This is a genomic window from Desulfosporosinus sp. FKA (assembly GCF_002196785.1).
GTDB lineage: Bacteria > Bacillota > Desulfitobacteriia > Desulfitobacteriales > Desulfitobacteriaceae > Desulfosporosinus > Desulfosporosinus acididurans.
In genome coordinates this window covers 115,344-173,014 of record NZ_NAHZ01000030.1, presented here as the reverse complement: position 1 = coordinate 173,014, position 57,671 = coordinate 115,344, and the positions used below count along the sequence as shown (strand labels likewise).

Annotated in this window: 47 protein-coding genes (2 of these 47 cut by a window edge); 9 read left to right on the top strand and 38 right to left on the bottom strand. The window is 41.9% G+C overall.

The features are described from left to right. From B5771_RS14670 to glgB, 6 genes are all read right to left on the bottom strand, one after another. Positions 1–2,144 carry the 5' portion of a bifunctional glycogen debranching protein GlgX/4-alpha-glucanotransferase gene (locus B5771_RS14670; protein WP_088188197.1) on the bottom strand. Its footprint begins 1,384 nt before the window's first position, so 2,144 of the gene's 3,528 nt are visible here — the first part of the coding sequence; its start codon is at positions 2,142–2,144; its stop codon lies beyond the left edge, outside the window. A 69-nt stretch (positions 2,145–2,213) separates the two neighbouring features. Further along, a complete protein-coding gene (gene glgA / locus B5771_RS14665) occupies positions 2,214–3,647 on the bottom strand; it encodes a glycogen synthase GlgA (RefSeq protein ID WP_088188196.1) in 1,434 nt (477 codons plus the stop codon). Between the two features lie 21 nt (positions 3,648–3,668). Then, positions 3,669–4,799, bottom strand: a complete 1,131-nt coding sequence (gene glgD, locus B5771_RS14660) for a glucose-1-phosphate adenylyltransferase subunit GlgD (RefSeq protein ID WP_088188195.1) — start codon at positions 4,797–4,799, stop codon at positions 3,669–3,671. A gap of 24 nt (positions 4,800–4,823) precedes the next feature. Beyond that, complete coding sequence (locus B5771_RS14655; RefSeq protein ID WP_088188194.1) at positions 4,824–6,017, bottom strand: glucose-1-phosphate adenylyltransferase; 1,194 nt, start codon at positions 6,015–6,017, stop codon at positions 4,824–4,826. A 45-nt stretch (positions 6,018–6,062) separates the two neighbouring features. After that, on the bottom strand, positions 6,063–8,510 hold the full coding sequence (locus tag B5771_RS14650; protein ID WP_088188193.1) for a glycogen/starch/alpha-glucan phosphorylase: 2,448 nt from the start codon (positions 8,508–8,510) through the stop codon (positions 6,063–6,065). Further along, the gene (gene glgB, locus B5771_RS14645) at positions 8,438–10,414 is read right to left on the bottom strand and encodes a 1,4-alpha-glucan branching protein GlgB (protein ID WP_088188192.1); all 1,977 of its coding nucleotides are present in this window, start codon (positions 10,412–10,414) and stop codon (positions 8,438–8,440) included. Before glgB ends, B5771_RS14650 begins: the two co-directional genes overlap by 73 nt. A gap of 457 nt (positions 10,415–10,871) precedes the next feature. Between glgB and B5771_RS14640 the strand changes: the two genes are divergently transcribed. Further along, positions 10,872–12,149, top strand: coding sequence for a trypsin-like peptidase domain-containing protein (locus B5771_RS14640; protein WP_088188191.1), 1,278 nt, complete (start codon positions 10,872–10,874; stop codon positions 12,147–12,149). A gap of 324 nt (positions 12,150–12,473) precedes the next feature. Here B5771_RS14640 and B5771_RS14635 read toward each other — a convergent pair whose 3' ends face one another. Next, entirely contained in the window at positions 12,474–13,097 is a 624-nt protein-coding gene (locus B5771_RS14635) for a hypothetical protein (RefSeq protein WP_088188190.1), read from the bottom strand. Positions 13,098–13,253: 156 nt separating this feature from the next. Between B5771_RS14635 and B5771_RS14630 the strand changes: the two genes are divergently transcribed. Both B5771_RS14630 and B5771_RS14625 read left to right on the top strand, forming a co-directional pair. After that, a complete protein-coding gene (locus B5771_RS14630) occupies positions 13,254–14,006 on the top strand; it encodes an ATP-binding cassette domain-containing protein (protein ID WP_047810438.1) in 753 nt (250 codons plus the stop codon). Then, positions 13,987–14,907, top strand: a complete 921-nt coding sequence (locus B5771_RS14625; RefSeq protein WP_088188189.1) for a SufD family Fe-S cluster assembly protein — start codon at positions 13,987–13,989, stop codon at positions 14,905–14,907. Before B5771_RS14630 ends, B5771_RS14625 begins: the two co-directional genes overlap by 20 nt. Before the next feature lie 101 nt (positions 14,908–15,008). On the opposite strand, the gene larA is transcribed toward B5771_RS14625, so the two are convergent. The 3 genes from larA to B5771_RS14610 form a co-directional block, all read right to left on the bottom strand. Beyond that, positions 15,009–16,295: a nickel-dependent lactate racemase gene (gene larA, locus B5771_RS14620; protein ID WP_088188188.1), complete on the bottom strand. Its 1,287-nt coding sequence runs from the start codon at positions 16,293–16,295 to the stop codon at positions 15,009–15,011. A gap of 95 nt (positions 16,296–16,390) precedes the next feature. Next, a complete protein-coding gene (locus tag B5771_RS14615; RefSeq protein ID WP_088188187.1) occupies positions 16,391–17,698 on the bottom strand; it encodes a (Fe-S)-binding protein in 1,308 nt (435 codons plus the stop codon). A 4-nt stretch (positions 17,699–17,702) separates the two neighbouring features. Continuing rightward, complete coding sequence (locus B5771_RS14610) at positions 17,703–19,091, bottom strand: FAD-linked oxidase C-terminal domain-containing protein (protein ID WP_088188186.1); 1,389 nt, start codon at positions 19,089–19,091, stop codon at positions 17,703–17,705. Positions 19,092–19,491: 400 nt separating this feature from the next. Between B5771_RS14610 and cax the strand changes: the two genes are divergently transcribed. Together cax and B5771_RS14600 are read left to right on the top strand one after the other, a co-directional pair. Beyond that, positions 19,492–20,526, top strand: a complete 1,035-nt coding sequence (gene cax, locus B5771_RS14605; protein ID WP_088188185.1) for a calcium/proton exchanger — start codon at positions 19,492–19,494, stop codon at positions 20,524–20,526. A 96-nt stretch (positions 20,527–20,622) separates the two neighbouring features. Further along, positions 20,623–21,030, top strand: a complete 408-nt coding sequence (locus tag B5771_RS14600) for a DUF202 domain-containing protein (RefSeq protein ID WP_088188184.1) — start codon at positions 20,623–20,625, stop codon at positions 21,028–21,030. Between the two features lie 843 nt (positions 21,031–21,873). On the opposite strand, the gene B5771_RS14595 is transcribed toward B5771_RS14600, so the two are convergent. From B5771_RS14595 to B5771_RS14585, 3 genes are all read right to left on the bottom strand, one after another. Further along, positions 21,874–22,101, bottom strand: coding sequence for a glutaredoxin family protein (locus B5771_RS14595; RefSeq protein WP_088188183.1), 228 nt, complete (start codon positions 22,099–22,101; stop codon positions 21,874–21,876). A gap of 196 nt (positions 22,102–22,297) precedes the next feature. Next, positions 22,298–22,963, bottom strand: coding sequence for a response regulator transcription factor (locus B5771_RS14590; protein ID WP_088188182.1), 666 nt, complete (start codon positions 22,961–22,963; stop codon positions 22,298–22,300). Positions 22,964–22,987: 24 nt separating this feature from the next. After that, on the bottom strand, positions 22,988–24,148 hold the full coding sequence (locus B5771_RS14585; RefSeq protein ID WP_088188181.1) for a sensor histidine kinase: 1,161 nt from the start codon (positions 24,146–24,148) through the stop codon (positions 22,988–22,990). Positions 24,149–24,437: 289 nt separating this feature from the next. Here B5771_RS14585 and B5771_RS14580 point away from each other — a divergent pair, with 289 nt between their 5' ends. Together B5771_RS14580 and B5771_RS14575 are read left to right on the top strand one after the other, a co-directional pair. Continuing rightward, on the top strand, positions 24,438–24,941 hold the full coding sequence (locus tag B5771_RS14580; protein WP_088188180.1) for a CcdC protein domain-containing protein: 504 nt from the start codon (positions 24,438–24,440) through the stop codon (positions 24,939–24,941). A gap of 417 nt (positions 24,942–25,358) precedes the next feature. After that, positions 25,359–26,354, top strand: coding sequence for a D-glycerate dehydrogenase (locus B5771_RS14575; protein ID WP_088188179.1), 996 nt, complete (start codon positions 25,359–25,361; stop codon positions 26,352–26,354). 221 nt (positions 26,355–26,575) lie between these two features. Here B5771_RS14575 and B5771_RS14570 read toward each other — a convergent pair whose 3' ends face one another. Next, positions 26,576–27,928 (bottom strand): MFS transporter, encoded by a 1,353-nt coding sequence (locus tag B5771_RS14570; protein ID WP_088188178.1) that lies wholly within the window; start codon positions 27,926–27,928, stop codon positions 26,576–26,578. A gap of 364 nt (positions 27,929–28,292) precedes the next feature. On the opposite strand from B5771_RS14570, the gene B5771_RS14565 reads away from it, so the two are divergent. Next, the gene (locus B5771_RS14565) at positions 28,293–28,835 is read left to right on the top strand and encodes a transcription repressor NadR (protein ID WP_088188177.1); all 543 of its coding nucleotides are present in this window, start codon (positions 28,293–28,295) and stop codon (positions 28,833–28,835) included. A gap of 354 nt (positions 28,836–29,189) precedes the next feature. On the opposite strand, the gene hprK is transcribed toward B5771_RS14565, so the two are convergent. The 14 genes from hprK to B5771_RS14495 form a co-directional block, all read right to left on the bottom strand. Then, on the bottom strand, positions 29,190–30,056 hold the full coding sequence (hprK, locus tag B5771_RS14560) for an HPr(Ser) kinase/phosphatase (RefSeq protein WP_088188176.1): 867 nt from the start codon (positions 30,054–30,056) through the stop codon (positions 29,190–29,192). 46 nt (positions 30,057–30,102) lie between these two features. After that, complete coding sequence (ptsP, locus tag B5771_RS14555; RefSeq protein ID WP_088188175.1) at positions 30,103–31,797, bottom strand: phosphoenolpyruvate--protein phosphotransferase; 1,695 nt, start codon at positions 31,795–31,797, stop codon at positions 30,103–30,105. 9 nt (positions 31,798–31,806) lie between these two features. Further along, a complete protein-coding gene (locus B5771_RS14550; protein WP_282433345.1) occupies positions 31,807–32,079 on the bottom strand; it encodes an HPr family phosphocarrier protein in 273 nt (90 codons plus the stop codon). Beyond that, positions 32,079–33,338 carry a zinc-binding dehydrogenase gene (locus tag B5771_RS14545; RefSeq protein ID WP_088188173.1) on the bottom strand — a complete coding sequence of 420 codons (1,260 nt, stop codon included), beginning with the start codon at positions 33,336–33,338 and terminating at the stop codon, positions 32,079–32,081. Before B5771_RS14545 ends, B5771_RS14550 begins: the two co-directional genes overlap by 1 nt. A gap of 214 nt (positions 33,339–33,552) precedes the next feature. After that, a complete protein-coding gene (gene pfkB, locus B5771_RS14540; RefSeq protein ID WP_088188172.1) occupies positions 33,553–34,485 on the bottom strand; it encodes a 1-phosphofructokinase in 933 nt (310 codons plus the stop codon). Next, entirely contained in the window at positions 34,486–34,926 is a 441-nt protein-coding gene (locus tag B5771_RS14535; RefSeq protein ID WP_088188171.1) for a PTS sugar transporter subunit IIA, read from the bottom strand. Then, positions 34,923–36,968: a PRD domain-containing protein gene (locus tag B5771_RS14530; RefSeq protein WP_088188170.1), complete on the bottom strand. Its 2,046-nt coding sequence runs from the start codon at positions 36,966–36,968 to the stop codon at positions 34,923–34,925. The genes B5771_RS14535 and B5771_RS14530 overlap by 4 nt, the downstream gene beginning before the upstream one ends. Before the next feature lie 11 nt (positions 36,969–36,979). Next, positions 36,980–38,398: a PTS mannitol transporter subunit IICB gene (locus tag B5771_RS14525; RefSeq protein ID WP_088188169.1), complete on the bottom strand. Its 1,419-nt coding sequence runs from the start codon at positions 38,396–38,398 to the stop codon at positions 36,980–36,982. A 346-nt stretch (positions 38,399–38,744) separates the two neighbouring features. Continuing rightward, a complete protein-coding gene (locus B5771_RS14520) occupies positions 38,745–39,920 on the bottom strand; it encodes a DegT/DnrJ/EryC1/StrS aminotransferase family protein (RefSeq protein WP_088188168.1) in 1,176 nt (391 codons plus the stop codon). Between the two features lie 117 nt (positions 39,921–40,037). Then, positions 40,038–41,156, bottom strand: coding sequence for a DegT/DnrJ/EryC1/StrS family aminotransferase (locus B5771_RS14515; RefSeq protein WP_088188275.1), 1,119 nt, complete (start codon positions 41,154–41,156; stop codon positions 40,038–40,040). Positions 41,157–41,190: 34 nt separating this feature from the next. Continuing rightward, positions 41,191–41,964, bottom strand: a complete 774-nt coding sequence (locus tag B5771_RS14510; RefSeq protein ID WP_088188167.1) for a DeoR/GlpR family DNA-binding transcription regulator — start codon at positions 41,962–41,964, stop codon at positions 41,191–41,193. A 122-nt stretch (positions 41,965–42,086) separates the two neighbouring features. Beyond that, positions 42,087–43,490, bottom strand: a complete 1,404-nt coding sequence (locus tag B5771_RS14505) for an FMN-binding glutamate synthase family protein (RefSeq protein WP_088188166.1) — start codon at positions 43,488–43,490, stop codon at positions 42,087–42,089. A gap of 41 nt (positions 43,491–43,531) precedes the next feature. Continuing rightward, on the bottom strand, positions 43,532–44,923 hold the full coding sequence (locus B5771_RS14500; RefSeq protein WP_088188165.1) for a cbb3-type cytochrome c oxidase subunit I: 1,392 nt from the start codon (positions 44,921–44,923) through the stop codon (positions 43,532–43,534). Between the two features lie 2 nt (positions 44,924–44,925). After that, complete coding sequence (locus B5771_RS14495) at positions 44,926–45,309, bottom strand: c-type cytochrome (protein ID WP_348982955.1); 384 nt, start codon at positions 45,307–45,309, stop codon at positions 44,926–44,928. A 462-nt stretch (positions 45,310–45,771) separates the two neighbouring features. On the opposite strand from B5771_RS14495, the gene B5771_RS14485 reads away from it, so the two are divergent. Next, positions 45,772–47,070 carry an aminotransferase class I/II-fold pyridoxal phosphate-dependent enzyme gene (locus B5771_RS14485; protein ID WP_088188162.1) on the top strand — a complete coding sequence of 433 codons (1,299 nt, stop codon included), beginning with the start codon at positions 45,772–45,774 and terminating at the stop codon, positions 47,068–47,070. Positions 47,071–47,662: 592 nt separating this feature from the next. Here the strand turns inward: B5771_RS14485 and B5771_RS14480 are convergent. From B5771_RS14480 to B5771_RS14435, 10 genes are all read right to left on the bottom strand, one after another. Then, positions 47,663–49,285, bottom strand: coding sequence for an HD domain-containing phosphohydrolase (locus B5771_RS14480; protein ID WP_088188161.1), 1,623 nt, complete (start codon positions 49,283–49,285; stop codon positions 47,663–47,665). 52 nt (positions 49,286–49,337) lie between these two features. Beyond that, positions 49,338–49,712 carry a DUF1987 domain-containing protein gene (locus B5771_RS14475; protein WP_088188160.1) on the bottom strand — a complete coding sequence of 125 codons (375 nt, stop codon included), beginning with the start codon at positions 49,710–49,712 and terminating at the stop codon, positions 49,338–49,340. Positions 49,713–49,725: 13 nt separating this feature from the next. Continuing rightward, the gene (locus B5771_RS14470) at positions 49,726–50,271 is read right to left on the bottom strand and encodes a SiaB family protein kinase (protein WP_140417740.1); all 546 of its coding nucleotides are present in this window, start codon (positions 50,269–50,271) and stop codon (positions 49,726–49,728) included. Positions 50,272–50,301: 30 nt separating this feature from the next. Further along, positions 50,302–52,125 carry a SpoIIE family protein phosphatase gene (locus B5771_RS14465; protein ID WP_088188158.1) on the bottom strand — a complete coding sequence of 608 codons (1,824 nt, stop codon included), beginning with the start codon at positions 52,123–52,125 and terminating at the stop codon, positions 50,302–50,304. A gap of 458 nt (positions 52,126–52,583) precedes the next feature. Further along, positions 52,584–53,549 (bottom strand): MBL fold metallo-hydrolase, encoded by a 966-nt coding sequence (locus tag B5771_RS14460; protein ID WP_088188157.1) that lies wholly within the window; start codon positions 53,547–53,549, stop codon positions 52,584–52,586. Positions 53,550–53,599: 50 nt separating this feature from the next. Next, the gene (locus B5771_RS14455; protein WP_088188156.1) at positions 53,600–55,294 is read right to left on the bottom strand and encodes a M3 family oligoendopeptidase; all 1,695 of its coding nucleotides are present in this window, start codon (positions 55,292–55,294) and stop codon (positions 53,600–53,602) included. Positions 55,295–55,369: 75 nt separating this feature from the next. Beyond that, a complete protein-coding gene (locus B5771_RS14450) occupies positions 55,370–55,903 on the bottom strand; it encodes a GNAT family N-acetyltransferase (protein WP_172408282.1) in 534 nt (177 codons plus the stop codon). 117 nt (positions 55,904–56,020) lie between these two features. After that, on the bottom strand, positions 56,021–56,479 hold the full coding sequence (locus B5771_RS14445) for a thioesterase family protein (RefSeq protein WP_088188155.1): 459 nt from the start codon (positions 56,477–56,479) through the stop codon (positions 56,021–56,023). Positions 56,480–56,614: 135 nt separating this feature from the next. Further along, positions 56,615–57,280, bottom strand: coding sequence for a CoA pyrophosphatase (locus B5771_RS14440; protein WP_088188154.1), 666 nt, complete (start codon positions 57,278–57,280; stop codon positions 56,615–56,617). Positions 57,281–57,422: 142 nt separating this feature from the next. Next, positions 57,423–57,671, bottom strand: the 3' portion of a protein-coding gene (locus tag B5771_RS14435) for a hypothetical protein (protein ID WP_088188153.1). 39 nt of this gene lie beyond the right edge of the window; the window shows 249 of its 288 coding nt (coding positions 40–288); its start codon lies beyond the right edge, outside the window — the gene reads right to left on this strand; its stop codon occupies positions 57,423–57,425.

Here is a 57,671-nt window from a genome sequence, read left to right as displayed (position 1 = left end):
CATAACGATTGCCCTGTATCCACTAAAAAATCAATAAAGCCATAAGCCTCTGCGCCAAAATCTCCGCTTCCGCTGCCAAAATCAGAGGGCAAAGAACTTATCGGCATTAAAATCCCGCAAGCCCGGCAAAAATCCTGCTGGGGAAACGACAACCGGCTCTGTTTTTTTAACAAAACTAATGCGGATAAAGGATCTAGTTTCAAGGTCTGAGGATTTTGAGCCGCTTCTCTGTCAAGAGTCTCGCCGCTGAGTAGATTGATGCAAAAAGGGTTCAATTTATAATCAGCTGGAGAATCAAAATCTAAGGCTATTTCCCTTGACTGTATAAGGCTGCAATTAACCATAACGCTAATTTCCTCGTCTCTCCAGAACCGTCGAAATCCATAAATATCCGGTTCCAAAAAGAAGGAATGAAAATCACCGGCTTGAAAAGCCTCATATTCGCGGCGCAAGCCAACAACCCTTTTATACCAAGTCAGAATTTCCTTGTCTTCTTGGCCCCAGGGAAATGTCCCGCGATTGTAAGGATCGCTATACCCTTCCATTCCGGCTTCGTCCCCGTAGTAAATACAAGGCACACCCGGAAAGGTCATTTGGATTAAAGTTAGAAGTTTCAATCTCTGTACTGCCAGACACCGAGCCTCTGCTGCAAGCTTAAAGGTGCGTTTTTGAGTTTCTGTTAATGTTTCTTCAGGAGGTGCCTCTCCTAAAAGAGTCAGAATACGTTCACGATCATGGCTTCCGAGAAGATTCATCGCCCCCCTGAAATTCTCCCAGGGATAATTCTCGAACAGACTCATCACACGCCGATGCACCATGCCGGAACTAAGTTTTCCCAGAATATAGTTAAGAACAATATCTCGAAAAGGATAATTCATCACTGCATCCAACTCACAGCCCCAAAAATACTCGCGCCATTGGCCGTAGCTCTGTTTATTTGAAGCATCTTCCCATACCTCTCCAATAAGAACTGCCTCGTGATTAAGCGATTTCATTAGTTCCCTAAATTTTCGGATAAATTTATCCGGCAGCTCGTCTGCAACATCGAGTCTCCAGCCGGCGATCCCTTTTTTCATCCACTTCTGAAGAACCCCGCTCTCAGTGTCAAAGATAAAATCTTGATAAGAAAGTTCCAGTTCGTTCACTTCCGGCAGCGCGTCAACATTCCACCAGCTCTGATAGTCCTCGTTGTTTTCCTTAAAGCGATACCATTGATAATAGGGGGAATTTTTAGATTGATAAGCACCCAAACTTGGGTAATTGCCGTAGCGATTGAAATAAATACTGTCACTCCCTGTATGGCTGAACACACCATCCAAGATGATTGAAATACCATGCTTCCTCATTTCAAGTACTAACCGCTCAAAGATTTCTTCATCTCCGTACATAGGATCAATCCGATGATAATCGGCTGTATCGTATTTATGATTACTCGGTGCATCAAAAAGCGGATTAAAATAAATAACGCTGATGCCCAATTCTTGGAGATAAGGCAGCTTTTTTATAACGCCTAACAAGTTACCGCCAAAAAAATCCCAATAGGTTACTCTGCCCTCTTCGTCTTTAATGTAGATAGGTGGTTCATACCAATTGGCATGTATAAGGGCATTTCTTCTGGAATAGGGGAGAAAACCTTCTTCATGGGTCTGATAAAAACGGTCGACGTAGATCTGATACATAATGCCTTTTTGGTACCAGTCAGGTATTTTCATGGGATAATAAACCGTCACTTGGTAAGAAGGGGGTTCGTGATCTTCAAGCAGTCCCTCGCCCCCCAATCTTCGAGAATTGCCATAAAAATAGTTTTGGCCTCCAACGGAAAACTTAAAATAATACCAGACAAGACCGGGTTCACCGGGAACCACATATTCCGCTTCAAATACCACCCTTTGTTCAGAACCCTTGAGAGCACAGACAGCTGAAGCTAACCTCTCTCCGCCTCGGTCAGGAAGCACTGCAGGTTTTTGGGCAGCCATGGGAATTAAGCGTTCCTGTTCCTTCTCCCAAACTCTTAAAAAGCAGTCCTCAACAGACAGAACCGAACATATTTCCAGGCGTAAAAGAATCGTTTGCCCACAGGTTACTGCTCCAAAAGGGGCACGAAAGTATAACTTATGGGAGTTATGATAGGCGAAAAGTTCCATTTCGGCTCTCCTAAGAAGATTTTTAGAATTCTTTCACCTGAAACCCTAAATAAGTTTTAGGCTTTTAACCTACCTGATAAGAGACTCGTATAGATTAAGATAGGCAGAAGCTGAAGATTCCCAACTGAAATCACACGTCATGGCGCTTTTTTGCAATCGGGCCCAGGCGGTTTTATCGGAGTCATAGATTTTTACTGCCCGCTGGACGGCAAACAGTAATTCGTGAGCATTATAATTGGCAAAACTAAAGCCGTTGCCTTCACCCGTATATTCATTATAGGAAATCACTGTATCCTTTAATCCTCCTGTTTCTCGTACAATGGGAATTGTTCCATAATGCATGGCAATCATTTGCGCTATGCCGCAAGGTTCAAACAGTGACGGCATTAATAACATGTCAATTCCAGCATAGATTTTGTGAGCAAATTGATCGTTGAATTCTCTTCTGAAGACAAACTTACCCGAATATTTCTCGGCAAATGTTTTCAATTTCTCTTCATAAAGTTTATCCCCCGTCCCCAGGATAACGAGTTGCACGTCAAGCATCAGAATTTCTTCCATTATAAAGCAGAGGAGATCCAGCCCTTTCTGGTCAACTAGACGGCTTACCATCCCCAGAAGCGGTGAATTTTCTCTTTCGGGAAGTCCTAAACAATGCTGCAAATCCTTTTTATTCAAGTCCTTAGCTTGAGGAGAAAAACTATAAGGGAAGGAAATCAGAGGATCTGTGTAAGGATCATAAACCTGATAATCAATACCATTGAGAATACCAAGCAATGATTCTTTGCGTTTTTGGATAATCCCTTCCAATCTCTCTCCATAAAAAGAATATTGGATTTCCTGAGCATAGGTCGGACTTACTGTTGTAATCCTGTCGGCATAAAGCAGTCCTGATTTTAGGAAATTAACCTTACCGTTAAATTCCAACTTTTCCTCTGTAAAATACGTATCATTAAGACCAATAATATCCGTTAAAACTTGTTGAGGGAAAACTCCTTGATACTTAAGATTGTGAATCGTAAATACCGTCTTAAGTGAGTAATACAAGGGCTCTTTGACATAAAACTCCTTTTGCAGCAAGGGAATAAGCGCCGTATGCCAATCATGACAATGAATGATATCGGGCTTAAACTCCGGCAGATGAGTCAGACTTTCTAACACAGCGCGTGAAAAGAAAGCATATTGTTCTGCCTCATCGTACTCTCCATAAATATTACTACGCTTAAAATAATACTCATTGTCGATAAAGTAGAAACGGACTCCCCTATGGATAAATTCTTCAAGGCCGCAATATTGTCTGCGCCATGCTAAAGGAACGTAAAAATGATTAATATGCTGGAATTGTTTGCGGAAATTTTCGGGGATATTACTATACTTTGGCATAATAACACAAACGTCGGCGCCTTGTCTTTGCAAGGCACTGGGCAGAGAACCTCCTACTTCACCCAAACCGCCGGTTTTGACAAAGGGATCTGCCTCAGCAATAGCAAAAACAACTTTCATAGTACCCCTCTTTTCTCAAGCCTAGACCAAAGACCCTTTAAGGACGACCAAGGGAGAATTTTTATTTCCTTTTAATATATTTCCGGGATAAACTTGAACAAATTTATCCAGAATGACATGATCTAATCGAGAGCCACTGGAAACTTTACATTTCTGCATGATAATACAATTGCTTATACTGGCCCCGGTTTCAATAATTACTTCGCGTGATAAGATTGAATTACGGACCTCTCCTTCAATAATACATCCACTGGAAATTAGAGAATTTGCTGTAATTGCTTGATGACCATGCTTCGTAGGAGGATTGTCCACAATTTTAGTGTGTATTCTGTCATGTCCCATAAGTACTTCCCGGCAAATTATCGGATCAAGCAATTCCATGCTCCGATCAAAGTAATCTTTAACTGAGTTTATCACTCCAAAATAACCGGTAAAAGGAACTCCAATAATTTTTAACGTGCGCATATTTTCACGTATTGCTTCGATCAGATTTATAGATTCAATTGAGCGATATCCATCGACAATTTCCAGAAGGAGCGTTCGCCGAATAATCAACATATCCAGAAAATAGTTCTGCTTTCGCGGCCAGGCTATTGTTGACTCCGTTTCACTCACATCCAGAATATCAAGAACATCTTGATTATCAGAGATGACAAGACGTTCTTTTCCCTTCATGGCGGAGGGATCTGTGCTCTCTTTATATATCAACGTTACGTCAGCTTTCTCATTCCTGTGATTTTCCAAAGCCTCATTGTAATTGATATTAAAAATATGATTACAGCCGCTGATAATAATATTTTCGGACAAGTCCTTCTGCAGATATTCAATATTCAGCTGTAAGTCTTTAAGCCGAAATTTACCGTTTTCCCCGGATAGTCCATGAATAGCTCCAGGTAAAATAAACAATCCTCCGGACTTACGATCCAAAAACCAATCTTTACCGGCTCCCAAATGATCCAGTATCGACCTGTAATGACGGGGAGTAATTAACCCGATTGTCCATAATCCGGAATTAACCATACTTGATAGGGCAAAATCTAAAATTCGATAACGTCCTCCGAAGGGGACCGCCGCGATCGACCTTTCGGAGGTTAACCCTCGGAGACTATCAGAACCATTATTTCCAAAAAGGATTCCAATGGCATTTTGCATCTGCTACCCTCCCCTCGGCAAATTTTAGCGGGTAGAATACAGATTACTGCCCGCATAAATGACAGAGCCTTTTCCAAGGACGTAATGATCCTCTATGACTGTAATTCCTGCCTGGCGCACACCAGAATCCTGTTCAATTCCGATTGAACAATAACTCATTATTTTGGCATTTTCACCGACAATTGTTTTATTGATCTTTGTATGACCACTGACCCTGGCATGGGGCAATAAAATGGAATTTTCTATACTTGCTCCCTCCCCGACATAAGCTCCCGGGGCCAAAACTGAATAGCTGACATCTCCCAGCACCACACAGCCATTACTGATTAGACTGTTATTAATCCTTGCCTTCGGGCCAATATACTGCGGCGGTAAAATATCTTCATTGGAAAAAACCCTTTGAGCAGGATCAAAGAGATTAATGGCCTCATCTCCCTCCAAAAATTCCATATTGGCATTATAGTAACTTTCGATGGTACCCACGTCTCTCCAATAACCTTGAAACCTATAGGCATACAATCTTTTTCCTAATGCAATTTGTTTAGGGATGATATTCTTTCCAAAATCATTTTCCGATTCTTGATCCTGTTCATCCTCTAGTAATGCTTGCTTGAGAATTGGCCAGTTGAAAATATAAATTCCCATGGATGCCAGATTACTATCCGGATTCGCAATTTTTTCAGTAAATTTTATGATCCTGCCTTCTTCATTTGGAGATACGATACCAAAACGCGAGACTTCCTCCCGGGGAACTTCAATTGTGGAAATGGTAATTTCCGATCCCTTTTCCTTATGATAATTGAGCATAGAGAGATAATTCATTTTATAAATATGATCCCCTGAGATAATGAGCACATAGTCCGGATCATAGAAATCGATAAATTTTAAATTTTGAAAAATGGCATTGGCAGTTCCTTTATACCAACTTAATTCGTGTTCCCCCACGAAGGGAGGCAAAATATGAACACCTCCGAAGGGGTTGTCAAGATTCCAGGCAGAACCCAGGCCGATATACGAATTGAGCAGGAAGGGCTTATATTGAGTGAGAACCCCTACAGTATTAATGTTGGAATTTGCGCAATTACTTAAACTGAAATCAATAATTCGGTACTTGCCACAAAAAGAAACTGCGGGTTTAGCAATATTACGCGTCAAACTCCCTAATCTGCTCCCCTGCCCTCCGGCCAAAAGCATTGCAATACACTCTTGCTTATGCATAGTTTCACCTTTCTCTCTGCTTTCTGCATTTACCGAATAATCGAGTCAAGGCTTATCCTGTAAATTGAAGTCAATTGGACGAAAATTGGTTTTCCAGATCTGATCGGCGTACTCTCTGATGGTACGATCGCTTGAGAAAACACCTGATTTAGCAATATTTACCAAGGACATTCCCGTCCAACGTTTTCGATCAGAGTAGGCAGATTGAAGCTGCTTATATACTTCAAGGTAATCCGCAAAATCCCTCAAAACAAAATAGTCATCATTATAGAGCAAAAGAGAATCAAAGATAACCTTAAATTCTTCGCCGGCTGTTGCAAAATAACCGTTGACCAGTTGATCAACACATCGTCTTAGATCCTGATTATCATAATAAAGATCTAAAGACTTATAGCCGCCTTCACTGGAATAGCGTAATACTTCGTCTGCCGATAAGCCGAAAATAAAAAGATTGTTTTCTCCTACCGCTTCCTTTATCTCTACATTTGCACCATCTAATGTGCCGATCGTAATTGCGCCATTCATCATAAATTTCATATTCCCTGTTCCTGAAGCTTCTTTGCTTGCCGTAGAAATCTGTTCACTGACATCGGCAGCCGGATATATTAGTTCACCTAAAGAAACATTAAAATTTTCGATAAAAATGACCTCGAGTTTGTCTCTAACCCTTGGTTCCTTATGAATTTTTTCAGCCAGGGTATTTATGAGTTTAATAATAGTTTTAGCATAATGATAGCCCGGAGCTGCTTTACCGCCAAAAATAAAAGTTTGGGAACCGAGCACTGAATTTGGATCTTCCTGAACCTGATTAAATAAATGCATTATTTTTAAAATGTTAAGGAGCTGCCGTTTATAGGCATGGATCCGTTTAACTTGGACATCAAACATCGAGAAGCAATCGAGCTCAATTCCTTGGGTTTTTTTAATATATTGAAGCAACTGCATTTTATTATGATATTTTGCCTTGGCAGCCTTCTCCAAGAATGCTGCATCCTCCTGATAAATCAGAAGGTTTTCCAATTCCTCAGCGTTCTTCTTCCAAGTCGGGCCAATGGCCTCAGTAATTAGGTCTGACAAGACCGGATTGGCTGTTAAGAGAAACCTCCGATGATTGACACCATTGGTCTTGTTATTAAACTTATAGCTAAACATCCGATAATAGTCTTTAAATACCTGTTGTTTGAGAATTTTGGTGTGTAACGAAGCGACTCCGTTGACAGAAGAACTGCCAATAACCGCTAGGTTAGCCATCTGAATGTGATCATCCTTGATTATCTGGGTATTCTGGATGATCTTCCGATCATCGAAGAATCTTCTTGCGCTGTGTTCCTTAAATCGTCGATCGATTTCTTCGATAATCATAAAAATTCTTGGCAAAATATTTTTAAATAACGTTACCGGCCACTTTTCTAAGGCTTCCGGCATGATGGTATGGTTAGTGAAGGAGATGGAATTTACAGTAATGTTCCAAGCTTGATCCCATCCCAATCCTTCCTCATCGATCAGAATCCGCATTAATTCCGGGATACACAACACCGGATGAGTGTCATTAATATGAATAGACACCCAGCGAGGGAATTCAGCCAAGGATAGATTTCGTTTTTTAACGCTTTTCATAATCGACCCTAATCCCGCCGCCACAAAAAAGTATTCCTGTTTCAGTCTTAATTCTTTTCCTGAACGACTGCTGTCATCAGGATAAAGAATATAGGAAATCGCCTCAACCCCAGATCGTAAACTGACGGCCTGATCGAAATCCCCTCGGTTAAACGAAGCAAGATCCAATTCATTGCTTAATGGTTCAGCGCTCCATAGTCTGAGATTATTGATATTCAATGGATTATCGTAGCTTATGACCGGGATATCATAGGGAACCGCCAAAACGGGTTCATAGTGTTCGTGGTAAAACACTAATTTCCCCTTCACAACTTCTGTGCGAACATGACCTTTAAATTTTACGACAATACTCTTTTCAGCTCGGCGAATCTCCCAGGGATAATCATTTTTCAACCAATTATCCGCCACCTCTGTTTGAAAACCGTTTCTGATCTTTTGCTCAAACAACCCATATCTATAGCGAATACCGTTGCCATGACCGGCTATTCCCCCAAAAGCCATAGAATCTAAAAAACATGCTGCCAATCTTCCCAGACCGCCGTTTCCAAGTCCGGGATCTGCTTCCTGCTCAAGTAAATCATCAAGATCAATGTGCAATTCAGCTAAACCATCTCTAACTAATTCTTCGACACCCATATTGACCAAATAATAACGGAGAAGTTTGCCGATTAGAAACTCCATGGAAAAATAATAAACTTGTTTGGTGTACAGTGTGGAATTCTTAGTTAACGCTCTGTTAAAGCTTATTGTTTCTTTTAACATCAAAACCAATGTTTTGTATTTGTCCCATAAGGAACTTTCATCTAAGGTAATGCCTTCTGTTTCGCTGATTTTGGTAAGATATGCCAGTTTGAAATTGTCTTTGTTGGTAAACATGCAACGCCCCCCCGCCTTAATTTATAGTTAAACTGAGGTTTTAATATGATAGTTGCTAACGGAGGAACTTTAATTCTTAAAGAGAAAGTCCTGCCATGCCATTGAATCCTTTCAGTTACCATAGGGGCACTATTCAAACAGTTTGACCCGCCGAAAATTTCCCGATCTGAATTAAACAGTTCTTGATAAATTCCTCTGCGAGGAACCCCTAGGCGAAAATTCCCATAGGCAACAGGCTGAAAATTGATAATTATAATGAGAAAGTTCTTGGGATCTTTCCCCCGGCGACAAAAAATCAAAATACTTTGGTTCCTATTATCCGCATCGATCCATTCAAAGCCTGACCATTCCTGGTCATTTTCCCAGAAAGCCTTTTCACGCTGATAAAGTTTATTGAAGTGTTTAATATACTCCTGAAACTTTTTGTGCATCTCATAACCTAAAAGCAGCCAATCCAGCTCTGCGTCATAACGCCACTCTATAAACTGGGCCAACTCACCTCCCATAAACATTAGCTTCTTACCGGGATGTCCCATTTGGTAACTTATTAAATTTCTTAAACCGTCAAATTTCTGCCCATAATCACCGGGCATTTTATCAAGAAGGGACTGTTTTCCATGAACTACTTCGTCATGAGAAAGGGGCAAAACAAAATTCTCGGAAAAGGCGTAGGTTAAGGAAAAGTTCAACAAGTTATGGTAATCTTTACGGCAGGCAAATTCATGCTGCATATAACGCAAGGTATCGTTCATCCAACCCATATTCCATTTGAAGTTATAGCCTAAGCCATTGACATAGGTCGGATAGGACACTAAGGGCCAAGCGGTCGACTCTTCGGCAGCCATGAGAACCCCGGGAAAGTTATGGAACACAACCTCATTTAACCTCTGCATAAAAGCGATTGCTTCCAGGTTTTCTCGTCCCCCCTGACTGTTGCGTTCCCAGCCTTTATCCGGTTTTTCAAAATCGAGATAAAGCATACTGCTAACCCCGTCGATACGGAGCCCGTCAATATGAAACGTATCAAACCAAAAAACTGCATTCGCAATAAGAAAACTCCAGACTTCAGGTTTTGAGAAGTTAAAGGTATACGTCCCCCATTTTCCATGTTCATCTTTTTCATAAACCGAGGACCCATTGAATTTACCCAAACCATGACCGTCCTTGCAAAAATGTCCGGGCACCCAGTCCAAAATCACTCCTATCCCCGCTTGATGACAACAATCAACGAAACGCATAAAGTCATGAGGTGTTCCAAAGCGACTCGAACAGGAATAATATCCCGTAATTTGATAACCCCAGGAACCGTCATAGGGATGCTCCATCAGCGGCATAAATTCAATGTGGGTATAGCCCATCTCCAGAACGTACCGTATCAGTTCATCAGTAAAGTCCCGCCAATGATAAAAACCTCCATTCCTTTTTCTGCGCCAGGAACCTGCATGGACTTCATAGATAAGCAGAGGTTTATTCTGCGGATGACTCTCTTCCCGGCGCGATATCCAACGTCGATCCCGCCAACGATATCCCTCCAGGGAGTATAGTTTAGAGGCAGTTAACGGCCTAAGCTCAGAATAAAAGGCAAAAGGGTCTGATTTTAGAAACACTTCGTCATTCTTACTCAGAATTGCGAATTTATATAATCCTGTAAGTATCTTGGGGATAAAAAGTGTCCATACACCGGTATCTCCAATTTCAATCATCCAATCCTGTTTTGTCTGCCAATCATTAAAATCCCCAACAACAGAAACTGCCTTAGCGTCCGGTACCCAAACTGCAAAGTAGGTCCCCAGCACCCCATTATCCTCAATAATATGGGCTCCAAACTTTGTATAGGCTTTATATAGTTCTCCCCGGTTAAATAAATAGATTTCCTCTAAAGTTAGAAACGCCAACTCTCTCATAGATCACAACCTATCAGTCTCATTGTCTATTATCTAAATAAGATGTATTCCGTAAGTTGAAAAATATTAGTCACTTTTCAATATAAGAATAGTCTTAAGAGTCAAAAAAGGATCCTCGCCTTAAGCCTAATCTTGTTAAAAACGGATGTCTATGGGAGAGCTGACTTCTAATAATTTATTCTTTTAATCATTAGCACAACATTAAACAACAGGCCAAAACTATCTCGTTTTAGCCTGTTGTTGATTTTACGTCATGTTAAGACGCCTCTTCACACATTCTCAACTTAAACTCCAAAAAAACTTCACATTTTATCCCTTTTTGCTACACAACTTTGAGTTATCCTTGAGAAGTACTCAGATGAGTCATTGTTTAATTTAATTTCAACAAATTAGAGGACTATCACCCTAGGACGCTCTCAGCCGATATAAATTTAATAATAATAGGAGGAATTCAACTATGGACGAAGAAATTCGCTTAACCAAAACAGATGGAGTCGAACAGGCACAACTTGAAAAACAGTCTAACGAAAGCACTATCCTCAATCAAAATATAAACTCATCTCAAGATTTCAATTCACAATTTGCCCCGCCTCCAATCAAGAAAAAACCAACTAGACGATTTGCTGCCACAGCAGGACTTTGTGTTATGAGTGCCGTCATTGGTGCTCTTTCAGCCGTAGCAGTCGTTCCGGAAATTTACCCTACGAATGCTCTATCAACTACTGCTGCCGCCAAAACAACCAGCTCTATAGCTCAGGTTTCTACTACCGCTGCTTCTCCTTCCAGTCAAACTAATTTTCCCGTTACTGAAATCGCCAAAGAGGTAGGTCCAGCTGTAGTCGGAGTTTCAAATTTTCAATCCAGTCAAAGTGTCTTCGGCAGCAGTTCAAATCTCCAAGAAACCGGCAGCGGTTCGGGATTCATTATCGATGCCCAAAAAGGATATATCGTTACAAATAATCACGTTATTGATGGCGCACAGAAAATCACAGTCAGCTTAAGCGATGGCCGCAATCTTGTGGCAAAAGTTATCGGCGCTGACCCGCGCACAGACCTGGCTGTTTTACAAATCCCCGACACTAAGAACTTAACTGCAGTTAAGCTCGGGGATTCAAGCAAACTTCAAGTCGGAGAACCCGTAGTTGCCATCGGCAATCCCGGTGGTGCTGAATTTGCCCGTTCTGTGACTGCAGGTGTTGTCTCAGCAACTGATCGTACTCTCGACATTCAAGGAGAATCAAGCTTCAATCTTATTCAAACGGATGCAGCAATTAATCCCGGTAACAGCGGCGGACCGCTTGTCGATTACCAAGGAAACGTTATAGGCATTAATTCCGCCAAATACGCACAATCCGGCTTTGAGGGAATGGGCTTCTCAATCCCTATTTCAGATGCTCTGCCGACAATAGAGCAATTAATTAAAACTGGTGTAGCGACACATCCCGCTCTTCTAGTAACAACAAACGACCAATATCTTTCTTACGCCCAAGACAACAATCTCCCTCTTGGAGCCTATATTGCCAGTGTAACCCCCAATGGCCCTGCTGATAAAGCTGGCATCGTTAAAGGTGATGTCATTACAAAAATCAACAATGCTCAAGTTCAAAGCTCTTCTGACCTTGTTCACGATCTCTATCAATACTCCGTCGGAAGCAAAATATCAATAACTTTCGTCCGCGATGGAAAAACAAAAACTGTTCAGGCAACTCTTGGTGAAATTTCTTCCAATCAATAATGGACTCGTTTAGCTTAAGTTGCACGATGATAAAATCAATGAGTATACTCCGTGATAAGTCCTGGCAAGGAGCCGTGTTTCACGAACTTTTTATTCGAGAAACAACGGCTCCTTGACTTTTTGGCCTAAAACTTACCCGCCCCAGTGATAAAATGTTAGACTCTCTTCTTTGGAATAGTGGCTGTCCATTAGGGCCCACACTAAGTGCAGGAGGATTGATCTGAATATAGGGCAGATTTGGGCACTTGAAAATATTGACATTAGTATACAATGGAGTTAATGTATAAAGGTCTTCCATTTGAGGATCAGTTAAGCGAATACAGCCTAAGGATACCTCCTTATCAGTTGATTTACGAGGAACTGTTTTGTTATTGTTCCTTTAACCTGTATAGTTATTGGAATTATCTCTGCTTTGGGAATGACCCTCGGCTTTTTCTCGATAACTTCATAGGGTAACATATAAGTATAGCGCTGATTCTCCAAATAAGTTGTCGAAGACCGATGGTAAATTAAAAAAGCTATTAATATTAAGAAGGCAATAATCACAGCCAAGAAAACATAAATTAGGGTTCTATTGTTTAAAATTAGTTTCTTCTTCACTAACGTTAGCCTTTTATCTGTCAAACGGGTTTCTTCCTGTATTCTTAAAATCTCTGTCCGGGCTTGAAAATATCCCTTCCCCAAAGATCGCTGCATTAAATCTGATGCCTCTTTTATCCCCTTCCGGTAGGCGGCTAGATAGCCTTCATTTCTAGTCCATAGGAATCTTCCAAGATTCTTTTTAGCAATTCCCTCAATTTCCAGGGCTACATGATACATAGCCTCCGCATCTTCCGGTTTCCTCTTTAACAGCTTTCGCCATAATAATGGATCACTCTTGGCCAAAAAGTAACCATGAGAAATTGGTATGAGGTTGTCCTTTATTTTAAACCGAGAGATACTTTCCAAAAAATTCTCCCCCTCTTATTCCCAAGTTACATAAACTTATTCAGGGGCTTGTACAATAAGAACATAGTTTATTTTGAAAATAATTAGGTTATCCCCCTACAATATAATGTCGGATTATGTTATTGTTGAATCTAGATGAACGAAGGAGGAATAGCAATGCTTGAAATCCAGAATGTTTCTCTGGGCCTCAATGAGGAAAAAGGGGTCGAAATCCTCAAAGAGATTAATTTGAAGTTTTTGGAAAAAAAGATATATGTTATTACAGGACCCAATGGTGGGGGAAAATCATCTCTAGCTAAACTAATCATGGGAGTTTATAATCCCACGGCAGGGAAAATTCTACTCGATGGACAAGATATTACAAACTTAAGTATTACGGAAAGAGCCCGTTTGGGAATAGGATATGCCTTTCAAAATCCGCCTCGCTTTAAAGGAATAAAAGTAAAAGAACTCCTCAAAATGGCCGCATCTCATAACCCTGAAACAGTAAACATCTGTGATCTGCTCTATGACGTGGGGTTATGTGCACAAGATTATCTCAACCGAGATGTGGACAGCAGCCTTTCCGGCGGTGAAATGAAGCGAATCGAAATAGCTACTGTACTTGCTCGAAATCTCAAGCTGGCAGTGTTTGATGAACCGGAAGCCGGCATTGATTTATGGAGTTTTCAAAAATTAGCAGAAACTTTCAAAAATATCCATTTAAAATACGATACTACCATTGTCATTATTTCTCATCAAGAACGTATCATGGAGTTGGCTGATGAAATTATTTTGATGTCAAATGGAATGATTAGCGACCAATCAGAACGAGACACAATTTTGGCCAGAATTCTTAATAATGATGCTTGTCTATGCGGTTCAAACTGCGCGAAAGGAGTTAATCAAAATGCTCAATGCGCTGGATAAGACTATGCTGGAAAAAGTTGCAGACCTTCATGAAATACCTCAAGGAGCTTTTAATATCCGCAAGAATGGAGTCGGGGTTCAACGAAATACGACTGACAATATCGATATTGTCACAAAGGCTGATAAATCGGGCATAGATGTGATTGTTAAACCTTATACTAAAGGAGAAAGTGTTCACATTCCCGTAATCGTAACAGAGGAAGCCATCAATGACGTTGTCTATAATACCTTTGAAATTGGAGAATATTCCGATGTCTTAGTCGTTGCCGGCTGTGGGATTCATAATTCCGGATGTCATAAATCACAGCACGACGGGATCCATAACTTTTATGTTCGCCGGGGCGCAAAACTTAAATATGTTGAAAAGCACTACGGCCAAGGGGAAGGAACAGGTGAACGAGTTCTTAATCCCAAAACCATTATTGAGGCCGAAGAAGGTGCCGTCGTCGAACTTGAAATGATTCAGATCAAAGGAATTGACCATACCAAAAGAGACACTGAGATTAGACTTATGGATAAGGCTAAACTTGTGGTTACTGAACGTCTCCTGACATACAAAGATCAGGATGCGGAATCAAACATAACTGTTGAATTAATCGGAGCAGATTCTTCAGCCCAAATCATTTCCCGTTCTGTTGCCCAAGATAACTCTAAACAAGAGTTCTTTTTTGACCTGGTTGGACGTAATAAAGGCCGAGGGCACATTCAATGCGACGCCATTATTATGCATAATGCTCAAGTTCTCTCCACGCCAAAAATATCTGCCCGCCACAGTGAAGCACAGCTGATTCACGAAGCAGCTATTGGGCGTATCGAATCAGAACAATTAATCAAGTTAATGTCGCTGGGATTCTCCGAATCCGAGGCTGAAGATACTATCCTCAATGGTTTTTTGAAATAGCGAACCCATTTCCATTTAACTAAGCCAGTAACATATAAAAAAGCCGTCACACACTTCCTTTAAAATCAAGAAGTGGTGACGGCTTTTAATTAACTGGGAATCTACTCTCGCAAAATAGGAAAAGTATTCCCGCCATGGGGCATTACATAAACTGATTTCGGCTGTTTCCCCAAAAGTTCCGCGGCCCTTTGCCATGCTGTCTCCAAAGAAGATGCTGGAAGCATCTTCATCCTTCTGACTACTACTTCCGGTAAGGAACTGATCAGAATTACAGGAGTCTTGCGGCAGATACTCGCAGTTCTTAAGCTGACAAACCCCGGCATTAAGAAATCTTGCTGAAGCTTTGAACTCATCTCTTCCACGTTGCCATGCTTGAAAAATTCCTCGAAGGGTTGGGAACCGATCCCATCAGAACATTCGCTGACTAAGACAATAACCCCGCCTTCTTTTACTGCATAAGAAGCATTGTCTAACGCCTTGATCGCCTGGTAAAGCTGAATATCTTTAGGATATCCCCCACAGGAGACAAAGACTAAATCTGCCTTTTGTTCAATTTCAATGCCGAAAATTTCTTCAACCACTCGACAGCCGGCAAGATGGGCTTCATAAAGATCACCAGCCGCCAGAAAGACGAAGTCTTTTTTTTCATTAACAACAACATTTAAGATAAAATTAACGCCAACTTTGCGGGCAATTTCCAACATATCCTCGGAAACAGGGTTGCCCTCCATTTTTCCCGTCATAATGTTGGGATGAAGTCCAGTAGGTCCAGGCTCTGTCAGGGCCAAGGAATGGTTTTTTTGAATCATTTCATACCCGCATACTCCGGGAGCAATGGATTTACGTCCGCCGCCGAACCCCGCCAATAAATGGTAGGCTATGCCACCGGTTAAAATCACTTTATCAGCTTCCCAGACCCTTCGGTTTACCTTAATCGGAGTTCCTCTTGACGATAATCCCAAGTCTACCAGATCCGAGGCATGACATTCATGATCATAGATCGGAACACGGGCTAGAGCTTGAACCCCGCAAATTGCTCTATGTTCTTCAGCGGTTTGCAATCGATGATCCCCAGTGGCTGTGACAATGGAGATATCCTGATCCGGAATACCCGCTTCATTCAGGACATCCAACAAGATTGGCAAAAGAATATCAATTCTTATCCAAAGCCTGGTAATGTCACTTACGACGATCACCACTTTATCCCCGGAATTAACGACTTCTTTGAGAGGAGGCGTACCTAATGGGTGATCCAAAACATGACGAAGGCTCTCTTCGACGTTTGTGATAGGTGTACTTTTCTTGGCCTCAATCTGCTGAATTCTAACCTCAGAAGGAACCTCAAAGTTCAGAATTTCTTTACCATAGGCTAACTTTATAGAACTCAACTAACATTCCCCCTCGAAACTCTTTATGGGTTAAATCTTTATCCAGTTTTTAAGGCCCCCACTTCTTGTAAGGTGAGGTGGGTCTTCTATTGGGTTCAGCTTTTGCTGAACGAGTTCACTCCTTTTTGGATTCCTTCTTTTGCATCATAGGCCATCTCTAAGAGCTGAGCAGTGTGCATTACTCCCATTCCAACCTCTTGCCGGTGAAGTCCGTCCAAAATATGCATACGACAGGCAGAACATCCTGTAACAACTACCTCGGCGCCGGTTTGCAGGATATCCTCGACTTTACGATTATTGATCTTCGTAGAAAGCTGATAATGAGTCAAACTAAAGGAACCCCCGCTGCCGCAGCAGGTATCTGGGTTCTTCATTTCCAAAAATTCTACTCCGGGAATTTGCTTAATAATTTCTCGGGGTTGTTCTTTTACTTTCAGCCCCCGTACAAGATGACAAGGATCATGATAAGTAACTTTAAGAGGTAATTCACCGATGTTCTCCTTAAAGTCTCCCAGAGAAACGACCAGTTCTGTGAAATCTTTAACCATCTTCCCCAAGAGTTTAGCCTTTTCGGCATATCTCGGTTCATCCTGCAGCAACTCAGCATATTCCTCTTTCAAAGCCAAGCCGCAGGTCCCGCAAGCAACCACAACACTATCCGCCTTTTCCTTCAAAAGAACGTCAATATTAGCCCGGGCCATTTCCCGAGCCGTTTCGTAATCTCCGTTCATCCGTACCGGAGTTCCGCAGCAATTTTGGAGTTTCGGAATGACAACGTCTATGCCCAAGCGGTTTAGAACATTAATGACTGCTCTCCCAGTATCCGTGTATATATAATTGATCATGCAACCGGTAAAAAACACCACTCGCAAACGTGGATTTAAAACTTTAACAACTTGCGGATACATTGTCTTCAAAGGTTTGGGAGCCAGAGGGGAAAGCAATCGTCTTTGATCAATCCCCAACGGCATTCTGGGCAGCATTCCTTGTCCTCCCGGACCAGGACGGAAAACAAGTTTCTGCAAAATCCGACCTGTACTCATTCCTGTGTCAAAGACCCAACGATTTTTTAAAATGAGACGAAAGATTAACTTTTTCAGCGGTGAGAGCCCTTTCTGATCCACAATTTCCTTGCGGGCTGCTTCCACGAGCTTGTCAACCTTGACACCGCTTGGACAGTTGGCTACGCAGGCCTTACACATTAAACACAAGGACATTTTGGAAATAAATCCTTCAGTTAAGGATAGATCTTTGGTGATAACTCCTCGTATAAGCTTTACTCGGCCCCTGGCGACGGTCGATTCAGCCTGAAGTTCTCGAAAAACAGGACAAACATTTTGACAGGAACCGCATCGTATACAGCGGATAACTTCTTTTTCCCAAGACTCAAATGAACGTTCCATTTCCTCACGCTCCAAACATAACGCCGGGATTTAAAATGTTATTGGGGTCCAGAGCATGTTTAATCTTCCGCTGGATTTCCAGACCTATCTTCCCTGTCTGCAGGGTAATAAACTTAGACTTCGCTCGTCCGATGCCATGTTCTCCGCTTAAAGAGCCACCGAGTTCAACTGTTAAAACAAAAATCTCATCAATAGCCTTTTCTACTCGTGCAGCTTCCTCTCTGTCCATTTCATCAGTAAGAATGGTGGCATGCAGATTACCGTCTCCCGCATGACCAAGTATGGCAATAATAATATTATACTTCGCGGCAATTTCTTGGATTCGCCGTACTGCGACGGGAATTTGGCTGCGGGGAACCGTTGCATCTTCACCGATAATAGTCGGTTTCACCCGCGAAACTGAGGCAAAAGCTGAGCGCCGGGCAAGCCATAAGTCTTCCGCTTCTTCCTTTGTCGTAGCGACCCGAATTTGAACGGCACCAAGACGACGACAAATCTCTTCGACCCTGCCAATCTGTTTAGACAGTATCTCAGAATCTCCATCTACTTCAATTAGAAGGACAGCCCCAGCCTCTACAGGAAGCCCCACCTTAGCATACTCTTCAATATTTTTGATATAAATATTATCCAGTAATTCCAAGGAACAGGGAACCAACCCACCGGCAATGATTTCTGATACCGTCTCAGAAGCTTGTTCCATCTCAGAGAAAACGGCCATCATGGTACTCTTAGCCTCCGGCAGAGGAATGAGTTTAACAATAATTTTGGTAATCACACAAAGCGTACCTTCGGAGCCGGTAAAAAGTTTAGTCATATCATAGCCTGTGACATTTTTTATCGTTCTTCCGCCGGTCGTCATGATCTCACCCGTTGGCAGAACGACTTCCAGGCCTAAAATATAATCCCTTGTTACGCCGTATTTGACACCTCGGGGACCGCCGGCACACTCCGCCACGTTACCTCCCATGGTTGAAACAGCCAAACTTGCCGGATCAGGGGGATAAAAGAGGCCAAGTTGTTCCACTTCTCTTTGAAATTGTCCGGTGATCACTCCCGGTTCTACCACAGCAATGAGATTCTTCTTGTCAATCTCCAGGATTTTATTCATTCTTTTCAGGACAAGGACAATACAGTCTCCTATAGAAACACTCCCTCCGCTGACATTGGTTCCAGCTCCTCGAGGAACAACAGGAATTTTTTCACGATTAGCCAGCGTAAGGATCATCGAAATTTCTTCAACAGTGCCCGGATACACTGCAACACCTGCTAAATCTTTAAGATCTGCCTTAAGAAATGATGCGTCATAAGTATAACAATATAAGTCTTCTAACGTTGTGTAGAGATTTTCCTCTCCAACTATTTTAGTCAGTTCTTGAATGATTTCTGGTTTCAATTGTCTTGCCTCCTCTGTTAGGCTCTGGCTCTTCGACGATATTCATGGTTAATTTCGCCGCATCCATAAATATTTCGCCACACAGACCGAATATCCTCTAAAACACTTTATTTTTTAATAATCTGTTATATAGTATTTTCTTGGTATTGCACGCCGGATTACCCTCCTTCATAATGTATTTGATAGGAAGTTTTGTATAAGTTAACTCGTTCAGCTAAAGCTGAACATCGAGACTTCGGCGACGAAAGTGTCCTGTGGACACTTTTGCTGAAAGCGCCTAACCCAAAACAAATGCTATCGCGCTGAAGGTTGGACTCTAGCCCCACTCCCACTTAAAGAAGTGGGAATCTTACGATTGGATAAACTGCGGCTATTTATGACGTTTGAGGAGGATAATCGTGTGAAGTTCCTAAATTTATTTCTTTTAGCTATCCCTGTCAGTATCTTTTTTCATCTTGCAAATAGCTCACCCATCCTGGCGTTTCTGACAGCGTGTTTGAGCATTATCCCCCTTTCTGGCTACATGGGAAAAGCCACGGAAGAGATCGCCATTTATGTAGGTCCCAATATCGGAGGCTTATTGAATGCCACGTTTGGAAATGCCGCCGAACTGATTATCACACTCTTTGCTTTAAAGTCCGGCCTTGTCGAAGTGGTTAAGGCCTCCATAACCGGATCGATCATCGGTAATCTGCTCCTTGTTCTGGGTCTCAGTATGCTGCTCGGGGGATTTAAATTTAAAACTCAAAAATTTAACAGAGCTGCTGCTGGCATGCACACCTCTATGCTGCTTTTAGCTGTTACCGGGCTGATTATTCCCGCAGTCTTTCTCAACAACCATTCAAATCCTGCCGCTGAACCTTTAAGTCTAGGTGTAGCCGCGGTTCTAATCCTGATCTACTTATTGAGTTTACTCTTTTCTCTTCATACCCATAAAGATGTTTTTCGTCCCAGCCAAGAGCATTCATGTACTCCTCAGTGGACAAGGCTTAAAGCATTACTTATTCTCCTCGCCGCTACAATCTTTGTCGTCATCGAAAGTGAGTTTCTGGTATCAGGAATTGAACCCGTCGTTAACACTCTAGGTATTAGCGAGCTTTTTATAGGTGTTATTATTATTCCCATCATCGGCAATGCGGCAGAGCACACCACAAGTGTTATGATGGCTTTAAAAAACAAAATGGAAATCAGCCTGGAAATTGCTATCGGTTCCAGCACTCAAATAGCTCTGTTTGTCGCTCCCTTGCTTGTCTTTATCGGCTATTTGATCGGACGGCCAATTGATCTTCTCTTTACAAGTTATGAGCTTGTTGTCATTATTTTGGGCACAGTAATTACGGCCATTATTAGCATGGATGGCCGCTCAAACTGGCTGGAAGGCGCACAACTGTTAGCCTCTTACGTTATTATGGCTATAGCCTTTCTTTTTGTATGATCCTTAGAATCTGAAATTGCCCCACTTCTTCAAGTGGGAGTAATTCTCATACTTGCTTTAACCCAATACGCAAAACACTACAAAGGAGAAAAAATAATGTTAACAAAAGAAAGTTCCTCTCAGAAGCCCAATGCTAATCGCCGTCTGCACCTCGCTAATGAACGAACGTTCTTAGCCTGGATCAGAACGAGCATTGCAATGATGGGCTTTGGTTTCGTTGTCGAGCGCTTTGCCTTGTTTCTTAAACAAATGTCCTATGTCCTTGGCAAATCAAATCTCGATCTTACCTTACCCCCTTCTCATGGATACTCGACAATGATCGGCATCTTTCTGGTTGCTCTTGGCTCCCTTATGAGTGTTTTAGCCTATCTGAAATACCGAAACGTTGATTTACAAATCGCTACCGATACTTACCAACCTTCATCCTTTCTTAACATCTTACTCAGCGTCTCTGTTTTAGCAGTTGGCATGTTCCTGATCTTCTATTTGCTGCAAAGCATTTAAAGACATTATCCAAACTTGTTACACAACTGCGAAATTGTAACAAATTGCTATATTCTTGAACACTTCTGATAGTGAACTCTTGCAGCTAAAGCTGAACATCGAGGCTTCGGTGACGAAAGTGTCCTGTGGACACTTTCACCGAAAGCGCCTAGCCCATAACAAATGCTATCGCGCTGAAGGATGGACTCTCCCCCACCGAAGCAAAGTATAAGAAATACTCCCACTTGTAGAAGAGGAAGTATTTCGATTGGATAAAACAAAAGTGCTGAAAAAAACAACAAAGGTTTATTTCAGCACCTAATTTTTAATAAAGTTGTTAATTTAAGAGAATTAATAATATAAGAGCACGCAATGGTCTTATCTAGCACCAACATAGATCGTTTATCACCTAACAATAATCTTGCGACTAAGGCTAAGCAAGTTCCCACCTAAATTGATGGTTCGTTCGACTAAACAAGGTATCTACTGAGCCAGACATAACCTTACGGCTATATCTGACCTGCGCGTTCTTATACAGGCATATATCATTTGATATATGGTTGTACAAGTATCAATACCTTGCAAAATCTTAGCTCGACATTTCCTGATAAGTTGGAACCCTTAAACAATCCTTGAACTGCTCAAAAGCTTTTCCCTACCAAGAAAAATCTTCCCGCCGACTATAAAACAAACACCTCTCGGCACCTGCATATAATCTTTGGCCAACTTATATACACCTGTTAAAGCATATATAAATCTTGGCTCGACCATTACGTACCCTTATGATTGTATTATTACCTGATTACGTTTATTTATTCTGGAAATATATTCCTCAGCCAAGCTGCATCCTTCTAAATAATACCTTCACTGAAGCAAAGACAAAATCTTATTCTTATTAAAGCCAACCACCGTATCATTACCGACAATGAATGCAGGAACTCCACTGATATTTTTGCGTTGCAGCTCGTTCAACGCCTCCTCATCGGTACTGATATTTCGTTCTTGAAACGAAATATTATGCTGCGAAAGAAACTCCTTCGCCATAGAGCAATAAGGTCAAGTATCGCTGGTATACATCGTTACATTTTTCATCCGAGTCCCTCCTTATTTTACTTAGATTAACTATAAGTATTGCATTAAGGATACATTTTTATCCATTGTTCTTCTTGTCTCTATTAATGTTTTAAACTCTTTATGGTTCATCAGGTCAGACCGCCACATCTCAGAGTGAACTTGTTCAGCTAAAGCTAAACATCAGGGCTCTGGTGGGGTCTTAGATGAGGATAAATCACTTGACCAAACCGCCGCGTAAAGCCTTAACAACAAGTTGAGTTCGATCCTCAGCGCCAAACTTTTGCAACAGACGATGAATATGGGTTTTCACAGTTCCTTCTGTTATGAAGAGAGTTTCGGCAATTTGATCATTCTTTAAGCCAAAGGCCATCTGCTGTAAGACCTCTTTTTCCCGTTCAGTAAGGGGTTCCAGAAGCTCAATTTGATTCTGGCTCGCCTTAACTTCTGGAGATAAAGCCCTGACAAGAGCACCTGCGGCCAAACCTGTGCGGTATACAGCTTCTCCTCGGTAAGCAGCCCTAATGGTTTCCAGCATCACGTCCGTATCTGCGTCTTTAAGAAGATAACCAACTGCACCTGACCTAATTCCCTCATAAACATAATCCTGAACTTCAAATGTAGTAAGGATAACCACTTTAACCTCCGGCATATCTTTAAGAATCTCCCTTGTTGCTTTAATGCCGGAAAGTCCAGGCATTTGTACGTCCATCAAAACTACATCTGGCTTAGTTTCTAACGTTCGGCGCACCGCATCATCACCATTAGCAGCTTCACCCACAAGCTGCATATCCTTCTGCATTTTAATGATATAGCCTAAACCCTGTCTAATCATGGTCTGGTCATCAGCTAAGAGCACTCTAATCACACATTGAGCTGTCATTCTTGCGCACTACTCTCCTTCTTACTATAAATCCTGGGGAGGAATGGGTATATGAGTGATTATATTTAATCCCGACGGTTGAACTGGGTTAAACATAATACTCCCGCCAACTTCCTGTACTCGTTCCCGCATGCTTTTTATACCATAGCCTTGCCAAGCACACCGATTCACACTGAAATTGCCATTATCCTTAATGGTCATACTGCAATCCCTTCCTGAAACGGAAACATCCACTTCCACTCTGGTCGCTTGAGAATGGCGAAGAATATTCGTCATGGCTTCCTGAAGAACTTTGAACAACACGGCTCCTGCCTCAGAGGGCAAATCTTCGGCCTGAGAGTTTGCCCTGAAAGTACATTCCAGCTTCGAGGTGGCGTTCGTTTTAGAAACAAGGGCTTGCAGAGGGGCAATACCTAGAGCCGACCTATCAGCCGCCAAAGAATGTACGGATACTCGAATATCTTGCAGACCCTGGCGAGCCACTGTCAACATTTCTTCCACCGATTGCTTCGCCTGATCCGGATCGTCTTCAATCATAAACCGCAGGGCTTGCAGCTGAACGATCAATGATGTCAGGCTGTGCCCTATGGCATCATGAATTTCTCGAGCAATCCTTGTCCGTTCGTCTAAGACAGCATGCTGCATGGTTGTAACCGCTGCCTGCTGAAGTTCTTTGTGAGCTTTTTCAAGTTCCTTAAGATGAAGCTGACTAAGTTTGTTGGCTTCCTGTCTGGTTACTCTGGCTCGAATTGAAACGGAAATACCAATAAAAAAAAGCAGAATTGACAACGATTGAGAATAATTATGGTGCCCAAATAACGTTAATAAAGAAAATATTTCTAACAGAATAATAAATAAGTAATAGAAATATGCTCTGTCCTTTAAACAGTACGATGCAGGAAATGTCAAGATAATCATCATATAAATACTAATCAAATTGTTTTGTAGTAACAAAGACATTACAACTAAGATGCTAACAGCAATAGTAGCCATTAAGATCCTTTTAAGGTTCCACCATTCGTGAGGCGGCAGCCAAAACCCTGTGTAAACTAAAAAAGTCAAACACCGAATTGCCACCAACAAGTAACTACCTTTAAACAATCCTGCATTAAGCATAAAAAAAAGCAGGATGAAGGTAATGGGCAGAGAGCGCCGCCAATCAAACCTAATCTTCTCATAAAACATCGTACTTCACCTTTATCCAATCGTAAGACTCCACTTCTACAAGGGGGAGTGGTTCCCATACCCAGCTTCGGTCAAACTAATACTATCATAAACTAACATTGATGGCTTCTATCGAAAGATAGATATGCTTTTTAAAATGGTCTTTTGACAGCCTCTATCTATAGGTAGAGGTTCTATTATGTCGATTTCATTCTTCAGATAGATTTATCATTTGCTCAAATAGCTTAAAATCAATAGAGTTTCAAGTGCAAAGATCTTAAACTAAAATCCATTTAGGAGGCAGGAAATAATGAATGCTATTGTACCCTTTATCGTAGCCGGAGTCATAGTAATAAGGATCATTTGGTCTTTAGCAAGACGCACCCAAAAACCTATTGGAAATAACGGATTAGCAATCTTTTATCCATTAATTCTCTACCTTGCTCTCATAACGTTTACGGCAAGTAAACTATTTGTCAATCAGATTGGTGTTTTGGTTTTACCTCCAGTAACATTAATTTCAGTATTTAGTACGATTATTCTCGGAGGAATATTAGCTATTCCAGTCTTATGGACTACTGATTATGAATTCAGACAAAATCAAATCTATATTAAGAAAAACAAGTTCTTCCTGTTCGTCTTTTTGGGAGTTATCATTTTACGTCTTGCCTTGAAGAATATTTTATATAATTTGATGCCTGCCATGAGTTTATTGTTTCTAACCTTAGTATTGGCTACCGTTTATATGATGATCTGGCGAATAGGCTGTTATGTAAAGTTTCGAAGGTTGGTAAAAAATGCAGGAATGAACTAGAAAATCGCACGCAAAAAAGCCCTGATTACAAGCTTGTAATCAGGGCTTTTCCGACTAAAAAAGCAATTCAGTATGCGAAAAATAGCTCACTTTGATCTTAGCTCTGATTAGTCTAACATGGATGAGCGATTACTAAATAGAGACTTAAAGTGCAAAGCAAAATTCAACATAATTGCCGCTTGACTGTATACAGTTTGCAGAGCATGATTTAATAAGGTAGTTCCACTCAGTGCATGAAGAAGCGGAAAAGCTCGTTAATTACAAATCACTATTCAAATTCGATGATTATCTGTAGGTTCTAAGGTTCAGGAACATAAACTTCGAACTCAAGCAAATAATACCTTATATTAAATTTATAGTTGAAAACTATCACTCTTAACTATTAGTCCATAAAACTTACATAATCGGAGGTCAGATATGACTAAATGGAATGTTTACGTAACAAACGAAATACCCCAACCGGCGCTGGACATGCTGGCAGAACATTGCGATCTTGAAGTAAATCGCGAAGGGAAACCTCTCTCCAAGTCAACACTTTTGCAAAAAATTCAAGAACGGGATGCTGTTTTATGTTTACTAACTGATCAGATCGACGCAGAAGTGCTCAGGTCAGCAAACCGGGCTAAAATCTTCGCCAATTATGCCGTTGGCTATAACAACATCGATATTCCTGCCGCAACAGCACAGGGAATTATGATCTCCAACACTCCCGGAGTGTTGACCGACACTACAGCTGAGATGGCTTGGGCGCTATTATTTTCCGTTGCTCGGAGAGTTGTCGAATCAGATAACTATACTCGAATGGGAAAATATGAAGGTTGGGGGCCGATGCTGTTTTTAGGACAAGACGTCTTCAACAAAACCGTAGGCATTATAGGGCCCGGAAGGATCGGTCTGTCATTTGCAAAACGAGCGAAAGCCTTTGATATGAAAGTCCTTTACACCGGAAAAAAGGCAAACCCACAGTTTGAACATGAAACCGGCGGGCAGTATGTAAGCTTGGAAAAGCTTCTCCGGGATTCAGATTATGTATCTATCCATACTCCCCTTCTTCCTGAAACATTTCATCTTATCGGTGAGAAGGAATTCAAGCAAATGAAAAAAACAGCCATCTTAATTAACACGTCTCGTGGTCCGGTGGTTGATGAATTAGCCCTCGTCAAAGCTTTAGGGACCGGGGAAATCTGGGGGGCAGGTCTCGATGTATATGAATGGGAACCAAAACTGGCGGAAGGGTTAAGCAAACTCGACAATGTTACTCTTTGCCCTCATATCGCAAGCGCTACGATAGAGACCCGCACTAAAATGGGCACTATTGCTGCAGCCAACATTATAGCGGCAATGAAAGGAGAACTGCCGCCAAATTGTCTGAACCCTGAAGTACACAAGTCCTCAACCCGGCAAAATATTTGAGTCCAGTGGTCATTATTGCCGAGCCGCCTTTCCCAATAGGAATACTTAGCGGCGAAGGAGGACTCTAGCCCACCTGAAGTTAACGAAGGACCCACCCCCACTTATAGAAGTAGGGGGCTTAAAAACCGGATAAATACTAATGCCCTGAGGAAGTGACTTTTCATTAGATCACAGTCCTCTGGGCATCAGTTTATTCACTGGCTACGGCTATATCTCCACTTCTATTGCTCGGAGGCCAGCTTTTCCAAAGACTGTCCTTTTGTCTCTTCGCCTAAAATAACGACATCCAAAACGACGACGATCAAGACAAGGGTAAAAAGGCCAAACACTGATCCCGTTCCGAGATGAAATTTCCCAATCATATCCCCAACGACGAGTGGTGCTAAAATGCCACCAATCCGGCCAAAGCCTGCTGCCCAGCCTGATCCGGTAGCTCTGGCATGGGTTGGATAAAGTTCGGGAGTATAAGTGTAGATAATTCCCCAAGCTCCCAGATTAAAGAAGGACATCAGGGATCCCGAAATTAGAATTGCCGCGGCAGTGACTCCTTGTCCAAAAAAGTAAGCGGTAATTGCCGTTCCCGCAACATAGAGGGCGAGAGTCGTTTTGCGTCCAATTTTGTCCACAAAATAAGCGGCGCTAAAATACCCGGGAATCTGAGCGAGAGTCATAATCATTACATAGCTAAAACTCTTAGTCAGGGAAAAGCCTTTAAGGGCTAACAGAGAAGGAAGCCAAGTAAAAATCCCGTAGTAAGAAAAGACGATCCCAAACCATAAAAGCCAAAGAAAAATTGTCCGCCGTAAGAATGCCGGGGAGAACAATTCTTTAAATTTCGCTTGATTAGACTGAGTTACTGATTCCGCCAGCTCCTTAGTTTCCGTTTCAGATAAGCGCTTCTTACTTGATGAAACGTTACATTCCTCTTCAATTTTAACTACGATGGCTTCAGCTTCCTGCATTCGCCCTTTGCTTAAAAGATAGCGCGGCGACTCCGGAATTGATCTCCAGAGAAATAGGACATATAAAGCCGGGAGAAAACCGATAAAGAAGGCGATCGGCCAGCCAAACTTTGGAATGATAAGGTAAGAAATTATGGAAGCCAACAGCCAGCCAAAGGCCCAGAAGCTTTCCAGTAAAACCAGAAATTTACCTCGATGTTTAACCGGTGAAAATTCACTGACTAAGGTAACCGCAACGGGCAGCTGTCCGCCAAGTCCAAAACCAACAATAAACCGGAAAACCAGCAGAGACGTCAGATTCCAAGAAAGTCCACATAATCCTGTCGCTATGCTGTAAGCCACTAAGGTAAAGGCAAAGACCTTCTTGCGTCCGATCCTGTCCGCAATAGTCCCTGAAATTACTGCTCCTAACGCCATGCCAAGGAGTCCGATGCTCCCAATGTTTCCGATTTGTTCCGGACTCAAATGCCACTCTTTCATCAAAACCGGAAGAATGAAAGACACAATTCCAGTGTCCATCGAATCGAACATCCAGCCTAAACCCGCTGTAATAAGTAAAACATAATGAAATCTCGAAATCGGCAACTGCTCTAAACGTTCACTGATCTTCATATTACTTCCTCTTTCTCTTTAATACTATGGAACTTCTAATGTAGTAAACTCGTTCACCTAAAGCTGAACATCGGGGCTTCGTTGACGAAAGTGTCCCATGGACACTTTCGCCGAAAGCGCCTAGCCCATAACAAATGCTATCATGCTGAAGGATGGACTCTACCCCTACCGATGCAGAGAACGGGAACCACTCCACTTATAGAAGTGAGAGTCTCACGATTTGATGAACCTTCATCTAGCAAGAACTTGATTAATTTGATTCATTGCTTACTTTGTTTTATCACAATATCTTTACAGGTGTCAAGACACCATTTGACAATTTCTCAACTCCCGTATTAAAATCAACTATAAAGTAGGTGATGGAATGAGCCAAAAAGAAGGTTTATCGGGGCGAGAACGCCGGAATCACTTGTTAAAACTTTTAAAAGACACCAAGGAACCTATCAAAGCTGCCTCTTTAGCCAAACTCACAGGAGTCAGCCGCCAGGTTATTGTTCAAGATATAGCCCTTCTGCGGGCTTCAGAGGAACCGGTGATTGCTACACCACAGGGGTATATCTATTCCTCAGATCTGCGCACAAAAGGCCTGCAAGAAATTATCTATAGTCGTCATTCGCCTTTAGATACGGAGAAGGAATTGAATATCTTAGTCGACCACGGCGTTAGTGTACTCGATGTCGGAGTGGAGCATTCTGTATATGGGAATATTTTTCGTCCGCTCCAATTAAAGAGCCGCCTGGACGTGAAAAAATTTATGGCCCAAATGTCAGAAAACCATGCGCACTTACTGTCGTCTTTAACCGGCGGCCTGCATCTTCATACCATTGAAGCACCCACAGAGGAAGTTTTGCAGCAGGTTTGTGAGGTCCTAACCCAAGAAGGGTTTTTGGTTGATATAAAAGATTAAATAACCTTAAGCCATACAGAACAGAGAAAACTAGGCTGGCGCCCGCAAACCACTATCCTGCACTTCTTACACCCTGCGCAGCCACCTGACTAGTGACGAAAGCGCCTAGTCCATAACAAATGCAATCGCGCAGAAGGATGGACTTTACCCCCACCAAAGCAAGATGCGGGAACTACTCCCACTTGTAGAAGTGGGAGTCTTACGATTGGATAACTATATGTTCTAATTGCACAAAAAGACTGTTATGGCCACCAGCCATAACAGTCTTTTTAAATTCACCTATTTTGTTGCTGAGTACGCTCACAATTATTAGAATATCACTTCCATAAAAGCTCGCATTAAACGCGAAATTCCTTACGTCCGTTTGCTTCGCAGGCGATTTTGCATGACAGCGACCTCAATAATCGATGCAAGCTGACGGCCGGGCCGAACCGGGATTGTCACTTTAGGGATGGGAATACCAAGAATGGTCAACGTTTGAGGAGGATCAAGACCTAAGCGGTCATAATACTTTCCTTCCTTCCATTCTTCCAGCTCGACAAGAAGATGAATTTCCTTTTCGTCCCGGACTGCCCCTGCACCAAACAACTTTGTGACATCCAAAATGCCGAGACCTCTTACCTCAAGAAGATGCTTAATAGATTGAGGTGCCCTGCCATGCAAATTCTCCTCATCAACCCGCTGCACCTCAACAGCATCATCCGCCACCAATAAGTGTCCGCCGCGAATCAATTCCAGAGCGGTTTCACTTTTTCCGATCCCGCTATCCCCCGTAATGAGTACTCCTATTCCAAAAACATCAACCAAGACACCGTGAACCAGGGTGGATGGCGCCAGACGATTGGCAAGGAAACGAATGAGCAAATAGTAGAGCTGTGTCGTAGAGCGATCAGATGCCAATAGGGGTATACCTCTAGCTTCAGCTAAGCGAACAAATTCCTGAGGAATCGGCAATCCCCTAGTGATGATAAGGCAAGGGACTTCCTGAACCATAACCTTCGCCAAATTCTCATAGCGTAAGTCTGAGGAAAGCTGCTCAAAAAGGCCTAATTCTGTACGTCCAAAAATTTGAATTCTCTGGGGAGTCAAATAGGTTAGATAGCCAACCAATTCGGCGCTGGGACGCTTAAGACTGTAATCGGTAATTTCCTTATCCATACCCCTTTGCCCGGCTATAACTCTAAAATCAAATTCCTCTACTAATTGATCAACAGTTACCAGTCTAAGTCTCCTCCTGAGTTCAAAATAACCTTTTATACCTCAACGATCACGTTGTCTTCGATGATTGAAGCACTTTAATTACCTCCGAGGTCCTGGCACAAGCAAGCACAGATTTAACTAATGTTTCTTGTTCTTCCGCCGACATCTCCATTTTCCCCAAAGCAGTTCGAACTTTAGCTAACGAACCCGGTGCCATACTTAATTCTTCGATACCAACAGCTTTGAAAAAGGGAGCCAAAAGCGGATCTCCTCCGGCCTCGCCGCAGATTCCTGTCCAGATCCCCTTCTGAAGGGCTGCTTGACTGACTCGGGCGATCATCCCTAAAACTGCTGGATGATAAGGCTGATTAAGCTCAGCAAGTTCAGGATTTTCCCGGTCAGCAGCCAACATATACTGAGTTAAGTCGTTGGTCCCGATGGAGAAAAAGTCAACTAGGGGAGCGAACTTATCTGCCAACCAGGCTGCAGAGGGAATTTCAATCATCATCCCAACCTGAAGGCTTCCGATCTCATAACCGGCCTGTAATACTTCCTCGCGGGCGGTCCAAAGGCTTTCCTTAGCCTCTTCAAGTTCCCCCAACGTGGCAATCATGGGAAACATAACTGCCGTCGGCCCTGCAATAGATGCCCGCCAAATAGCCCGCAGCTGCTGCCGAAAAAGTTCAGGGCGCCGCAGTGTGAGCCGCAGGGCACGGACACCGAGAAAAGGATTCTTCTCTTGCGGAAGATTTAAGGCTGGGGCTTTCTTGTCTCCCCCGATATCTAAGGTCCTGATGACGGTCAAGTGAGGTGAACAGCCATCAATGACTTGACGGTACGCTTCCAACTGATCTTCTTCACTGGGGAGTTCTTCTCCCATAAATAAAAACTCCGTTCGATATAAGCCAATCCCTTGAGCCTTAAATTTCCGGACAAGAGACAAATCACCCGGGCTGCCGATGTTCGCCGCTAAAGTCATCCCTTGGAGTGAGGAATTCTCACCGGAAATCATCTCTTCTCCCGCACCGGTATTGGCGAAGATAACCTGATTTTCCGCTGCTGGCTGAACCCAGCCTTCCTCACCGTCCAGTTCAAGCCATTTCTGAGCTGTTAAATCTCCCCATCCATCGTTTACGCCGACAAGAGCCGGAATGCCATAGGTGCGCGCTAAAATAGCAGCATGAGACGTTTTCCCTCCCTGGCGGACGATAAAGCCAAGAACTCTATCTTTCGGTAAGGCAATAGTTTGCGCAGGTGTCAGCTCATCGGCCAAAACGATATAATTCCCGGCTTGTGGAAAGCGATCAGAAGCATCATCTTGAACATTTTGAAGGTTCTTCAGTAATTGCCCCAATACATCCTGGACATCCACCGCACGCTCTTGAAAATAGGGGTCCTCCAAACTCTGCAGCATTTGCACAGCTTCTCCTGCTACCTCCCGAAGAACCTGTTCAGCGTTTAGTTGTCCCTTTTCTAAGCGCTGATAAGCTTCTCCAATAAATGAAGGATCACTGAGTAAAAGCTTGTGGGCAACAAAGATCTGAGCCACTTCCTCACCTTGTTCAGCTCTTACCTTCTCTTCCAGCCCGGTTAAATTCTGCTCAGTACGAATGACAGCTTGTTGCAAACGTACCCTTTCCTCCTCAACAGAACCTTGAGAAGTTTCTCCTGCCGTCTCTGCTTGGAATCCTTTCAAGACCCAAGTTGGTCCGGCGGCATGTCCCGCCGAAACCCCAAGCCCATGCCAAATCTTGTTTTCCATAAGATTTACCTACCTATCTTGGCTTTCAAGATCAATCATTAATTTCTCCAAAGCAACAACGGCTTCTATTTCATCCTCGCCCTCAACTAAGAGTTCAAAAACGCTGCCCGTTGACAAACCTAAAGAAAGGATGCCTAAAATACTCTTACCATCGACAACGGAATTGCCGTGTTTAATTTTAATGTTACTGTGAAAACGGCCGGCAGTTTGCACCCACAGAGATGCCGGACGCGCATGAAGCCCAGATTTGTTGTTGATCGTCAATTCACGAGTTAGCATCATTAAGCCCTCCATTTCTCAAGAAGATAGCGTTCTGCTTCAGCACACCATAGCCCTTTATTGTTGGCAACGATATCTGCCAGACAGGCGAAATGCGTATTATTGGCACCCAGCTTGGCAAAATCCTCAATGGCCGTTAATTCCATATTAATATGCGTATAAATCAGCTTTTTCCCTCCGGGAATATGGGGTAAGTTTAAAACGGTTTCAGCCACGGCGTCCAACCCGCCAATATGAGTAACCATAACCGCAGGATTAATTTTCTTCTCTTCCGTCAGTTTCAGCGATTCCAGGAGATCCTCCGTATTCCCTCCGGTAGTACCCATAATATGAGTCGAACCATAGTGAACATTATACAAGTTCAAATGTGCTCCGAACTTCGGATCAGTCGGACCGGCAAAAAAGTTAAGACAACCGTCACGTCCCAAAATCTGATCGCCCTGTTCAACGACAGGTTTGATCGGCGTAAAGACGAAAACATCATCGAAACCTGTGTCACCTGTCAAAGCTCGCAGCTTAGATGGAACGTCCTCAACATCCTTTGTATTGACAAATACCAACTCCACACCGCATTTTTCAGCTTCCTGTTCCGTAAAAATGGTGCGGGCCCGGGAAAGCTTCTCTTCATCGACATCCGTAACGACTAACAGGGAAGGACGGCGGTCAGCATGGAGAGCATAGTCGATGGCCCCCAGCCCCATCGGTCCTGCGGCAGCCAATAAAGCCATTTTACCGCCCTCAACAATCCCCATGCGATGTTCGTAACTGCCCATACTCGTATGATAGCTGGCATGAAAAGCTCCGATAATGCAGGACATGGGTTCTGCTAAAGAAGCTTCGTAGTAAGCTTCCCCTTGATAGTTCAGAAAACAGCCGATTTCCATGACTTCACGCGGAATTACATTATACGTGGCGTCTCCGCCAAAATAGCGATAAGAATAGCCGGGAGACCACATGGTCCCCTTGTAGTTCAAAGCTGGCTGCAAGGCAAACTTATTTCCTTCCTTAAACTGGCCCTTTAATTTTTCTCCGACTTTGACGATATTGCCTGCGAACTCATGGCCTACGATAATTGGATGAACATCGACATCTTGAGGCACCCGTTTATGGTTCTTACCCAAAATTGCCGCTTTATAGGTTGACATGCAAACACTGTCGGAAATAACTTCCACTAAGATTTCTTCATCGGTTATCTCCGGCAGTTCAAACTCTTCTAAACGGAGATCATTTTCATTATATAAGCGTACTGCTCTAGTTTTCATTAATTACCCCTCCTGATGTCAAATTAACAAATCTCAAAACTCGTCTGATGCGAAGCTAGTGAACTCGTTCAGCCAAAGCTGAACACATAACAAATGCTATCGTACTGAAGGATGGGCTCTACTCCCACCGAGCAAGGTATGGGAACCACTCCCACTTGTAGAAGAGGAAGTCTTACGATTTGATACCGATACCTGCTCTTAGAGTATAGATAACTCAAGCAAGTCTCTGATACTGAACCTGATCAAGGTAAGAGAGCACCTTAGTTAACTCCGGTGGTTGAGTTCCGGGAGTTATAACTTGCGCAGCGCTTGCGGCTATTGCCCAGCGAACTGCTCGAAGGAGATAATCCTCACCGGGCGGAACAAGGGTCAGGGCAGCGACCATCGCATCTCCTGCTCCTACGGTGCTTTTGACTTCAACGGGCAAGGCCTGAGCATGAATGACCTGCTCTTGATAGGCGAAAAGTGCACCTTCCGACCCCAACGATACGACGATCATTTCCACCCCTTGACTCATTAAATCATGGGCTGCCTTGGCAATATCCTCCAAACTAGCGAGTTTTTGACCCAGAAAATGTTCAAGCTCATGACGATTAGGCTTGACAAGATATGGCTTTGCTTTCAGCCCTTCACGAAGCAGTTCGCCATCAGCATCTAAAAACGTTTTTCCGCCCAAGGCATTGGCCCGCTCCAGCCAGCGCCGATAAATGGAAGAAGGTACAGAACTGGGAATACTGCCGGAAAGGACTAAGCTCGTTTCCGAATCAAAGTCTTTGAAGATCCTATCTTCAATCTCTTGAACATCCATCTCAGAAATCATAATTCCTGGCTCATTGATATCTGTGAAGGTTGAATTCCGCGGATCAACAATTTTTAAGTTTGTTCGGGTCTCCCCTTGAACAAAAAGAAAATCATGAGATATACCTCTGTGTTCGATTTCAGCCTGGATAAACTCGCCATTGCGGCCGGCCAAGACACCCAAGGCCATACTCTCGCCATTTAAGGCTCGAATAACCTTAGAAACATTAATGCCTTTACCGCCGGCATCCATCTGAAGTTTCGTGATGCGGTTGACAGACCCCAGGCGAAAATCTTGAACTTCCACCGTTTTGTCCACCGCCGCATTTAAGGTGACAGTTTTAATCATCTAGGCATCACCGCCGGAAAGTATTTCCAGAATCTCTTGCTTGCTTGCGGCTTGTTTAAGCTTTGTCACATTGTCTTCTTCCTGGCAAACCAAGGCGATGGTCGATAACAGTTCAAGATGTTCATCATCTTTACCGGCAATTCCAATTAAGACATAGGCGATATTCCCTTCGCCAAAATCAACACCTTCAGGGTATTGAAGCATGACAAGTCCGGACTTTTGAATATATTGAATATATTCCGGAAGCCCATGAGGAATGGCAACGCCATTTCCCACATAAGTCGTCAGACTCTCCTCTCGCTTAGTCATCCCTTCCAGATATTCACTTCGAACATACCCGTTCTTCCTCAGAAGTTCCCCGGCTCTTAAAATGGCATCTCCCTTTGATTCAGATACCAGGCCAAGTTGTATATTGTCTTCGTTAAAGATCTCTCGATTCACGACTCTTCCTCCTTATTTAGAATTTCAACTAATTCACTGCGTATATCTTTCAAATCACCGAAACGCAAGACCTCAGCAAAATAATCATTCTCCACCAGAGCAACACTGATTTTTCCAAGCAACTCAAGAATGTAATTGCTTTCGTCTTTGCGTGCCAGCATGACAAAAAACGTATCAACGTTTTCAGAAGAGTATCCGATTCCTTTAATTTCGATAAAATGTTTAAGGCGAAAGGCACTGACAAAGGGTTCTGAAATTTCCTCCGCGCGAAAGTGAATAAGAGCGATATGACGGCCAGGGATAATTACATTCCCTTTTTCTTCTCGTTTCGCAATCAAATCATAAATTCGCGCTCTGTCTGCGATAAGATGAGTTGCGTGTATGCCTTGGACAATATCCTGAATAGTGTCTTGATAAGTTTCTGCTTGCAGAGAGCTCAATTGAAACGTCTGCAGCATGACATTGACCGTTTCCAAATCTTTTTCCAGCTCGTCAGGTTCGCTGACGGGTAACGAGATGCTCTTATTCAAAGCACTCACTTGGCCGACTTTTGTTAAGGCTGCCTTCACTTTTTCAATATCCTCTTGCGGCAGAAAGGGAGAAACGACCGTCAGCTCAGGCACAATTTCCGGCTCGATATGAACCGTCGAAACCACCAAGGTATAGCCGTCTTTTATCTTAGCGTGCATATCCCGCAAAGAACAGATGTCAATGGTTTCAAGTTCAGGGAATTCATTGCAAATTTTATGATACAACATTTTTGCCGTGCTCATACCATTGGGACAAATAATAAGCATCCTGTTCTTTTTATCAAGCTTATTTTGTCGCTCAATAGCTGCGCCAATATGCATGGTAATATACCCAACTTCATTACTGGGAATCGTTAAATTATATTTCGAGAAAACATGCCGACATGCATAAGAAACCGCATTATACAGCTGTGCGTAATAGTGCCTGATCTCGTTAATAATTGGATTTCTTACTTCGAGTCCCATTGTCAAACGATACAAGGCCGGATTAAGATGCTGAGTTAACCCGTTAAGAAGAGTTTCATCGCCAATGATTTTTTGATTAAGCTTTTTTTCTGTAAGATAAATCATTTCCCGAATTAAGTCTTCCAACTCGAACCCCAGCTTTTGAGCTTCATTCTCATCCTGAAACAACTTTCTGTCACCCTGTAAGTGAATTGCCAAATAAGCAAGTTCGCTCTCCGGGGGATTAATCCCGTAATCCTGAAGAATTTCCTGGACTTGAGTCATAAAGCCAAATTCCTTGGAGGTGAGTATATCCTGCACCAATTGAGGAGGCAATTCAATGGGATTTTGACTCTCAGTACGTTTAATAACCAGCAGTAAGTGGATATACGCACTGAAAAACTTAATATCGTTTGCCAGAGACACATTTTCATTGATTTCATCCATGATATCTTTGGTTAAAGAAGTTAAAGCTTCTCCAAAGGTAACTTTGAAAAAGGCCAGCAGCAGATAATCCTTGCTGTCTTCATAAAGAAACGTCAGTAATTCACTTAAAGGCTTATAATTGTAGATTAGATCAACAAAAGCGTTACGCTTATACCAGTCTGAGCCTGTGACTTCCAGACCATACCCTCTTTTACGAACCAGAGTCAGGTTTTTATCTTCTAGCCAGCTTTGAATCTTGTCCAGGTAGAAACTAATGGTCCCTTCAACCACGTTAAATTGATGACTAAAATAAGCTGATTTTAGAGGCTCATCAGCTAAGAGAAGCTGGGCCGTGATCAGGATTTGACGCTGCTCCTGAGTAAGCAGCCATAGAGTGGGGAATTCTTTGAAACTCTCCCTGACCTTAATTAAATCCTGTTCTGTTCCGTCAACATAGAGCTTTCCTCCACTTTCCGAGATACGAACCTTGTATTGCTTTAACCAATCATTTAGGGCAGAAGTCTCCCGGGAAATCGTCCTCTCGCTGACGTCAATTTGTTGAGAAAGGCCCTTAAGGGTTAGAGGACCTTTCTCCATCAGATTATTCATGATAAATTTTTGCCGAACAGTTAATTCTTCCACATTCTCACAACCTATTTAATTAAGCTGTTGACATACTCCACATACGTTGTTTTATCTAAAAAGTTTTTAACAGTGACTATTTCCGCCTTTGGTGCGACCTCAGCCGCACGGTTTGCCAGTCCTTCCTGGGTAAAGACAACATCAGCTTCCGCGGGAATCTGATTAACAGCAGTATGCCGCACTTCGATACTCAAACCTGCATCTTTAATTGTTTTCTTGAGGATAGACTCTCCCATAGCCGATGAACCCATACCCGCTTCACAAGCAAATATTATCAGCTTTGGCATTTGAGCAGCTTTTTGTACATTACTTTGTCCTTTGCTCTCAGCTTTCATTAGCGAAACCATTTCTTGAGCATTGGCAAGATCTTCTCCGCTGGTTTCAGTTTTATCCCGTTTTAAAACAACTGAGGCAATCAAGAAGGAGACAACTGCACCTACAGTGATACCAAGGATAACAGGCAGGAATCCGCCTTTGGGGGTCATAGTCATTTCGGCAAAAATACTGCCTGGTGAAGGAGTAGCCACTAATCCGGCATGGGTCACTACGAAGGTAAAATCAGCAGCCATTCCTCCACCAATAACAGCGAGTAATAAGAACGGTTTCATCAGAACATAAGGGAAGTAAATTTCGTGAATGCCGCCAAAGAACTGAATGATAATTGCACCCGGAGCTGATTGTTTGATCATTCCCTTGCCAAACATCCAATAGGCGGCTAAGATTCCCAGTCCAGGCCCGGGATCCGTTTCTAAGAGGAAGAAGATGGATTTACCCACTTCTTTAACTTGCTGAATTCCTAAAGGTGCTAGAACACCATGATTAATCGCATTATTCAAAAATAAGATCTTACCGGGTTCGATGAAAATCGCAATAAGGGGGAGTAATCCTGCATTGGTGACAGCAACAGCCGCACTACCCAAGACATTGGAAAAGCCCTGGACAACAGGCTCGATCACAAGATAGGCTAGGATTGAAAGCAAGGCTCCTAAGATTCCGGCTGAGTAATTGTTAACCAGCATTTCGAAACCGGTTGGCACTTTACCGTCGATAAGTTGGTCAAACTTTTTAATGAGCCAACCGCCCAATGGTCCCATGATCATGCCGCCGAGAAACATTGGAATGGAAGCTCCCACAACGATACCCGTTGTGGCGATGGCACCGACAACTCCGCCTCGGGTACCATAGATGAGTTTACCGCCCGTATAACCGATTAGAAGGGGCAATAGATAAGAAATCATCGGGCTGACCACTTTTGCTAAATAAGCATTGGGCCACCATCCTGTAGGAATAACAAAAGCAGTGATCAACCCCCAGGCAATAAAGGCGCCGATATTGGGGATAACCATTCCAGCCAGGAAACCGCCGAATTTCTGGATTCTAGCTTTTGTCTTTCCGCCGCCGCTGACAAAGGAACTCACATTTGCCGACATATCCATACCTCCTTTGATTTGTTAAATTCATCTTAAGCCCGGCCAACTGATATTACAATTTAAAGAAAACCAATCTTGACACCGCATTTTACTGACAATTTTAATAATTTATTTTCTTCCAATATTCAGGAGACTTTTCCGCAAACCTTAGAGAGCCGCTCGAAGACACTGACTTTCTTCCCAATTGTTCGCACCTCGGCACTAAGACTCTGGCGAAAGCGGTTGGTGAGTTGCTCTGATGTTCTAAGGAAAGTATATGTCCGATAGCATAAAAAGGAGGCAGCCTTGCACATAGAATGCGCGGGCTGCCTCCTTTTTAAACGAAGGGCATCTTTCAATATTAACTTTATAATGATTCAATGCAGTCAATCAGTTCCTCGGCAACATATTGGGCGTCATCCAGAGACAACTTCGAATAAAGGGGTAAGGAAATTTCATTGGCATACTGGGCATGGGCGTTAGGATAATCTTCAAGTCTATAGCCCAGGTTTCGATAAACAGTAAACATAGGTAAGGGCATAAAGTGTACATTGGTGGCGATGTCTTTTTCGCCCATCTTTTGGATTATACGGTCTCTCTTGTCTTCGCTGAAACCTTTGAGTCTTAAGGTATACAAGTGATGGCAGGATTCCATGTCTTCATTTCTGTCGAAGGGAAGAATCGCCCATTCTTTTTCACCGAGCACACTGCTATAAACCTGATGAAGTTCCGCTCGTTTCCTTAACATTTCATCATATCGGCGCAGTTGGACACGACCAATGGCAGCCATAATATCCGTCATATTGCACTTAAAACCATCGGTAAGGATATCATATTTCCAAGCCCCGGCTTGCATCTTGGCGAACGCATCCTTGTTCTGACCGTGCAGCGATGTATACTTGAATTCTTTATATAAATTATCTTTCCCATGAAAACTATTATCGTTATAGGTAATAGCACCTCCTTCAGCCGTTGTCAGATTTTTAATGGCATGAAAGGAGAAAACATGGAAATCCATCTGTCCTCCGACCTTTTGACCTTTATAAACGGCTCCGAAAGAGTGAGCTGAGTCAGAGATAAGGGTAATATCCTGCCGGTTTTTAACATTTAGGACTTCCCTGATGGCTTCATAGTCAACAGGAACTCCGCCAATATCGACAGTCATGATTGCTTTAGTCTTCGGGGTAATCGCCTCATAAACCTTTTGTTCATCAATTGCAAAACTGTCTTTTTTCACATCAACAAAGGTAGGCATAATCCCCCGATGGAGGAGCACGTTTGAAGTGGCTGTATAAGTGTAAGGCGTGGTGATCACTTCATCGCCCCGGCCTATGCCCAAGACTTTCAAAATAAGTTCCAAGCCTGCTGTAGCACTGTTTAAGGCAACAGCATGGCCTGTCCCGCAATAATGAGCCAGTTCTTCTTCAAAAAGAGCTGAGTTTGGCCCCGTGGTGATCCATCCGGATCTTAAGACATCTGCTACGGCATTAATTTCTTCTTCCGTAATATCCGGGGGCGAAAAGGGAATTTTCTTAGTTGTCATGATCAAGTTCCTTTCAGTATTCTTTAAAAATAAGTTGAAAATTAATAAGTGAATGAAGGGCATATCCCTATGTTGATTCTTAACATTTTTGGTTACAGTTGATCTATTAAATCATGGTTATTTATAAAAAGATTTTATCGTCTTGCAGATAAACTCCACTTCATCTGTGGTGATTTCCGGATAGATGGGAAGGGCGATAATATTTTCTGATACTCTCTCCGCGACGGGGAAATCTCCTTTTGCATAGCCCAAATAACTAAAACAAGGCTGCAGATGAAGGGGACGCGGATAGTAAATGCTATACCCTATTTCATTTTTAGCTAAGTGCTCTGCCAATTGATCCCGATTTTTAGCCAGGATGTTAAAAACATAGTAAACTTGTTTCTGATCCCCTTTTATCTTGGGCAGGGTTATTGCTTCACAATCGCTTAAGCTTTCAATATATTGCTTCGCAATCTTCTCTCGTTTGCTGATGGCATCATCAATATACTTCAATTTAACGCTCAAAATTGCAGCTTGCAGGGTATCTAAGCGTGAATTGTAGCCAATAAAGTCATAATGGTATTTTTTGGATGCTCCATGTACCCGATAAAACTTGGCTTTGCGCCCAAGTTCCTCATCATTGGTAACGATCATTCCGCCGTCACCATAGCCCCCCAGGGTTTTTGTCGGAAAAAAGGAAAACACACCAAAATCAGCGATTGTTCCCGCATGCCGGTACTGTCCGCTTTTGCCTTTCCATCTCATGCCAAAGGCTTCCGCCGCATCTTCCAGAACTCTTAACTGGTGATTCTGAGCAATATCCATAATTCTGTCCATATCTGCCATTTGATCAAAGAGATGGATGGGGAGAATTCCGACAGTCTGCGGATTGATTTTTTCCTCGATCTTGTTGACGTCGAGGGCAAAAGTCTCTTCGTCAATATCGACAAATACCGGTCGTCCCTTATGCTTAGTGATGCAGGATGCCGAGGCAAGAAAGGTAAAGGGCGATGTAATAACTTCTTTACCGTCTTTAAAACCAAGAATATCCGATGCTATCGTCAGGGCATCCGTCCCGGATGCCACTCCAATGGCATATCTAGCCCCTGTATATTGTTCGATCCCCTTTTCAAATTGAGCAACTTGTTCGCCCAGGATAAAGTTTCCTTTCTCAATGACAGACTGAACGGCACGATCAAACTCGTCCTTTTTAGCTAAGTACTCCCTTTGGGAAGTATAAAAACTCACCTTCACCTTCGACTTACCCTCTTTCATAAACTCTTTCAAATTAATTCTCTTCATTCACAACTAAAACTTTTACGCCCTTCTGTTGGATTTTTTCCAGTTCTTCATCAGGAGCTTCCCAATCGGTGATAAGAAGATCCAAGTCTCTCAAATCAAGGGTTCGAGCAAAAAATTCCGTTCCCACCTTATCAAAATTCGCCAGACATATTTTTCGCCGTGAAACCTCTGCCACGACTCTTTGGAAGATCGCTCCTTCCGGAGTTGAACTGCTCAAACCATGATGGGCTGAAATGCCTCCCCCAGTCAAAAACGCCTTATCAATCCGTAACGTTCTGATAAATTCAGTTGCCATGGGGTCAACCATTCCTTCTTCGCTTTTAATTTTGCCGCAGACAATATAGGTTTCAATGTTGGCAAAATTTTTTAGTTTTTCAGCGATAATTAAGGCATTTGTAATGACCGTATAATCCCGATCGACAGGCAAATATTTCAAGAGTATATAATGAATACTTGCTCCGCCGATAAAGATCGTATCCCCTTGTTCGATGTAAGATGCGGCAAGCTTAGCTACAGCATTTTGATGCTCAGTTCCCTCACTAAACCTTATCTTCTCGTCCATTGGAAATCTTCGAACTTTGGATAACAGCACCGCCCCTCCATGAGTCCTTTTTAAGAGGCCGTCTTCTTCCATCACGGTAAGGTCTCTGCGAATTGTATCAATAGAAACTTGAAATTCTTCTGCAAGTTCTTTGGCAAATACCCGTCTCATGGACTTGATTTTGGAGAGGATTTTCTCACGGCGTTCCTCTGCAAACATATCATACCCCTTTTCCAATTGCCTAAGAAAATAATATCACGTTTGTGCTGTTTTGTTAAGTATTAAATACAGTTTAATGCAGTTATTTGCTAGAAAATTAATATTTAGTCCCTATCAACCTCTTAGTAAATTCTTTTTACTCCGCTCACTTCAGCTGTCAAAGAATCTAAAGCGACAAGATCATCCGGAGAAAGTTCTTTTAAGGAGGCTTTCCCGAGAGCGCGCATTCCTTCCTCCATTTCCAGAACCATGGAGGTTATAGTGTTCGCAACACTCGTAGCTGCCTGATCGATATCAAGTTTACCTTTGGCAGGAGAGTCATAAAACACTAAAGTCGTTGGAGGCTCCCAAGGTATTACTTTACCGACTTGATTATGGGTTAAGGCCAAAAGGGGAACTGTTGCCATATAAATGGCATCTGCTCCCAGAGCAATTGCTTTGAGACACTCTCCGGGCGTAAAATACCCACCGGCCACAATTAAACTGATCCGCTCACGAACCCCTAGTTGATGTAAGAAGCGCACGGCCCGACATAAAGCAAAAAAACTGGGGATGCCAAAATCATCTTGCTTGATGGGAGTTGTGGCATGAGAACCGCCTTGAGCTCCATCAATTATAACAGCATCAAAGCCTAATTTAACAGCAGCTTCCAGATCATTTTCAAGATGCCCCGTGGCCATGATTTTTAAGGCGATCGGCACACCCTTGGACCGTCTACGCAGTTGTTTCATAAACCCCGGCCAATCACTGAGCTTTTGAATTCCTGGCGGTGCAGGAAAGGCTACAGCCGGTTCGTCTGGCGCTAAACCTGAAAGTTCCTGCGCTTTGCCCTGAAATTCTTTAGCTTCTATACTAACACTTCCCATATCCGCGCCCTGTCCCATTTGAACTTCCAGCATATTAGCTGCGTCAATTTGCTCTTGAGTCCTGCCCCCCCAAGCCCAACGTGATATTTGTAACGTATATTTTCCTGCTTCTTGGCGTTCTTCCGGTAAAAAAGGGCCTTCCCCTGAACAGGTAGATGTTTGTAATGTTTTCGCTGCTCTTGCCAGAGCCCTTTTGGCCTCCTCTGACAAAGCGATTCCATAAGCCATAGCTCCGATCATAATTGGGATATTGATGATCATCGGCTTGGCAGCTTTAGGACCAATAGTCACCTGCATATTCATTGAAGTATTCTCAGGCAGTGACAACCGAGTCATAACGTTGGGAGCGAACATAAGATTATCGAATCCGGGAAAATGCTTTGGCGAACCAAGAGGTCTAGTAATTATCTTACCTTGCTGGGCGCGGAACCCTATTTCCAGAATGTTAAGTACAGATATTCGTTTTCCTGCCGGCCAAACTTCCATAAGGTTCTGTGTATACTTATCTGAAAGAAGCCTGTCCAGCAAAGAGCTGATCTCTTTCCCCGCCAGGAAACGAGTGATTGGTTTAATGATCATAATGAGGACTAAAGACAACTGCAAGACTAACAAGAGAATTAATAAAAAGAGCCAAAAGGAACTTGTTATTATGATTTGCATAATAAGACCCCATTTAAAGTTAGGTTAATAAGAGTAGAACCTTATTTTTTCGGTAATTTTGTTTGCTTCCATGTTTTATAAATAAGCCAGAACAGGAAAAGGTCTCCAAGAGCGAAAATCGTTCCCCCTAAGGCCCTTATAAACAAATAGAGATTCAATTGCAGCCGCACTTGTTCAAAATCCATACCCAAATATCGCCACAGATAAGTCTCTTTGAGGCCAGCGGTTAATAAAGCCGAAGCCATACTCAGCAAACCAACATTTAATAAGATGATCGCTAAAACGCCGCTTTTATACCCTTTAACGGTTGGCTCACTTCCGCGGCTCAGGATGTAATAACACCCTGCTAAAACGACAAAACCAAGACTGCCGAATAACGCCAAGTGGGCATGACCGGAGGTAACATAAGTCCCGTGCATATATAGGTTTATCCAAGGTATGCTCATAAAGAGGCCCAAGAGAGATGCGCCAGTAATATGATAAAAAATGCTGCTAAGCACCAGCCATAGTGTCAGCTTTTCTCGACGGCTCCTAATCTTTTTGGATTTTAATCCTGTGTAGGTCATATGGGCTAATAGTCCCACGGGTACGACTTCTACAATACTGACCAAGAAGCCAATGGCTAACCAAACGGCGGGAAAGCCAATCCAATAATAATGGTGACCGGTTCCGTACAAACCTCCAATAACAGCTAAAGACGCTTCAAGATAGAGCCACTTTTCTATTTTAGCGCGATCTGCCAGTCCAGAAATAACATAAAAGGTCGCAATAAAGCCGGCAGAAGTAAGCTCGAAGGCCATTTCTTCCCATAAGTGGACAACCCAGAACTTAGTCGCCTCATCCGTAATAGGATTACTATAAAAAATCGTATTCGGCAGCAATAACAGCAGCAAAAAGATTATCCCTACGGTCATGACGGCAGCTGCCGGCGTAATATTATTTTTATCCATGAATAACGATCGAAGAAGATTGTAAGAGGCCAAAGCCAAGGAAATACAAATTCCCATATACAGAACAGGCAATCCTTCCAGGAATTCCCGCCCATTTCCGATTTTGAAGGCTAAGGTCAAAAAAATAGTCAAACTGAATAAGATAACGATCCAGTACTGCCATCGAGCCAGCGGGGGAGAATAGATCTCCCGATCAAGCTCTGCTGTAATGAAATAGTAGACCATTCCCATAGTACCAATGAGTGGCCAAAGATCAGCCAGCCCTAAATGGATTGCCCTGCCGAACTCAAAAGGAATCGGGGATGGTAAATCAGGTATTACTAAATCTATGGCACCAGTCACAGCCACTACACTTTGCAGGGCAAATAACGCTACTGCCGTAAAACAATATCTGCGGCTTATTTTTTGAGCTAAAAACTGCTGTTTCCGGGCCACAGGTTTTTGCGTTTTCCCTAGGAAAGGTAAAAAGCTAAACAATTTCATGATTATTTTCCCGCCTTCTCTTGCTGAGGCGGCCACCCTAATGTTGGTATGGTGCTGATAAACTCCAGATAATGTACCAGGTTTTGCGCATCTTTTTTGGCCAGACCCGGGTGATGAGTGTATTTGTTCGGAGGAACCACCGGCGGCTTCATTAGATAGTCTACGATTTGGGACGGAGTCTCCTTCCGTGTGATAGTTGTTAAGTCTTCTCCTACATAGCCCCCATTGCCGAATAAGGTATGGCAGCTTATACAGTTATGTTTTTGCCAGACGAGTTTGCCTTGAACAGCCTGTTCCGGCATTGGGGAAGGAAGACGTGATGATATGAGGATAATACCTGCAAATAAGGCAAAGGATGAGCTGCTGAGTAACAAAAAAGTTCGCATTTTCAAAGAGTTTCCCTTCCAATTCTGCCCATTATGATTTATGGTAGTTTTAACCTTTGTTGCAAAAGTATACCGTTCTAAGATAACCTCTGCCGGATAAAGGCCATCCCCTTGAGAAAAAACAGCTCTAGTTTTTTAGTACCTTTTATCGATTCGTACGACTCCACTTCTACAAGTGGAAGCGATTCCCACAGCTTTAGCTGAACGAGTTCACTTAGAATGAAAGTTAATAGTCCCCAAAAGATATAATCTCCAAAATTTTTATCCTTCATTAGTAGAGGAAACCGTCATTTTAGTGTAAAATTTAGTTACTTATATCATAACAACTCTAAAAATGATACTAGAGATTAATCCAGCTCTCTTGTGTTCAAATGCATACACTAATTTTAATTTCAAGCAAAGTTGGAGTTTATTTCACTTACAGCAAAGAGATCGGCTTACTTAAGAAAGGGAGAAGAGTTCATGAATGAAATTGCCCAAGAGTTAAATGACCGCATAAAAAAGGAAAATCCTCATGTCTACGAATTACTGTCTGAACTTGGGAGGAATATGTATTATCCAAAAGGGATTTTAACTCAAACTGCGGAAGCTAAGCAGAAAGCCCATCGATTTGATGCCACCATAGGAATTGCAACGGAAGGAAATCAGCCGATGTTCTTGCCTGTAATTCACGATACATTGTCTGATTATGATCCTAAGAATCTATATCCTTATGCACCTCCAGCAGGCAAACCTGAATTGAGACAGTTATGGCAAAAGAAAATGCTCCAGGAAAACCCTTCTCTAAAAAATAAATCCTTCAGCAATCCCCTTGTCACAAATGCTTTAACTCATGGATTAAGCATTGCCGCCGATCTTTTCATGAATGAAAATGATCCTCTAATTTTACCGGATAAATTATGGGGGAATTACAATCTTATCTTCGGAGTTCGTCGAGGAGCAAAAAGTGTCACCTTTCCTTTCTATAACGAACAGGGAAGTTTTAATAGCCAGGGTTTGAAAAAAGCTATACTTTCTAAAAAAGAACACGGAAAAGCCGTCGTACTGCTGAACTTTCCCAATAACCCGACAGGGTATACTCCAAATGAAAAAGAAGCAGCTGAGATCATAGACGTTCTGAAAGAAGTTGCCCAGGAAGGTATGAACTTAGTTGTTCTTACTGATGACGCCTATTTTGGGTTATTTTACGAGGACTCCATCAAAGAATCCCTGTTTGCCCGGATTGCCAATATCCATCCCAGAATACTGGCCATCAAAGTTGACGGAGCCACAAAAGAAGAATTTGTCTGGGGCTTTCGTGTTGGATTTATTACCTTTGCCAGCGAGTCTCCGGCAATATTGGATGCCTTAGAAAACAAAGCTTTAGGAAGTATTCGGGGAGCAATTTCCAGTGCTTCCCACCCCGCTCAATCCTTTGTTTTACATGCCCTTCAGTCATCAGAGTTTCAAACACAAAAAAAACAGAAATTCGAACTTTTAAAAAGTCGCGCCACTAAAGTCAAAGAAATCCTTAGTCAAGGAAGCTATGACGATGCCTGGGACTATTATCCCTTTAATTCTGGTTACTTTATGTGTATGAAACTTAAACATGGCGTGAATGCCGAAGCTTTGCGCCTTCATCTCCTTGATCATTATGGCATAGGTGTTATTTCCCTGGGAGAGAGCGATGTGCGCGTTGCCTTCTCTTGTGTTGAAGTACAAGACCTTAAACAACTTTTTGATCTTATTTATCAAGGATTTCAAGATCTAAAGGGACAGTGAATCCACATTTCATTTAGATCCTAACTACTCATCTGGACAATTCAAGTGAACTCGTTCAGCTAAAGCTGAACATCGTGGCTTCAGATACAACTGGATAAATTAAAACAAATTTTTAGCCAAGACAAAACAACAACTCCGCACCATCTTTCCATAAGTGATGCGGAGTTGTTGTTTTGCCCAAAAACGTCTATAGTACCTGTTTTCAAAGTATCTTAGCTCCTACTAACGTTAGCCAATTAAAGAACAGCAGCTTTCTAAGTTTAATTTTAATACCTTGATGTCCCTGTGCGACCCCGATTCTTGGAGAATAATATAGTTTTAGTGTCCCGATTTCTTGCAGCTTAAAATTAAAAAGTTCGTTAGTTTCCGGTTCTCTCAGATAAATTTTGGGAACGTAACTACCTGTTACGTGCTCTGCCGAACAAGCTCAGCCACCCATTGACGGATTTAATTCCAAGCCAAGTACTACGGATGACGTTCTTTCCTGAAGATAGCGAAGTGCCTTTGCATCAACAGTGATCAAGCTGCTAACCTCCTTTAGAATCAAACTACTCCCGTTCTTGCTTTACAAAAAACAGCCGCCTAAATTAGCCTAGGATAACAGTGATTGTAAGTTATTAACAAAAAGGTTTGTCAGCTGAGGATCAAACTGAACACCCGAACCTCGCTGCAATTCTTGACAAGCTTCTTCCTTTGTTTTCTTGTTTCTATAGGGTTGATCATGAGTAATAATGTCATACACATCCAGTATGGAAATAATACGGGAACTTTGAGGAATTTGTTCTCCTTTTAGACCGCGCGGGTAACCCTTTCCATTCCAAAATTCCCGAAGAGCCAAGATGGACTGCGCCAAGAGCGGCTCTCCCATGGAATGAGCCAGCCTATAGCCGACTTCAGGGTATTGACGTATAATTTTAAATTCGTCCTCTGTCAGAGAGGTGTTTTTTTTCAGGAGTTCGCTGGGAATAGCTACCTTGCCAATATCATGAAAACGAGCCAGGGAGATCAAATGATCCATTTCTTGCGAGTTTAATTCAACTCCCTGCAGCTTGATAAATGAACGGGCTAAGGCTTCAACTCGAGCATTGTGCTCCAGATAGGAAGGACATTTAATCTCTATAACTTTCTCGACACTGGAAACAAACATTTCCCTTGTTTTCTTCCGCTCAATTAGCTTGTTATTATACATTACACGATCCGCCACACCGATTAAGCTGATTATATCTGTTTTCCAATTGTCGAGAGTAACTGATCCCAGGGAAGCGCTCTGATCGACAGGATCTGCAGACTGGGTCATAAACATTGACTTTATGTTATTGCATATTCTCGCACAAACCTCCTGATTTGCGCCAGGAAGTATCATTACAAATTCATCTCCGCCCCACCGAGCTACAATGTCGCTCTTACGGCAGCAAGAAAGGAATATCTTTGCCGCATTAACAATAAGCTTATCACCGGTTTCGTGTCCAAAGACATCATTAACAAGTTTTAAGGTGTTTAAATCGGCCATGACAATACTTAAGGGAAGATTTGACTCAATTTGAAGTTGAGGAATGATGCTTTCAACGTAGGCCCTGTTATACAGAGATGTTTGCTTGTCGTGGTAACTAAGAAATAAGACCTGATCGGCTGTTTTTCGTTTTTCTGTGATATCTGTCAGAATGACCATTAAGGCCTGATTTCGATAGTCTAAACCATCAGAAATCATTTTGTATTTAATATTAATAAAATTTCCTTGAATCTTCAACAAATTAGGCAGTTCGTTAATATAAGACAGCTGAACCTCCCCGGGAGAAAGATCAAAAACCTTATGAAAAACATCAGCAATGAGTCTGTTTTGATCTTCATTTTCGCTGCGCAGAAGATCCAATATATTTTCATGAACGACCTTGCGGCCAAATATCCTGATACATTCCGAACTATGCTCTTTATGAATCAACAAATCCTTTCCAAAGGTTAGGAAACCTTGATCTGAGTGATCCAAGATATTCTGTATCTCTCGTTCTTTCCGCTTTAAGTCTCTGCTTTGTACATCGCTGATGCTGCAGAGCCGACGAGTTATATTGATTAAACGGCAATACTGATTAATTAAACTATCAAATTTAGCCAATAAACCAGTATACGTTGAATTGCCTTTTTTTAAAAAATCCCTGGCCTCTTGATAAACGGCCATCTCTTCTTCAAAAATATTGTTGAACATTTTATGATCTTTCAAAGGACATCACCACCTCCTCCAAATCCTAGAAGAACTTATCATTGGATAGCCATTAAACTAGTACTATTTCAAAAGGAAATGTATAGTCCTCTTGGAATTCTTGAGCACATTCCTGCTCATATTCATTTTCCTCATTACAAAACCATTTAAGATCGATGGTTAATCCCTTGTCAAAGGACTCTTCCAGGATATCCAAGAGCATCATTATGCACTTAGAACTGCTGGTATTAATATATGTCAGAGTAAATTCCAGAGAAACAGTCTTCGGATTACTTGCTAAATACTCCTTAACCCACGCTATTATGGGTTTAAAAAAAGCAAAAGGGTCTTCCGGATACGATTGCCCTTTTAAAACCAGCAAGCCCTTGTCTGAATCGAAATCTACAAGGGGAGTACTTTTTGATTCCTTGATGAATAGCCTCTCCATCCTTCTCCAACTCCTAACTATTCACATTGATTTGAAAATAGGATAATTCCTCATTAATCGGATAGCTTTCGTACTCAATAGGTGATTTTGATTTGCGAGCCATATGGATTAGACCTAAGCCTGCACTTCGTTCAGGTTCTTCAAATCCACCGTTTTTCATAACTTCTTTGTAAAGAGTCTTTAAATCTCCTGGTTCAAGAGAATTGAGGTAATCAATTTTTTTTAGGAGAGGCTGCAAGTCATTGTTATCAATAATATTACCGGATGTCACAAAAAAATTTTCCCCGTTTTTTCCTATGGTCACAATACTAGATTCTAGAAATTGATCATAATATTTATGATTCTTTTTCACTTGATTGTAATTTATAATATTTTGAGCCTGTTCGACAAAAATCGAGATTACTCTCATGGGGTTTTGCTTTATTCCTGGACCCTCACTCAAGTGTCCTTTGATAGAATCGCAGAGCTGTTCTACAATGCCCTGGGAGAATTGGCCCGAAAAGCAGATCAAAACACGGTATTCTTCAAGTGATTTTTTTAGCTGTTGAAGGTGAATCATCCCATTTTCCCCTCTTCCCGTAATCATAATTTAAAACTCTATACCAAGAACAGTAATATCATCTCTCTGAGGTTCCTGACCTTGATAAGAAGTGAGTTCGTTTTCCAGCCATTCGCCTTGTTTCGTTATTGGAAGATCCAAGGTGTTAAGAAGGTTGGTTCGGAACCTGCGTTTACTAAAGGAATAATTATGAGGGCCTCCGTTTTGATCAACATAACCGTCTGTTGTCAAATATACTCGGACGCCAGGCCTAAGACTTACTATGGTATCGGAAATTCCATCATTAAAGATTGATTTTATATAACCAATCCCATTCCTATGACCTTCATAAACTGTCATCTGCCCGGAGGATGCTACATACATATTCATTTTAGCTCCCGCAAACAATAGTCTTCCACTGTTTTCATAACTCAAAATAGCAGCATCAAGGCCATCATCTGTTGCATAATCACCTTTTTCCTTGTTAAGAGCATCTTTTAATTGATGATTAAGATCCTTGATCATGTCAGTCGGGCTTATTACTTCGTTTTTAGAAACGATATTACTAAGTATCGAGTTAACTGCCATTGTCATTAAAGCACCTGGTACGCCGTGTCCTGTACAATCACCTACTACCAAAATCCAGCCGATCTTTGTCTCTCTAAGCCAATAGAAATCACCACCGACTAGATCCCTCGGTCGCCAGAGAACAAAGTGACTGCCTAGAATCCTTTGCAGAACTTCCGAAGAAGGCAAAATTGATTCTTGAATTGTTTTGGCATAATAGATACTCTCTGTCATCTTTGAATTTTGTTCACGTAGTTCAGTAGTTCTTTCTTCGATTTCATTTTCTAATTCAAGATTTAGTTGAAGTGTTTTCTTATATGGATTAGCGATTTTAGAAGAAACCGTATAAAAAACGAGAATCAAGAAAATAAGGACTATGACAACACTCACTAAGGTATTGACCATAATGGAATTAAGCAGTCCTAAGGTCTCTGATCGGTTAATTTGAAAGACCAGGATCCAATTACATGATTTTAACTTTTGGTAAACCAGATCCTTTCGTCCATTTTGACCGACATAGCTAACAATCTTCATGGACTCTCCATTGGAAGCATTTTTTAGGATATCAGTAAATATCCCCGCAGGTAGATATTCCGAGAGACGTCCTCCGCTTTGCTCAACGTCATCCGAGATACTTATTTTTCCCGTCGTATCAATAAGCCACAAATTACTCCCATTTCCTATTTTATAATTGCCAAATTCTTTGGAGATATCTTGCAGGTCCACCCCTACCCCAGCAACTCCCGCTGGATCATGAGGATCACCCATCAGGGTATTAATCCACAAATTCGTTTGGTTAAGCACTACGTTATGATCTATGTTTAGGGTAATTTTTCGGCCTGAAGCCAGAGTATCATAAAACCAGCGATCCGAAATATTATCCTTACTCATGGTATCGGTAAGCAAATTAGAATTTGTCCAGTAATGACCTGTCCTCCGATTTGTGAAAAAAACAGTATAATTCAAAGTTTTAGCAACATCAGTCATCTGTTTTATAAACAATTTTTTAAAGTTTTCGTCCGTCTCACCCTCTTGAAACCATTGTATTATTTCGGGATTATCGGCAAGAATTAGGGACGTTTCCTTGGCCCTATCGATTCTATCATCAATTTGAGCCGAAATAGACTTTAAAATATAGACTAGATCTTGTTTCTGCAGTTTCTCGATCATGGCATTTTTTACGATAATATAGCTGGATATGCCTGTAGCCAGTATTGCGATAACAATAATAACACAAGCAAAAATAATGATATTCATAGTCCCTTTATTAATGATTCTTTCATACTTGCCCAATGAAGACGTTTTCATAGCTGATTTTTACCTTTCTTGCTACAGCATTTATCAGAATTCGCCAAATCTACAGGGACTCCTTCCTCTCAAAATAGGATTTAGTCATTTTTATATAATAAAATGATTTTCAGAATATTGATCTACATAAAAGCCTGCCCTTGCACTCGATGCGGAACAGCTTTATCAGTATAACTTTGTTCGTTGAACTTACTTTTAAGATAGACATTTTATTTCCCCTCCTATAGAGATTTTATAATTTAACTATAATCCCACTTCAGACATTTTTTTGTTACCATTGTTCAAAACATCCAGAATCTTGGTTTTAATTTGTTAAGATAACAAGGGGGATATGTAGAAACTTAACCTTAAAAATAAAAAGTGGGTTCAGATAGCGAAAGGCGATCTCGCTTCACTGATATTGTGGAGTGAGATCGCCTTAAATTGAATGATTTCTTTCCGTGTAAGACTCTACTTAGTTATTTAAGCTGATAAAAAAAGGCTTCATCCTCCTCGACACGTTCGACCTTCCCAGTATGTGCCAGATGCTCTAAATGTGACAAAGCTTCCCCTGAAGCAAACCATTTTTGCGGATGAGGAAAGTCCTCCCATTTTTTATAACTTAAATCCCAGTGCATCGAAGCAGCCACTTCGCCGGTTGTCTTTCTCCCTTCACAGAGAATATCGAGAATTTCTCTGAGCCTTTCATCGTGGTGAGCAATAAGTTCTTTAGTCCTTGAACGGTGGTCTCGTATTATTTTACGATGAGCTGTAAATAGATAATCGATATCATACTCGATAACCTTATTGAGGCTTCTCAAATAGGTTGCTAAAATATCCTGTTCGAATCCCCAGAAGGTGATGTTTGGCGTAATCTCATCGAGAACATGATCTCCGCAAAAAAACAGCCTGTGCCTTCGTTCATATAAGCCAATCTGTCCAGGAGTGTGTCCAGGAATATCCACGACTTCTAAACAATAATCTCCAATCTCTAATTTATCTCCTTCAGCTAACGGCGTAAATTCCAGAGGCTCAGTAAGTCTTTTGCCAAACTCTTTACCAAACGCAGAAGCGACATCAGTTTTAAAGCCGAATATTTTGTTAAGAGTCTGAAAGAAAGCATCACGTTTGGAAGTTTGATTAAAAAGATCTCCGTCAACCTTACTGAAATATATGGTATTTACCCCCAGTTTCTTCAGAACGGGCGCTAAACCTGAGTGATCAGTATGCATATGAGTAATGAATAGATCGGTCTTGCTCAGGTCAACCTCCAATTCATTGAGGCCTTCCAACAAGGCGGTCTGACATTCTAAGGTGTTAAAACCTGTATCTATAACTAGATTTCTTGTATCCGAAAGCAGAATATAACTATTTATGGCCCTCAAGGGATTTTTGGGTAGAGGGATTTCATTTTTGTAAATCCCGGGATAAACTTCTGTAATCAAGCCCAAAGCCTCCAATTAAAAATTTTTCTTTAATTCCATGGACGAGACTCTTATAACTGGCTATCATCAACGTTATCAAGCCATGTTTCAATGGCTTGGATAACACCTTGGACACATCCGTTTGCAAAAGGTGACACCAAATCTGCTTCTTTGACTAAACTTAAAAAGGATTGACTGCCGCCCAAGCGACATAATTTCAAGTAATCTTGCCAAGCAGATTCTCGGCTTTCCCTCGACTTTTTCCAGAACTGGAAAGCGCATATTTGAGCTAAGGTATAATCAATATAATAAAAAGGAGCACTAAATATATGACTTTGCTGATGCCAATATCCGCCTTGTTCTAAGTATTCGTTGCCATCATAATTACGATGGGGGAGATATTTCTTTTCGATTTGCCGCCAAGCGCTTTTTCTCTCTTGCATTGTTGCTTCAGGTTTGGAATAAATAAAATGCTGAAACTCATCCACCGTTACTCCATAAGGGATAAAAAGGAGTGCCTCACTCAAATGAGTAAATCGGTATTTGTCTGCCGCTTCTTTAAAGAACAACTCCATCCATGGCCAGGCAAAAAACTCCATGCTCATGGAATGGATTTCACACGATTCATAGGTTGGCCACTGATATTCAGGTAAGGAAAAATTTTGGCTGCAATAAACTTGAAAGGCATGACCTGCCTCATGGGTTAAAACGTCAACATCTCCAGAGGTTCCATTGAAATTAGAAAAAATAAAAGGAGAGCGATATTCACTAATAAATGTGCAGTAACCGCCTCCGGCTTTGCCCTTTTTACTTACCAGATCCATTAACTCATGGTCAGTCATAAACGTAAAGAATTCATCCGTTTCTGATGACAGTTCCTTATACATTTTTCGCCCATTGTCCAGAATCCATTCCGGGGCACCCTGCGGTTTAGCGTTTCCCTTAGGGAAATTAATCTTTTCGTCATAATACATAAGAACATCTAAACCAAGTCGCTTCCGCTGCCTTTCCCGAAGCTTTGTTGCAGCGGGAACAATTTCCTCAGCAACTTGTCGTCGGAAATTAGCCACCATTTCCGGGTTGTAATCTGAGCGTAACATTCGGGCATAGCCAAGCTCAATATAATTCTCATAGCCAAGTTTTCGGGCAATCGTAGTCCTGATTTTAACCAGCTCATCATAAATTCTATCTAATGTTTCTTCATGTTCGGCAAAAAAAGCATAGCGAGCTTCATTAGCCCTTTTTCTCATCGACCGATCTGCCGACTGTTGGAAGGGACCAAGACCGGGTAAGTTACGCTCTTCACCCTCAAACATGATGCTCGCTGAGGCAATCAGCTTTGTGTACTCAGTAACTAATCTATTCTCAATCTGTAATTCCTCAATGATTTCCGGTTTAAACGTCCTCAACGTCAACTCAGCAATGGTAAACAGTTGTTTCCCCCACTTATCTTCTAATGAACTGCGGAAGGAAGAGTTCACTAAAGCCTGATAAAATTCTGAGATTAGCCCTTCGTAGACCGGCATCGTTTCATCGAAATACTCTTGTTCCTTTTCATAATATGTATCCGTCGTATCAATGGTATGTCGAATTGAGGCCAACTGCGACATTGACTCAAATTCACTGCGTAACGTGTTAATTTCACCCATCACTGCATCTTGCTCGTTTAAACTCGCTGCTTGTTTAAACTTCTCCAACAAAGACGAGAACTTAGGTTTAATAATCTCAAGGTCAGGGCGATGGTATTTATAATCTTTAAATTTCATAATTGCTTCACCTTCCCTTAATTAGTGCTTTGTCTATTCTATTTTTGGTCATAAATGAACCATTTAATTCTCGAGTCATTCATCAACTCTTGATTTTGACTCTGAAAAGTTTTCTGCCAATTTGTCCAGTGCTTCATCACAAACTCTGTAGACAGTCCATTCATCCATTGGAACCGCCCCTAGCTGCTTATAGAACTCTATTGAAGGCTTATTCCAGTCCAGACACCACCATTCTAAACGTCCGCATCGACGCTCAACAGCTAATTGGGCAAGGAAGGAAAGAATTATCTTTCCCAATCCCTTGCCGCGCATTTCCGGCTTAACGTATAGATCCTCCAAATATATTCCAGGCTTCCCCAGAAACGTAGAAAAGTTATGAAAAAATAAAGCAAAACCTACCGGCTGATTTTTGTATTCCCCAATAATCACCTCAGCCATCTTGCGTTGGAACAATGATTCCTTTAAGTCTTCCTCCGTTGCCGCTACTGATGAGAGCATTTTTTCGTACTCCGCCAGTTCCCTAATAAAACTCAAAATCTGTGGCACATCATCTATTTCAGCAAATCTTAATCTAAAATCATTCAATCTCGTAGTTATTAATTGCGGCATATCTTATCTCCAATCCATTTTCAATCCTTCATAAGGTTCCCAACGATATAAGGGACTTCCAGTGATGTTGTTTTAAGCCACCCACTTCTATAAGTGGGTGTTGGTCCTTCGTTAACTTCAGGTGGGGTGGAGGCCTCCTTCGCCGCTAAGTAAGTCCTTTTTTTCCAATTCCGCAATCCGTTTTCTGATTATGGGAGGTATTTCTGCCTTCTTTGATGCATTATAATCATACATGACAATAACCCCTTCACCGGAAGCGGCAACTCCAATTTTTTCACTGACAATCAGGTATTCCATGACAAAACTTGACTTACTCATTGATGTTGTCTTAGCTCCAACAATGATTTGATCAGGATATTGCAATGGTTTCAGGTACTTACATGTTGTCTGAGCTAGGATAGGACCAAGGTCTGTCTCAACTTTCATATCCATTAAGCCGATTTCTTGCAAATACTGAATTCGGGCTGTTTCAAAATATCTTAAATAATAGACATTATTGATATGCCCATAAGCATCCATCTCACTCCAAGCAATCGGTATCGTTATACGAACGGGGAAATCTGATAAATCCTCCATTCTGCAAACACCTCCTAAAATCTTATTGTCAGCTATAGTTAAGAATCATCATAGACTTTACGAAACTAATATTTTGAATTCTCTAAAAGATATACCATTCCTGCTTTAGTGAAGTATTTTTACCTTCTAGCGAGCTCAAATTCCCTTAATCTTTCTCACCACATCCCGGATCAGCCGAGCGGTAATCCCCCAAATAGCTGCGTCACCTACCTTATAGACAAAAATATTGCTTTTTACATTTCCCCACGGCTTATGGTAGCGCTCCGGAAGACCAAGTTCCTTGGCAGGAAATGTTACCACTTCTTCACCCGCCTGATTAAAGTGAGAAGGATGAACTTCAAGGACTACTTGATACACCTCAGGTTCATTATTTTCAAAATACGAAACAGGAACTGTAAAAATCCGCTCAACCTCAGAGAAATTTATCCTTAAGTCCTCTATGTCCTCTACATCAAGAATTCCTAAAAATGCATCCACACTTGTTCCAGTCGTGGAAATCACGGTATCCAAAGGCCCAATAACTTTGATCTGGTCAGCAGTAATACCCAGTTCTTCTTCGGTTTCTCGAATTGCCGTTTCCTGAAAGCTTTTATCCTTCTCTGCATCAAATTTACCCCCAGGAAAACAAATCTCGCCGGCCTGTCTAATCGAAGCCGCTCTCTTCTCGAAGATAAAATGGTACTGACCATTTACTAACATCAATAATACCAAAACAGCAGAATTAAAATATTCGTCTTTTCCATTAATTCCCGCTGTTAATGGCAGCTTTTTTGCCAACTTTTCCAACTCAAATTCATCCATATTTTCAACTCCTTATCTAACAACATAGCTTATTGCTCCAGCAAAGTTAACTAAAGTAAATATTATAAGAATAAGGCCAGAAGCATTGCCTCTAGCCCTATTTTCCTTACTTTTTAAATAAACTTCTTTTAAAACTCAACAACTACAATCGTTCATACTCGCCCTTATCATTAAGATACTGAATATCAAAGCAACCATAGTATTCTCCATACATATCAAAAGGATCAAAGCCGCTTTTTTTGGTATTATCATCGGAATACCCCATAAAATAAACTACCTCATCGACATCTCGCATGCGAAATTTATACTGAGGTCCCGCTTCAAATTGTTTGATCAATTTCTCAAATTCTTCCGTCCCTTTTTTGGCATCAGAACTAAAATACTCAACAAA

What these genes read in the sequence shown, in the direction of transcription:
- B5771_RS14445 (WP_088188155.1), bottom strand. Translation starts at nt 56,479, where the DNA reads ATGGAGGATTTATCAGATTTCCCCGTTCGTATAACGATACCGATTGCT.
- glgA (WP_088188196.1), bottom strand. Translation starts at nt 3,647, where the DNA reads ATGAAAGTTGTTTTTGCTATTGCTGAGGCAGATCCCTTTGTCAAAACC.
- B5771_RS14570 (WP_088188178.1), bottom strand. Translation starts at nt 27,928, where the DNA reads ATGAAGATCAGTGAACGTTTAGAGCAGTTGCCGATTTCGAGATTTCAT.
- B5771_RS14475 (WP_088188160.1), bottom strand. Translation starts at nt 49,712, where the DNA reads ATGGAGAGGCTATTCATCAAGGAATCAAAAAGTACTCCCCTTGTAGAT.
- B5771_RS14575 (WP_088188179.1), top strand. Translation starts at nt 25,359, where the DNA reads ATGACTAAATGGAATGTTTACGTAACAAACGAAATACCCCAACCGGCG.
- glgB (WP_088188192.1), bottom strand. Translation starts at nt 10,414, where the DNA reads ATGAGAGAGTTGGCGTTTCTAACTTTAGAGGAAATCTATTTATTTAAC.
- B5771_RS14640 (WP_088188191.1), top strand. Translation starts at nt 10,872, where the DNA reads ATGGACGAAGAAATTCGCTTAACCAAAACAGATGGAGTCGAACAGGCA.
- B5771_RS14520 (WP_088188168.1), bottom strand. Translation starts at nt 39,920, where the DNA reads ATGACAACTAAGAAAATTCCCTTTTCGCCCCCGGATATTACGGAAGAA.
- B5771_RS14650 (WP_088188193.1), bottom strand. Translation starts at nt 8,510, where the DNA reads ATGTTTACCAACAAAGACAATTTCAAACTGGCATATCTTACCAAAATC.
- ptsP (WP_088188175.1), bottom strand. Translation starts at nt 31,797, where the DNA reads ATGGAAAACAAGATTTGGCATGGGCTTGGGGTTTCGGCGGGACATGCC.
- B5771_RS14585 (WP_088188181.1), bottom strand. Translation starts at nt 24,148, where the DNA reads ATGTTTTATGAGAAGATTAGGTTTGATTGGCGGCGCTCTCTGCCCATT.
- B5771_RS14630 (WP_047810438.1), top strand. Translation starts at nt 13,254, where the DNA reads ATGCTTGAAATCCAGAATGTTTCTCTGGGCCTCAATGAGGAAAAAGGG.
- pfkB (WP_088188172.1), bottom strand. Translation starts at nt 34,485, where the DNA reads ATGATTAAAACTGTCACCTTAAATGCGGCGGTGGACAAAACGGTGGAA.
- B5771_RS14565 (WP_088188177.1), top strand. Translation starts at nt 28,293, where the DNA reads ATGAGCCAAAAAGAAGGTTTATCGGGGCGAGAACGCCGGAATCACTTG.
- B5771_RS14615 (WP_088188187.1), bottom strand. Translation starts at nt 17,698, where the DNA reads ATGGAACGTTCATTTGAGTCTTGGGAAAAAGAAGTTATCCGCTGTATA.
- B5771_RS14455 (WP_088188156.1), bottom strand. Translation starts at nt 55,294, where the DNA reads ATGAAATTTAAAGATTATAAATACCATCGCCCTGACCTTGAGATTATT.
- B5771_RS14485 (WP_088188162.1), top strand. Translation starts at nt 45,772, where the DNA reads ATGAATGAAATTGCCCAAGAGTTAAATGACCGCATAAAAAAGGAAAAT.
- B5771_RS14625 (WP_088188189.1), top strand. Translation starts at nt 13,987, where the DNA reads ATGCTCAATGCGCTGGATAAGACTATGCTGGAAAAAGTTGCAGACCTT.
- B5771_RS14545 (WP_088188173.1), bottom strand. Translation starts at nt 33,338, where the DNA reads ATGAAAACTAGAGCAGTACGCTTATATAATGAAAATGATCTCCGTTTA.
- B5771_RS14510 (WP_088188167.1), bottom strand. Translation starts at nt 41,964, where the DNA reads ATGTTTGCAGAGGAACGCCGTGAGAAAATCCTCTCCAAAATCAAGTCC.
- B5771_RS14450 (WP_172408282.1), bottom strand. Translation starts at nt 55,903, where the DNA reads ATGCCGCAATTAATAACTACGAGATTGAATGATTTTAGATTAAGATTT.
- B5771_RS14580 (WP_088188180.1), top strand. Translation starts at nt 24,438, where the DNA reads ATGAATGCTATTGTACCCTTTATCGTAGCCGGAGTCATAGTAATAAGG.
- B5771_RS14440 (WP_088188154.1), bottom strand. Translation starts at nt 57,280, where the DNA reads ATGGATGAATTTGAGTTGGAAAAGTTGGCAAAAAAGCTGCCATTAACA.
- B5771_RS14655 (WP_088188194.1), bottom strand. Translation starts at nt 6,017, where the DNA reads ATGCATAAGCAAGAGTGTATTGCAATGCTTTTGGCCGGAGGGCAGGGG.
- B5771_RS14465 (WP_088188158.1), bottom strand. Translation starts at nt 52,125, where the DNA reads ATGAAAACGTCTTCATTGGGCAAGTATGAAAGAATCATTAATAAAGGG.
- B5771_RS14495 (WP_348982955.1), bottom strand. Translation starts at nt 45,309, where the DNA reads ATGCGAACTTTTTTGTTACTCAGCAGCTCATCCTTTGCCTTATTTGCA.
- glgD (WP_088188195.1), bottom strand. Translation starts at nt 4,799, where the DNA reads ATGCAAAATGCCATTGGAATCCTTTTTGGAAATAATGGTTCTGATAGT.
- B5771_RS14505 (WP_088188166.1), bottom strand. Translation starts at nt 43,490, where the DNA reads ATGCAAATCATAATAACAAGTTCCTTTTGGCTCTTTTTATTAATTCTC.
- B5771_RS14500 (WP_088188165.1), bottom strand. Translation starts at nt 44,923, where the DNA reads ATGAAATTGTTTAGCTTTTTACCTTTCCTAGGGAAAACGCAAAAACCT.
- B5771_RS14600 (WP_088188184.1), top strand. Translation starts at nt 20,623, where the DNA reads ATGTTAACAAAAGAAAGTTCCTCTCAGAAGCCCAATGCTAATCGCCGT.
- B5771_RS14470 (WP_140417740.1), bottom strand. Translation starts at nt 50,271, where the DNA reads ATGATTCACCTTCAACAGCTAAAAAAATCACTTGAAGAATACCGTGTT.
- B5771_RS14525 (WP_088188169.1), bottom strand. Translation starts at nt 38,398, where the DNA reads ATGTCGGCAAATGTGAGTTCCTTTGTCAGCGGCGGCGGAAAGACAAAA.
- B5771_RS14590 (WP_088188182.1), bottom strand. Translation starts at nt 22,963, where the DNA reads ATGACAGCTCAATGTGTGATTAGAGTGCTCTTAGCTGATGACCAGACC.
- B5771_RS14550 (WP_282433345.1), bottom strand. Translation starts at nt 32,079, where the DNA reads ATGATGCTAACTCGTGAATTGACGATCAACAACAAATCTGGGCTTCAT.